The following is a 57,551-nucleotide window of genomic DNA, read 5'->3' on the forward strand; positions in this document are numbered from 1 at the left end:
AAATATATGCGCGCCGAAACGCGGCGTGTCCTCGATCTCCTGGGATCGCATGTCGACGTGAACGCCCTGATCGGCACGCTTTCCATCGCCGACAAGCAGATGGTGGAGATCGCCAAGGCGATCAGCCGGGACGCCAGGATCGTCTTCATGGACGAGCCAACCGCCGTTCTGTCGCGGGAGGAAACCAACTTCCTGTTCAAACAGGTGCGCAAGCTGCGCGACCAGGGAACAAGCTTCGTGTTCGTGTCCCACAAGCTCGACGAGGTCATGGAGCTGACGGACCGGGTCACGGTGCTGCGCGACGGTCAATGGGTGAAGACATCGCAAACCTCGCTGCTCGACGGCGAATCGATTGCCCAGTTGATGGTTGGGCGGGAGCTCTCCAGCCTCTATCCCGCCAAGAACGAGCCCGATGTCGACGAAAAGGTCGTGCTCAGCGTCAGTTCTCTTTCGACGGGCTATGTCCGTGATGCGAGCTTCGAGCTGCGCAAGGGCGAAATATTGGGCTTTTCCGGCATGATCGGATCGGGCCGCACCGAACTGATGGAGGCGATCGTCGGCCTGCGCTCGCGTGCTGGCGGTGAGGTCGTCGCCAACGGCCACTCCGTGCCGCCGCATGATGTGCATGCCGCCATCGATGCCGGCCTTGCCTATATGACCAAGGACCGCAAGTCCAAGGGGCTGCTTCTGAGTTCGGGCATGGCTGTCAACCTGACCCTCCAGTCCCTGGATCGGCACGGCAAGTTCGGCTATCTCAGCGCCTCGAGCGAAGCKAGCGCATTGGCGCGGGCACGCCGCCGTTTCGACATCCGCGTTCGTGACGGCAATATCATCGCTGGCCGCATGTCCGGCGGCAATCAGCAGAAATTGCTTCTCGCGAAGGTCATGGAGACCGAACCGCAAATMATCATCATCGACGAGCCGACCCGCGGCATCGATGTCGGCACGAAACAGCAGATCTACCATTTCATTTCGGCGCTGGCCCGAGACGGCCATTCGATCATCGTGGTCTCGTCGGAGATGCCCGAGGTCATCGGACTGTGCACGCGGATCGCCGTGATGCGCGAAGGCCGGATCGTCGGCGTGCTTGAAGGGGATGAGATCTCCGAGCAGGAAATCATGCGTTATGCGGCGGGCCTGAAGAAAAAGACGGCGGCCTGAACCCGGCTGCAAGAGAGCAAGGCGAATTCCCAGCCATGATGGGAACGGGAGGTTGGTTTTGGATATGAGCGTGGGCGAAGACAGCAGCGGGAAGACAGGCCGGCGAGGCCGGTCCTGGCGGGATGTCGATCTCAGGGCCGTTGCGCCGTTTGCGGCCTTGGTTCTGCTTCTCATCGTGGGCGCATTGGTCAACCCCAACTTCATCGGCATGACCAATCTCACCAATGTCGCGACGAGATGCGCCTATATTGCGATCATCGCGGTTGGAGCCACCTTCGTTATCTCGGCGGGCGATCTCGATTTGTCGGTTGGCGCCATGGTCGCCTTCGTCGCAAGCCTGATGATCCTCCTGCTGAATTCAGGCGTCATAGCCGATCCGGCCCTGATGCTGGCTGCAGCCGTGTTGTTCTMGATCGTCGCCGGTCTCCTCTGCGGCCTCGCCAATGGCCTGATCACGACCATGGGCAAGATCGAGCCGTTCATCGCCACTTTGGGCACGATGGGCGTCTATCGCGGCTTGACGACCTGGCTATCGCAGGGCGGCGCGATCACCTTGCGCCCGGCGGATCTGCAGGCGCTTTACAAGCCTGCCTATTATGGCTCCGTGCTCGGCGTGCCGGTGCCGATCGCGGTCATCCTCGTGGTCACTGCAGTTGCGGCCTTCATCCTTTATCGCACCCGCTATGGCCGGCATGTCATCGCCGTCGGCTCCAATCGCGACGTTGCGCGTTATTCCGGCGTTGCGGTCAATCGCGTGCGTACCATCGCCTTCGTCATCCAGGGCCTGTGTGTGTCGATCGCCGTGCTTCTCTACGTGCCGCGGCTTGGTTCGACATCGGCAACGACGGGTAGCTTGTGGGAGTTGCAGGCGATCACGGCCGTCGTCGTTGGCGGTACGGCGCTGAAGGGCGGAGCGGGCAGGGTATGGGGGACCATTTGCGGCGCCTTCATCCTCGAGCTGGTCGGCAACATCATGCTGCTTTCCAATTTCATCAGCGAATATCTGCTCAGTGCCATCCAGGGCGCGATCATCATCGTCGCCATGCTGGTTCAGCGCTCGCTTGCTCGCAAATAGCGAATAACCGGGTCTAAGGGGCGCCCGGTCTTTATGACAATGCCCTGTTTCTATCTGGGAGGATGAAATATGCGTAAAAGACTCATTGGTCTGGCTGTCGTGCTGGCGGCTCTGGCCGGCACGGTCCATGCGGAGGACAAGAAGGTCACCATCGGTGTTTCCATTCCGGCGGCGGACCATGGCTGGACCTCCGGCGTCGTCTTCCACGCCGAACGCGTCGCCAAACTCTTGATGGCGGAACATCCCGGGCTGAATGTCATCGTCAAGACCTCGCCCGATGCCGCAAGTCAGGCAAATGCGGTGCAGGACCTTGAGACCCAGGGCATCGACGCTCTCGTGATCCTGCCGTCGGATCCTGATCCGCTGGTCAATGCGATCAAGGAAGTCAAGGACAAGGGCAAGTTCGTCGCTCTCGTCGACCGCGCGCCGAGCAACAACGACAATTCCGTCCGCGACCTCTATGTTGCCGGCAACAATCCTGCTCTCGGCCAGACGGCAGGCGAATATATCAAGGCTCATACCCCGAATGCTCAGGTCGTCGTTATCCGCGGTCTGCCGATCCCGATCGACCAGCAGCGTCAGGATGGTTTCGACAAGGGTATCGCCGGCTCCAACGTCAAGGTTCTCGACCGGCAATACGGCAACTGGAACCGCGACGATGCTTTCAAGGTCATGCAAGACTATCTGACGAAGTTCCCGAAGATCGACGTCGTATGGTGCCAGGATGACGATATGGCCGTTGGCGTGCTGCAGGCGATTGACCAGGCCAAGCGCACCGACATCCAATATGTCATCGCCGGCGCGGGCTCGAAGGACATGGTCAAAAAGGTCATGGACGGCGATAAGCTGATCCCGGTCGATGTGCTCTATCCGCCGGCGATGGTCGGCACGGCCATGGAGCTGACGGCTGCCAACTTCTACGACCAGGTTCCGGTTCGCGGCAATTATATCCTGGATGCGACCTTGGTCACCAAGGACAATGCCAAGGACTTCTACTTCGCCGATTCTCCGTTCTGATCTGTTGATCCAGACGGATGCGCCCGCCGGTTCCGGCGGGCGTTTTTCATGCGGCTGACGTTTCGTTTCGCGCTCCCGGGCAATTTTTGCGGCACGTACCTCTTGCCGTCGGCGGCGGGCCGTGATTAGGTCATGAGGCATTCGACTTTCAGCCCGACGACCCTATAATTTTTTGAGGTTACGGCATCCCGGCCGCCTTAGATATGGGTTGGAAGGGCATCGGAAACGTTTACAGAACGCGATTAGGGAGGAATTACTGATGAAGACGATCAAGGGTCCAGGCCTGTTTCTTGGCCAGTTCGCCGGTGACGCGGCACCATTCAACTCGTGGGATTCGATCACGAAATGGGCTGCCGATGCCGGCTATGTCGGTGTGCAGGTTCCGACCTGGGCAAGCCAGCTCATCGACCTGAAGAAGGCTGCCTCCTCCAAGGATTATTGCGACGAATTCGCCGGGGTTGCCCGTGCCAACGGCGTCGAAGTCACGGAGCTTTCCACCCACCTTCAGGGGCAGCTCGTCGCCGTGCATCCTGCCTATGACGAAGCCTTTGACGGCTTTGCGGCGCCGGAAGTGCGCGGCAATCCGAAGGCGCGTCAGGAATGGGCCGTCGAGCAGGTGAAGATGGCCCTGACAGCTTCGAAGCATCTGGGCATCAAGGCGCATGCGACTTTCTCGGGCGCGCTTGCCTGGCCCTTCATCTATCCCTGGCCGCAGCGCCCGGCCGGTCTCGTCGAAACCGCCTTCGAGGAACTGGCTCGCCGCTGGACGCCGATCCTCAATCATGCCGACGAAAACGGCGTCGACGTCTGCTACGAAATCCATCCGGGCGAAGACCTGCATGACGGCATCACCTTCGAGATGTTCCTGGAGCGCGTGAAGAACCATCCGCGCGCCAACATGCTCTACGATCCCTCGCACTATGTCCTGCAGTGCCTCGACTATCTCGAGAACATCGACATCTACAAGGACCGCATCAAGATGTTCCACGTCAAGGATGCGGAGTTCAATCCGACCGGGCGTCAGGGCGTCTATGGCGGCTATCAGGGCTGGGTCGAACGCGCCGGCCGCTTCCGCTCGCTCGGCGATGGCCAGGTCGATTTCGGTGCCGTCTTCTCGAAGATGACCGCCAATAATTTCGACGGCTGGGCCGTGGTCGAATGGGAGTGCGCGCTGAAGCATCCCGAAGACGGTGCGCGCGAAGGCTCTGAATTCGTCAAGGCGCACATCATCCGCGTGACGGAAAAGGCCTTCGACGACTTCGCCGGCAGCGGCACGGACCAGGCGGCCAACCGGCGCATGCTKGGGCTTTGATCAAGCCCCTTCGCCCGGCAAGTGCGGGGAGAAGGTGGGCTGGAGCGATTGAGCGTAGCGAAATTGCGACAGGTCGGATGAGGGGCCTTCTCGATATTTTCCGCTAATTCAGAACTTGCTGAGGGTTCGGCCCCTCACCCTAGCCCTCTCCCCGCAAGCGGGGAGAGGGAACGATMGCGCCAAGCGGTCGCATCCACACAATTCAATTTTCAGGAGGACCATATGGCAATCGAAGGATCATCGGAACAGACGCGGGAGCCGCGCATTCGGCTTGGCATGGTGGGCGGCGGCGCTGGCGCCTTTATCGGTGCGGTGCACCGTATCGCCGCGCGTATTGACGACCAGTTCGATCTCGTCGCCGGCGCGCTGTCGGCCTCGCCGGACAAGGCGATGGCTTCGGGGCGCGATCTTGGCCTCGATCCCTCGCGCACCTACTCCAGCTATCGCGACATGGCGATCCGGGAAGCCAAGCTGAAAAACGGCATCGAAGCCGTCGCGATCGTGACGCCGAACCATGTTCACTATGATGCCGCCAAGGAATTCCTGAAGCGCGGCATCCACGTCATCTGCGACAAGCCGCTGACCTCCAATCTTGCCGACGCCAAGAAGCTGAAGAAGGTGGCTGACGAAAGCGGCGCGCTGTTTATCCTGACGCACAACTATACCGGCTATCCGATGGTCCGCCAGGCGCGCGAGATGATCGCCAACGGCGAGCTCGGCGATATCCGCATCGTGCAGGCGGAATATCCGCAGGATTGGCTGACGGAAAATATCGAGCAGTCGGGTCAGAAGCAGGCCGCATGGCGCACCGATCCGTCGCAGTCCGGCGCCGGTGGTTCCACCGGCGATATCGGCACTCATGCCTATAACCTCGCCTCCTTCGTCTCTGGCCTGGAACTCGACAGCCTTGCCGCCGATCTCGACAGCTTCGTTGAAGGCCGCCGTCTTGACGACAATGGTCATCTGCTGCTGCGCTTCAAGGCAAAGGGCAAGGAAAAGCCGGCTAAGGGCATGCTGTGGTGCAGCCAGGTGGCGCCGGGTCATGAGAACGGTCTCAAGGTCCGCGTCTACGGCACCAAGGGCGGCATCGAGTGGACGCAGGCCGATCCGAACTATCTCTGGTACACGCCGTTCGGCGAACCGAAGCGCCTGCTCACTCGCAACGGTGCAGGCACTGGTGCTGCTGCCGCCCGCGTCTCGCGCATCCCGTCGGGTCATCCGGAAGGCTATCTTGAAGCCTTCGCCACGATCTACACCGAGGCTGCGCGGGCCATCAATGCCCGCAAGAAGGGCGTGGCAGTCGATCCGGCCGTGGTCTATCCGACCGTCGATGACGGCGTGAAGGGTGTTGCTTTCGTCGAGGCCTGCGTTGCCTCCTCGAAGCGCAATGGTGCCTGGATCAAGCTTTGATTTCTGCGCATGGGGCGGCGGGTTGTCTGTCGCTCCATGCTTTTCGACTTCTGACTGCAACGTTGCAGTTTTGTCATTTCAGGGCTGTACAAGGACGTTTTCGCTGGTTTAAACCGCGCGCGGGCCCAATATCGTGAGCGCGGTCGATCGCATCTTGCCGTCCCGCCGTTTGAAAGAAACGAGATTAGTCATGATTGATCCAAAGAAGTTCGCCGCCCGTTTCCCGGGCGATTTCACGTTTGGCGTCGCCACTGCCGCTTTTCAGATCGAAGGCGCCACCAAGGCGGATGGCCGCAAGCCGTCGATCTGGGATGCCTTCGCCAACATGCCGGGCCGCGTTTATCAACGCCACAACGGCGATGTCGCCTGCGATCACTATAACCGGCTGGAGCAGGATCTCGATCTGATCAAGGAGATGGGCGTTGAGGCCTATCGCTTCTCGATCGCCTGGCCGCGCATCATTCCCGATGGCACCGGTCCAGTGAACGAGGCCGGCCTCGATTTCTACGATCGTCTGGTCGATGGCTGCAAGGCGCGCGGCATCAAGACCTTCGCAACGCTCTATCACTGGGATCTGCCGCTGACGCTTGCGGGCGACGGCGGCTGGACGGCGCGTTCGACGGCCTATGCCTATCAGCGTTATGCGAAGACGGTGATGGCGCGCCTCGGCGATCGGCTGGATTCGGTCGCAACCTTCAACGAGCCCTGGTGCATTGTCTGGCTTAGCCACCTCTATGGCGTCCATGCGCCCGGCGAACGCAACATGCAGGCCGCGCTTTATGCCATGCACACCATGAATCTCGCGCATGGCCTCGGCGTCGAGGCAATACGGTCGGTGGCGCCGAAGGTGCCGGTGGGTATCGTGCTCAACGCTGCATCGATCCTTCCCGGTTCCGATAGCGCCGAAGATCAGGCCGCTGTCGAGCGCGCGCATCAGTTCCACAACGGCGCCTTCTTCGATCCGATCTTCAAGGGTGAGTACCCGAAGGAATTTGTCGACGCGCTCGGCGACCGCATGCCTGTTGTCGAGGATGGCGATCAAAAGATCATCAATCAGAAGCTCGACTGGTGGGGGCTGAACTACTATATGCCGATGCGCGTCTTCGACGATGCGTCCAAGAGTGGCGATTTCCCCTGGACGAAGGAAGCGCCTCCGGTCAGCACCGCCAAGACCGATATCGGCTGGGAAATCTATGCGCCGGGCCTGAAGCACGTCGTGCAAGACCTCTACAAGCGCTACGAACTGCCGGAATGCTACATCACCGAAAACGGCGCCTGCTACAACATGGGTGTCGTCAAGGGTGAAGTCGACGACCAGCCGCGCCTCGATTACTACATCGATCATCTCGGCGTCGTCGCCGACCTGATCAAGGACGGCTATCCGATGCGCGGCTATTTCGCCTGGAGCCTGATGGACAATTTCGAATGGGCGGAAGGCTACCGCATGCGCTTCGGGCTCGTGCATGTCGATTACGAGACGCAGGTGCGCACGGTGAAGAAGAGCGGCAAATGGTACCGCGAACTCGCCGGGCAGTTCCCGAAGGGGAATCACAAGACGGCTTGATTTGTGCCGTCTTTCCGATCTTTCCAAAAGGAGAGGGTGAAGGTCGCTCGAATCGGCGGCACCTGATAAGTCTTGCGCATGACCCAGCGCCCGCTCTCCCTCTACGCGCTCTGCGGCAGCCAAAGGCAGGCTTCGACCAGTCTTCGGCTGCTGGAAGCCCTGCGGCTGGTATCGCCCGAGGGAATCTCCATCGAAATCTGCGATTTGATCGGCAATCTGCCGATCTTCAATCCGGATCATGAAGGTGACAGGACGCCGCCTACCGTCAAAACCTTGGCGGCGAAGATCCGCGATGCGGACGGACTGATCGTCTCCTGCCCGGAATATGCCCACGGCATTCCCGGCGGGTTCAAGAACGCATTGGATTGGCTGGTGTCGCGCGACGAAGTGCCGTTCAAGCCGCTGATGTTTGCGCATGCCTCCCATCGCGGCGATCTTGTTCTGGAACAACTGACCGAAGTATTGAGGACAATGTCACTCCGCATCGTGCCGGAAGCTTTTCTGCGCGTGCCGCTTGCCGGCAAGAGCGATGAAGCGCAGGCAATGGTCCTGGCGGAAGCGCAACGGACCGGCGCGTTGCAAGCCGGCCTCGATCGTTTTGTGCAGGCGATCCGCGCATCCGTATGAATGCTTGCCGCCTCCACAAATATACAACCCTCTACTGCAATAATCATAGGTTCGCTTTAACCGTTTTTTGAAGACCTGACGGCAGACTTCCCAAGCCAAGGAGAAGCGCGTTGGGAGCAGTTTTCGGGTCATTCCGGCGGAATACGCAATTCGGTCGTCATTCTATCGTGACGGCCGTTTTGTTTTCGTTCGCTTTGGTGGTCACCGTGGTTACCCTGATGGTGCTGACGGCGATTGGTCGGGTCGCAGACTATTCCAACAAATTGGACGACGAGCGCTCCTGGGAAACTACTGCCGGTGCGCTGAAGACCTTCGAAGGCCTGCTCGATGCCACGCTGCATGACTATGCCGCGCGCAATACCGCCGTCAAAAATGTCTATGATGAAAACGACCAGGACTGGATCGCCGGCAACTACGGCGAGATGTCCTCCGATGGCGCCCTGTTCGACATGGCGCTGGTGGTCGACGATGACAACAAGCCGATCATTGCCTATCAGGACGGCAAACCGATGGCCGATAGGATCGAGGATGTTTTCGGTCCCTCGCTCTGGGCCTTGGTGGATCAGGTGCGCAAGACGCGCGTGACCAGCGTGCCGGAGGCGAGCGGCTATGTGATGACCAATAAGGGCATCGCCGCTGTCGGCGTGGGGACAATCCGCGAAAAATCCGGCCGTATCCCGGTGCCGGAAGGCAAGCGCCGCTATCTGATCTTCGTTCGGCATCTCGATGCGGCCAAGATCAAGATGCTTTCCAATACCTACGTCATCAGCGGCCTCAGGCTGGTGCCGCCAGACACGGTCGCGCGCTATGCCGTTTCGATCGTCGATCCGCTCGGCAAGCCGCTCGGGCGGCTGGTCTGGACGTCGCGCGGTCCTGGTGACGTCAGCTATCAGCAGGCCCGTCCGCTGGTGGTCGGCGCTCTCGGCCTAGTCGGCATGTTCTTTCTGGTGCTGCTGATGCTGGGGTCGCTGGCAGGACGGCGGCTCAGGGCGGAAGAGGTGCTGGCGCGGCAGGGCTCGCTCAGGGACCGGCTCAGCGGCCTTCTCAATCGCGAGGGCCTTCGTCTCGATGTAGACCGGCTGGTCGAGAGCGCCCGCGCCGATGGCAGCAATGTCCTCTTGCTCTATCTCGATCTCGACGGCTTCAAGGAAATCAATGATTCCTATGGCCACGGCACCGGCGACCAGTTGATCCGCGCCGTCGCAGCCGGGCTGAATGTGCTTATTCCGCCGAAGGCAATCCTTGCGCGGCTGGGCGGCGATGAATTCGCTGTCGCCTTTCCGACCAAGGAACTGAACGATGCACCGGCGCTCAGACTTGCCGAACAGGTGCTGGATTTCTTTACCGAGCCGCTGGAGATCGGTCGCCGCGTGGTGGTCGTCGGTGCCAGTATCGGCATTGCTAGCTCGCCGGAGGGCCGCATCGGTCGCGAAGAGTTGGTGCGCCGCGCCGATCTCGCCATGTATAAGGCCAAGGAAGCCGGGCGCGCTCGTATGGCCTGCTACGAGACGGCGATGGATGCCGATCGCGAGGAGCGCAACGCTCTGGAACTTGATCTGCGCAATGCCATCGAAAAGGAAGAGCTGACACTCGCCTATCAGCCGCTGGTCGATGCCAGGAGCCATGAGATCACCGGCGTCGAGGCGTTGGTGCGCTGGAACAGGCCCGGTCACGGGCCGATTTCGCCTGAAGCCTTCATTCCCGTTGCCGAAACCAGTGGTTTGATCGAGGCGCTCGGTCTGTTCGTCTTGCGCAAGGCCTGCGAGACGGCGCGGCAATGGCCGGACCTGCGGATTGCCGTCAACGTCTCGCCGGGGCAATTCCGCAACCCCGCCTTTGCCGACTATGTCCGGCATGTCCTGAAACATACCGAGATCGAAGCCGAACGCGTCACGCTGGAAATCACCGAAGGCTACATTATCCAGAATCCCGAGCGCACCCGCCAGTCGATCGAGCGGCTGAAACAACTCGGCGTCAAGGTGGCGCTGGACGACTTCGGCTCGGGCTTCTCCTCGATCGGCTATCTCCGCCAATTCGGCTTCGATCGCATCAAGATCGACCGGTCGCTGACCATGGATGTTCTGGAGGATAGCCGCGCCCGCGAGATGCTGCAGGCGACGGTGGCTTTGGCGCGTTCACTCGACATTCCGGTGACGGCGGAAGGCATCGAGACGGAAGAGCAGGGCAACGCCCTGGAGCGCTTCGGTTGCGACGTGCTGCAGGGCTATTTCTTCGGTAAACCGCTGCCGGAGGCCGAGATCAGCAAACGGCTAAAGGCGCAGATGGCCCGCGTACTCGACGTTGAGCGGGAAGCTGCCGCCTAAATTCAGCCGCCAATATGCTCCTGGCCACGCTTGCGGGCGAGCATCACCTGGCGCTGGCGCTCGCGGAAGCGCTTGCGGTCTTCTTCAGTGCGGTCGTGATAGCAATGGCTACAGGAGACGCCGGCTTCATAGAAGGGCGAGGTGACCTCTTCCGCGGTGATCGGGTTGCGGCATGCATGGCAGAGCTTGTGATTGCCTTCCTTCAGGCCATGCTCGACGGAGACGCGTTCGTCGAAGACGAAGCAGGCGCCTTCCCACAGGCTTTCCTCGGCGGGCACTTCCTCAAGATATTTCAGGATGCCGCCCTTGAGGTGGTAAACCTCGTCGAAACCCTGCTCTTTCATGAAGGCGGTCGCCTTCTCGCAGCGGATGCCACCGGTGCAATACATGGCAATCTTCGGCTTGTTGTGCAGGCCCTCGTTCTGGCGCACCCATTCCGGAAATTCACGAAACGTCTTGGTCTTCGGATCGACCGCGCCCTGAAAGATACCGATCGCCGTCTCGTAATCGTTGCGCGTGTCGATGACGATGGTGTCGGGGTCGGAGATCAGCGCATTCCAGTCCTTCGGCGCAACATAGGTGCCGACGATCCTGTTGGGGTCGATATTCTCGACGCCCATGGTGACGATCTCTTTCTTCAGTTTCACCTTCATGCGGACGAAGGGCATTTTCGACGCGCGGCTTTCCTTGTGTTCCAGCCCCGAAAATTCCGGCTGGGCGCGCAGGAAGGAGAGGACCACGCCGATGCCTGCATCCGTGCCGGCGATGGTGCCGTTGATGCCCTCATGGGCGAGGAGCAGCGTGCCCTTGATCCCGTTTGCCTCACAGAGCGCAAGCAGCGGCTCCCGCAGGGCTTCGAAGCGCGGGACTGAAACGAAATGATAGAGGGCGGCAACGAGGAATGCGCCGCCTACCTCATGGCGTGGAGTGGCAAGAATGTCGGTCATGCCGCGGAAATACAATTTTGCGCGCCGGCAAGCAATCGGGATTCGTATTTTGAGGCTGCGCCATCGGGTCACTCCCGCGAGCCGGGAGTTCCCTATTCTGCGCTACCCTATAAGAATACGCGCAAAAGCGATCGGTACGCGGCGATGAGGTTGAGGTGTCTGACAACATGCTGACGGTAAGACCATATCTCCCGGCGGACGCCGATTTGACCATCGACATATTCCTGAGAGCAATCCGGGAGGTGGCGTCGAAGGACTACACTCAAGCTCAAGTCGATGCCTGGGCCAAGGTGGAAGACAGGGAAGCCTGGGCGAAACGACGGTCAAGCAGGCCGGCCTGGATCGCTCAGTATGGGAATGTGTCAATCGGGTTCGCGGATCTCGTGCCCGACGGGCTCCTGGATATGATGTTTGTCCATCCCGATTATCAGGGTATGGGCGCAGCCAGTTTGCTCCTCGCGACGGTCGAGATGGAGGCAAAAAGGCAAGGGCTCGGGCGTATTTTCACAGAGGCAAGCCTTACCGCCAGACCTTTCTTCGAAAGACGAGGCTTTAGCATTTTGAGATCGCAGACGGTGGAAAAGCGCGGGCAGACGCTCGAAAATTTCCGGATGGAGAAATTTCTTCGATAGAGGGGACATCGATATCAATGTCCCCTCTATCCCGCATCGTCTACGGCTGCAGCGCCACCTCCAGCTTTCCGATACTTCCGTTAAAGGGGAACGGCACCTGATAGTCGTTGTCCTCTACGCCTGTCCGCGTATCGACGCCGACATCGAAGGTTTCATCCCACGGCATTAGCGCCGGAATTGTGTGCGGAATTTTCTCGTTGGCGACCTCGTTACCATCCACTTTGAGGATGCCGGTTCCGCCCTTGCCGAAACCGGGGCCATCAGATTTGAAATCGAACACGAGGGTGTGCTTGCCGGCCGGCAAGGCATCGTGACCCTCCCAGCGAAAACGCTCCATATCGACAAAATTGTAGAGAAACACCGGCTTGCCTTTGAGCAGATAGAAACCGTATCCGCCGAAGCGTCCACCTGTGGTGACCAGCATACCCTCGCCGCCATCCTGCGGTATCTCCACCTCCGCGGTGATCGTGTAGGATCTGTTCACGATGTTCGGAGCGTTGCTGGGCGGAATACCGGATATCACACCTGAATAGGTGAAGTCATTTCGCCCTGCCGTGGCACTCGGCCGCGGGGTGAGGAGGCGCTCCAGGATAGAGTTATCAAGCGGAAAGACATTGTATTTCGCCGCTTCCATGAGAAACAATTCCTGCATTTGGTGCAGCTTGTCCGGCATCTTGGCGGCGAGATCGTTATTCTCCGAAAAATCCTCCGTGAGATTGTACAATTCCCATTTATAGCCGTCGATGACGTCGGGCATTTTGGTCGTGCCCATCAGCCAAGGCGCTGCGGGCGGCGTTGTGGCGGCGATCCAGCCATCATTATAGATCGCGCGGTTGCCGAACATTTCGAAATACTGTGTTGTGCGTGCCGACGGAGCTTGGGCATTGTCCCAGCTATAGGCCATGCTGACGCCTTCAATCGGTTTTTGCGCCACGCCGTTGACCATGACAGGAGCGCTAATTCCGGTCGCCTCGAGAATGGTGGGAACGATATCGATCATATGATGGAACTGAGTGCGGATACCGCCGGCGTCCTTGATCCGTGCCGGCCAGGCCATTGCCATGCCCTGCCGCGTGCCGCCGAAATGCGAGGCGACCTGCTTCGTCCATTTGAATGGTGTGTCAAAAGCCCATGACCACGCCACGGACATATGCGGGTATGTTTTGTCGGAGCCCCAGACGTCATAGAACTTCATCTGATCCGCGACCGGGATCTGCATGCCCTCGATGGTGATCAATTCGTTGGGCGTGCCACGAGTGCTGCCTTCGGCACTCGTGCCGTTGTCGCCCTCGATATAAATGACGAGCGTGTTGTCGAGCTTGCCCAGGTCGTCGACTGCCTGGATCACTCTTCCGATCTCGTGATCGGTATAGGCGACATAGGCGGCGAACACCTCTGCCTGGCGCGCGAACAGCTTCTTGCTGTCGGCATCCAAGCTATCCCACGTCGGCAGGTCATCCGGCCAGGGTGTCAATTGCGTGTTTGCCGGAATGACCCCGATTCGCTTCTGATTGGCGAAAATCTGTTCGCGCAGCTCGTTCCAACCCATGTCGAACTTGCCCTTGAACTTATCGATCCATTCCTGGGTCGGATGGTGAGGAGCGTGGGTCCCGCCCGGCACGTAGTAAACGAAAAACGGCTTTTGCGGTGCTGCCGCATTCAATTGCCTGATGTGGTCGATAGCATTGTCGGCCATATCCGTGGTGAGGTTATAGGCAGGCTTGCCGATCCAGGGGAAAACCTGCGTTGTGTTCTGGAATAGATAAGGAGTCCATTGGTTGGTGTCTCCGCCCATAAAACCGTAGAAATACTCGAAGCCCATTCCGACAGGCCATTGGTCGAACGGCCCGGCGCTGCTGTATTGGAACGCGGGCGTGTTGTGGTCCTTGCCGAACCAAGACGTTGCGAAGCCGTTCTGCTTCAGAATCTCGCCGATCGTGGCATTGTTTACGCCAATGATGGAATCGTAGCCGGGGTAACCGGTTGCCTGTTCGGAAATGACTCCGAAGCCCGACGAATGATGGTTTCGCCCGGTGATCAGTGCCGCCCTCGTCGGAGAACAGAGCGCTGTCGAATGAAACTGCGTGTAGCGCAGGCCGGCTTTCGCAACGCGATCCAGCGCAGGCGTCGGGATGACGCCACCGAATGTGCCGGCAACACCGTAGCCGGCGTCATCTGTCATGATGAGCAGGATATTCGGTGCGCCCTTGGGAGGCACGATCTGCGGTGGCCAATAAGGCTTGGAGCTTTTGGCGTCGAGGCCAATTTGTCCGCGGAATGCTTCGGGCGGATTTGGAAGATATCTTCCGTCGATCGTCGTCGTTGCGCTGGGCGAGCCGGGTTCGCCCGTGATCTGCTGGGCGCCTGCTCGGTCGAAAGAAATGGCGGTTAAACTCAATGTGGCGAGAAATAGTGTTCCAATTCTCAACATCGTCGTGCCCTCCCAACCCGATGAGGTCAAAAGCTTGGCACGATGCTGAAAAGGAACAAGTACGTTACTGTTAACGGGACGTTATCGCTGTTGCGTCGGACGGCTTTCGACTGGGAGCTACCAGCGATAATCGCTATCGAGCGCGAGACATTGCTTGTCTGTTCTTGGCGCACGGGGTTGGTTTCCTCAATCCCCTGCTTCCAGCCAAAGCCGTTTGATCGTGCGGGCTTCCTGCTTCGGCTCGTCCACAAAAACCCAGCGGGCCTTGGTCAGCGCATCCTGGCGGGCCGCCTGTTGGCGAGAGATGATTGCTTCCAGCAGGCGGGCGCGGTCGTCGCTGCCGTTGAAGAGATGCGGCTCGCGATCGGTCACCTCGGATAGCATCGATAGGTCGAGATAGCGGCCGAGTATGTCGACCAGCTCCTTGGCTTCGAGCTGTTTTGCGTGCATGGCGGCCGGCCAGATGTCGCGCAGCAGCGCATGATGCATCCAGCAATCCTGGCTGCGTTTGCGCAGCTCGTGAAAGTGATCGCTATGGCCCTCGGCATGGCATTCGCAGAGTGCCACCGTCGCCTTGCGCCCTGTTTTGCGCCAGCTCTTTTGAAAGATGCGTGCGGTCGCGCGCCGGCCGCTGCCGAAGGAGGTGGCTTTCAGCGCGTCCAGTGCTTCGCGGCAGGTGGCGATTGCCTTTTCCGCCTTCTCTTCGAGATCGGTTTCTTCCGCCGATAGCCGGTCGCGCCGGGTCGTGAGCACGTCGATGACCCGGGCAAGCGCCTGGGCCTCGTCCTCGGATGTCGCCGTTTCGTGCAGATAGCGGGCGGCCTCGACTAGGGCGGTGGCGTCGCGAACGCCGGAGAGGGTTTGCGCCATCTCCCGCAGCCTGTCGTTTTGCTGTTGCTGGAATTCCGGCGCCCGCCGGGCGATCAGCCGATAAAGTGCGCGTATGCGCTTGATATGCTTGCGTGCCGTATGCACTGCCTCGTGCAATCCCTCCGGCCGATCGGTCAGTGCCGCAACCACTTTGCCGAGCTGTTGTGCGGCGGCGGCCTGCACCTCGTCATCAAAGGCCCTGTCAGGCCGAATGCGATAACTCATCGTATTCCTGTTCGAATTGCGTCGCGAGCGCCTGGTTGGAGTAGCGGTATTCGCCAGTCACCTCGCGGCCGACCCAGTCCGGCAATTCCGGATCGTCGCTTTCGTCCTCCATCTCGACCTCGGCGATCACCAGGCCGCGATGCGCGCCGCGAAAAACGTCGACTTCCCAGACGAAGCCCTTGAACGGGACCTTGTAGCGAATCTTTTCTATAACCAGGCCGATGGCGTTGCCGAGCAACTCTTCGGCATCTGCGACGGGGATTTCATATTCGAATTCATCCCGCGTCATCGCCCTGCCGATCTTCATCGTCAGGGTCGCGACCGTGTCGTTCGTCAAGCGAACGCGAACGGAACGATCGTCCATGGAGGCGACATAGGCCTGCCGTAAGGTGAGTTTCTCGGAAACGAGGTCGCGCCAATGATCCCCCCGGACCAGAAACTTGCGCTCGATCTCTTTTGCCATATGCTCGACATGCTCCGCCAGCATCATATGTAGATAGACTAACGGAAGTTTTTTGCATTTCCTACCCGTCATGTTCAAACTCAGCTTTTGTCTCGACAACGGCTCTCGGGAAGGCTATTCGGAAACCGGATTTCAATCGTTTTAAGGGAGCACGCCGACCATGGGCGAGAAAACCGAAAAGCTTCTTTCCATCCTGAAATTGCAACCCGTCGTCCCCGTCCTCATCGTCGAAGACGCGAAGTCGGCCGTGCCGCTCGCCCGTGCGCTTGTCGCCGGTGGCTTGAAGGCCATCGAGATCACGCTGCGGACCGCCGGCGCGCTCGATGCGGTCCGGGCTGTGGCCGAGGAAGTCGAAGGCGCTGAAGTCGGCGCCGGCACGATCCTGAATGTTGCGCAATGGGAAGCGGCCGTCGAAGCCGGCTCCAAGTTCATCGTCAGCCCTGGCACGACGCAGGAGCTGCTGGATGTCGCCCGCACCTCCGACGTGCCGCTGCTGCCAGGTGCGGCTACGGCGAGCGAAGTCATGGCGCTGCGCGAGGAAGGCTACAAGGTGCTGAAGTTCTTCCCGGCCGAACAGGCTGGCGGCGCTGCCTATCTGAAGGCACTGTCCTCGCCGCTGGCAGGCACGCTGTTCTGCCCGACCGGCGGCATTTCGCTGAAGAATGCCCATGATTACCTGTCGCTGCCGAACGTCATCTGCGTCGGCGGCTCCTGGGTTGCACCGAAGGAACTGGTCGCGGCTGGCGATTGGGCTGGCATCACCAAGCTTGCCGCCGAAGCCGCCGCGCTGAAGGGCTGAGCCTTCCGAAAACTCGATCAAAGGGCGCGCATGGCCTCATGCGCGCCCTTTTGCGTTTCAGCGGATTTGTATTTGCGGTCCCACCTTCCTATCTCCCTCTCGCATTTTGTTTGCGCATGAGTTCGTCCAAAAACCGCTGCGTAGTTTTTGGGATCATGCTTTCACCAAGGAGGGAGGACCATCCACATGATCGACGCCCGCAAGCTTCTGGACCAATTCCTCGGATCGCAAGTTCCGGGAATGCAGGGAAGCGTGAGAGACAAGGCGAGCGAGGCCATCAATCTCGCCAGGGACAATCCGTTGGCGACCAGCGCCATTGCCGGCGTTCTGCTGGGCACGAAGACAGGCCGCGAGATTACCGGCAATGTCCTGACGCTCGGTGGTCTCGCCGCCATCGCCGGGCTCGGCTATCAGGCCTACAAGAACTATCAGGCTGGCAATGCACCGCAGCCGGCGCAGCAACCCGCTCAGCAGGCGGAGCCGCAATTTCTGCCGCCGCCTTCCAATTCCGGCTTCAGCACGGCACCGGCGATTACCAGCAATGATTTTGCACTTTCGCTCGTGCGCGCCATGATCGCCGCGGCCCGCGCCGATGGGCATATCGATGATGCGGAGCGGCAGCATATTCTCGGCAAGGTGCAGGAAGCGGGTGTCGGCGCGGAAGCGGAAAGCTTTTTCGAGCGCGAGCTTGCCAATCCCGTCGATCTCGACGCCATCGTCGCATCGGCGAAAACGGAAGAACAACGCGTGCAGGTCTACACCGCCTCGCGCCTGGCGATCGAACCGGACTCACGCGCAGAACGCGGCTATCTCGATCTTCTTGCCGGCCGGCTCGGTCTCGCCGATGCGCTGGTCGACCACATCGAGGCAACGGTCGCGAGCGCCAAGGTCTGATCATCGTCGAGGAAAGGGCCGGTTGCCTTTCGCGGGCGGCTGGCCTAAGCCTTCGCCGGACAAAGAGTAGCGGTGCGCGAAGGATTGGCAATTTTGACGGATAAAAACAGCGAAACCCGCTCCTCGGCGATCGCCGCCGCCATCATCCTGCTGGCCGCCATGGTGCTATTGTACTTGATGCCTGATGTGATCGTCCGGCTCGGCGATGTTTCGCCGTGGCTCGGCACCGGCTTCGGCGTGCTCGTGATCCTGGCCTTTTTCCTGGTCTTCTGGCTGAGAGCCCGCTACCAGAGGCGCAAGAGCCGATAATCCACCGGTCAGGTCTGCAGCGACGCGCCGAGCAGCACGATGCCAGTGCAGATGACCAACAGCGCGCCCAGAATTTCTATGCCATTGCCGACCCACATCGAGAGCCGCGATCCGCGGCCGGTGAAATGCACGGCGGTGCCCTTGGCGAAAACGGCGATGATGGCGAGCAGCGACACGGTCAGCGCCGTCCCGACCGACATGGCGATGACGGACAATAAGCCGCCGAGATAGAGCCCGTTCAGCATCGAGAACGTCATGACCAGCAGTGCGCCGGAGCAGGGGCGCAGGCCGACGGTAATGATCGCCGACCAGGCTTCGCGGACGCTGAACTTCTCGTTCGACAGCATTTTGGGGTCGGGCAGGTGGGAATGGCCGCAGGTCTCGCAGACCATGCCATTGGCCGCATCATGGGTCGGATCGTCGCAATTATATCGGTTGCCCGCCTGCGGCGTGGCGCGAAAGTGCGAGAGTCTTTGTGCGGGAGCCGTGCCGTTCGAGGCGTCTTCGAGCAGCGACATGCTGATCGGACCGGCCGATGTCGCGAGCTGCACTTCCTGGCGTTGTGGCCGGCTCTGGATCATCGAGCGCAATTTTCGAAACAGTAGCCAGCTTCCGAAGATGATCACCATGACGAAGCTGGTGATCTCCATCGCGTTGGTGGCCATCGTCATGGTGATGCCCGAGCCGCGCAGGACGAAATAAGCGGCACCGACGACGAGGACGGCAACGAGGCCCTGGATGAAGGCCGAGATGAACGAAATCACAATGCCGCGCTTCAGCTCAATCTCGTTGGCCACCATGTAGGACGAGATGACGGCCTTGCCGTGGCCCGGGCCGGCGGCATGGAAGATGCCGTAAGCGAAGGAGAGGCCGATCAGCGTCCAGAGCTGCCAGGGGTCCTGGCGCATGGCCTCGATCGATTTGGTAAGCGCCCGATAGAAGGCCTGCTGTTCGTAATTCACATAGAGGAAGATCGGCGCCAGAGGCCCGCCCGTGGGCTGGAAGCTCGGTTCCGCAGTGCCGATGCCGAGGGGCGATCCGGTGGCGTGTGCAAGGCTTGCCACTGCCAGAAAGGCGAGAGCCACTGTTGGAAGCAGCTGCGCTATCCGGCGCGTCAGCATTGGACGTCCATCCGCGTTGCGAAGAGCTTCGACATCGTCGTTCCCGTTAGATCGTTGAAGAAGGCATCCGTCAATGTTGACTTGTTTTCGGCGATGACCTCGTCAGGATTGGGGCGCACGACCTTCTGCGTGCAGCTTTTGAAGGCATCGCCTTCCGTCACCAGCTCATTGTCGCTGGGGAAATCGATCGAGGTGTAAAGTGTTGGATCGTAGATGCCGAAGCTGAGCTTGTTGCCCTTCAGCGGCATCGGCTCGGACGGCTTGACGGCGAAGAACATCAGGAGCTGGCCGTCCTTGTAGTCGACATTGATGACGTCGGGCTTGTTCACCTTGATGGCTTTGCCGTTGAACGTCAGATTTGTGTAGTAGTCGTAGTCGGCCAGCGAATCGCGCACTGTTTTGCCGACTTCCTTGAGCTCGTCCGGATCGAGCTTCAGATTGGTGTTCTTGTCGAAATCCATCAGCACCGAGGAAGAGAAGACCTCGTCGAAGCGCCAGACATTGCGCAGCTCCTGCACGGCCCCATCGGAGCCGGCAAGCACCTCCAGGCGTGCTTCGACGAAGATGTGCGGATGCGCCGATGCTGCGACCGGCAAAAGCAGCAGGCCGCCGGTCAGGGCAAGAGCATAGGCGGTCGTGGATTTTCTCATGCGTCCGATATGTTTCGTGAGCACTGATTCACTTCGTTTACTGGTCAGGAAATGAGACGGAATTGGGACCGGTCGGCCAGGCTGAGGCGCTTCAGCCGTGCTTGCGGAACCAGTTATGCAGATAGTCGACAAAGATGCGCACCTTGGCCGGCAGGTAGCGGCGGTGCGGATAGACAGCGTAGATGCCGCGGTCGGTCGGAAGATAATCGTTGAACAGCGTCAGCAGTTGCCCGCTTTCGATCGCCTTGCGGCCGATGAAATCCGGAACGACGGCGATGCCGAGGCCGGCAAGCGCTGCTCGCAGCGTCGCATGCGGGCTATTAACTTCGAGCGTGCCGTTGATGGCGACGTTGAAGGCGGTGCTGTCGGCATCGACGAAACGAATATTGCCTTGCGAGCGAGTATTGGTGTCGATGATGAAAGGCACGCGGCTGAGATCGGCTGGACGTTCMAAGGCGGGGTGGCGGTCGAGGAAATCCTGCGTTGCGCAAAGATGGACGCGGAAGTCCGAGATCTTGCGGGCGATCATGCCGGAATCTTCGAGCTTGGTGATGCGCACGGCAACGTCAAAGCCTTCCTCGATCAGGTCGACGAAACGATCGTCGGCGGCGATTTCCAGCGCGAGCTCGKGGTTTTCCTTGGCGAAGTCGATTAGCGATTGTCCGACATCTGCATCGACGAAGGTGCGCGGCACGGAGACTCGCAGGCGGCCTTTGAGCTGCTGATTGCTCTCCCGCACGAGATCGGCGAGATTGTCAATCTCCTTAAGGATGTCGGAAGCGGTGCGATAATAGGTATGGCCGGCTTCCGTCATGGAGAATTGGCGCGTCGTGCGATTAAGCAGGAGAGCGCCAAGCTCGTCCTCGAGCTCTCGGACATATTTGGAAAGCAGTGCCTTGGAGCGTCCGGTTTTCCTGGCGGCCGCGGAAAAACCTTCGGCTTCGACCACGTCGATGAAGGCGCGAATCCGGGTCAAAGTGTCCATGGCGAAGCCCTCGTTAACTGTCGCAAGTTATTGAACAAAATGCGCCGATTTGTTCAATTATTTTTTTCGGGCATAGGCGAAAAAAATTCTTGATTATGTCGGCGAATATTCCTATTTCGGTTTCAGCCCAAAGTCGCACGTGCCCGTGGGTGTCCGCCGATCCTCGATGTGGTGAGAAAATCGGTAAGGTACCTGGAATTAACCCCTCCAGTCGCTATTCCGGCCAACCGGAAAATGCGAGGACATCTGAAGCAACGACGGTGCGGGCCTTTTTGTTCTCTCCCGGCTTTCCATCAGCCGGGGTTACTGAAGAGGCACACCTTCATTGCCGGAAGTGCGGTTGGGATTATCCCTCCAATCCATGGCAGACAAAGCGAATTAGCGCCGCTTGCGGCACTGGTTCATTATCCGCGCTTCGCGCATTTGCATGGTTCCGGGGTCTCCACCGGCTGGTACCTGAGCGAATGAGCGTCGCCCTTTGTCCTCTGGGTCTTTCTCCCGGAGCTTTTGGAATTGAAAGGGATTTGACATGACCACGCAACGTATTCGCGACTTTCTCGCTACCCGACGTCCGGACGGTCCCTGCCTAATCGTCGATCTCGATGTCGTTCGCGACAATTTTCACGCTTTCCGTCATGCCATGCCCGACAGCGCCATCTACTATGCTGTCAAGGCCAACCCGGCTCCGGAAGTGCTGCGCCTGCTCGCAAGCCTTGGCTCCAACTTCGATTGCGCGTCCGTCGCTGAAATCGAAATGGCGCTCGACGCTGGTGCGACGGCTGCCCGCATCTCCTTCGGCAACACGATCAAGAAGGAGCGCGATATCGCCCGTGCGCATGCACTCGGTATCAACCTCTTCGCCGTCGACAGCCATGAGGAAGTCGAGAAGATTTCCCGTGCCGCTCCCGGCGCCCGTGTGTTCTGCCGCGTCCTGACCGACGGTGAAGGCGCCGAATGGCCGCTTTCCCGCAAGTTCGGCTGCGTCCCGCAGATGGCTGTCGACGTTCTCGTCTACGCCCATCAGCTCGGTCTGCAATCCTACGGCGTGTCGTTCCATGTMGGCTCGCAGATGACCAAGGTCGATGCCTGGGATGCGGCTCTTGCCGATGCCAAGCGCGTCTTCGTCTCGCTCGCCAAGCAGGGTATCCACCTGCAGATGGTCAACATGGGCGGCGGTTTCCCGACCAAGTATCTGCGCGACGTTCCGTCGGCTGAAGCCTATGGCAAGGCGATCTTTGCTTCTCTGCGCGCTCATTTCGGCAACCAGATCCCGCACACGATCATCGAGCCGGGCCGCGGCATGATCGGCAATGCCGGCGTGATCAAGGCTGAAGTCGTCCTGATTTCGAAGAAGTCGGACAACGATGCCGCTCGCTGGGTCTTTCTCGACATCGGCAAGTTCGGCGGCCTCGCCGAAACCATGGACGAGGCGATCCGCTACCCGATCCGCACGGAGCGCGACGCCGACGAAATGGAAGCCTGCGTCATTGCCGGCCCGACCTGTGATTCGGCCGACGTGCTCTATGAAAAGAACCTCTATCCGCTGCCGGTGACGCTCACCATTGGCGACGAGGTCCTGATCGAAGGCACCGGTGCCTACACCACGACCTACTCGGCTGTGGCGTTCAACGGCTTCGATCCGCTGAAGGCCTATATCATCTAAGGCATGCATCCCGAAAAGTGCGAAGCGGTTTTCGGATAAGATCATGCCAAAGAGAAACCTCAGCTTAGCTGAGGTCTGATATCGCCGGCCCCGTAATCAGCCGGGGCGGCAAACTCACAATTCCCTTTAGCACCGCTGATAACGGTATTGGGCACGGGAGGCCGAGATGGCCGCTGTTCTTGATTCTGTACGCGCATTCTTTGCGCCTTCCACTTTCACCCTCGACCTGGAAAACGCAGGCGATGTCGTTGCGCGCGAAAATCTGCTGGATCGCGCCATGGGCGCGGAGCGCCGCAAGAAGTCGTCCGAAAAGTTGCGCCAGGGCCGCGTTCCGGCCGAAGGCCTGGCACTGGTCGCCCGCGATCGCGCCGGTCATGTCGTCGGCACGGTTCGCCTGTGGAACGTCGAGGCCGGTGTCGATCGCGAGACCCGTCCGGTCGATGCGCTGCTGCTCGGGCCGCTAGCGGTCGATCCCGCCTATGAAGGCAAGGGTATGGGTTCGGCGCTGATGCGCGCAGCCATCCTGGAAGCCAAGAAGCGCGGCCATGGTGCGATCCTGCTCGTCGGCGATGCGCCCTACTATGAGCGCTTCGGCTTCTTTGCCGCAAAGACCCGCCATCTTATCATGCCCGGCCCGTTCCAGCGCGAGCGTTTCCTTGCTCTTGAGCTCAAGGAAGGCTGGCTCGACAGCGCTGCCGGCATAATCGTCGCCAGCGGCCGCAAGCTTGCTCAGCCGCCGATCGCCAAGGCTGCGTAAGACAAACAAATAAAGCGGTTTGGCGATCCCGTGAGACGCTGAACTGCTCAAAAATCTCGATTCGCCTTCGCCCATCCTGAGCGGAGGCGTTTTTATTTGGCCGCCTTCACGCCGTCCTTCGCCGGATCGTAGCCGTCCGTCAGCGTTTTCAGAAATGCGACGACATCGGCGATTTCCGTATCGTTCAGAGCCGGGGCATTGCCGAGTTTGCGGTTCATGGGCGCGTCGATGACGTCGATATTGGCCTGATATTGTGCCGGCAGGTCGTTGTATTGCAGGATCTTGCCACTCGCATCCTTTGGATAGATCTCGGCCGGATTGGTATCGCGCTTGACGTAGAAGCGGGTGACATCCTCCAACGAGTGGTAGACGCCATTGTGGAAGAAGACGTGGCGGGCGGCGACATTGCGCAGCGTCGGGGTCTTGAAGAGCCCGCAATTCTGCGGCTGGGCCGAGTAGGTGTCGTTGCGCAGCGGGCCGCAGATGCCGGTATCGTAATAATGCGCGTCGGCATTGGCCGGAATGTCTGGATTGCGCGGTGTGCCAAGCGCCTCGAATTCGAAATCGGTGAAGTTCGGCATCTGGCCGTCGCCCGTCATCTTGTCGAGATGGCAGGAGGCGCAATTGCCCTTCTTGGGATCGTCGAACAGCTTCAGTCCGCGCATTTCAGCGTCCGAGAGCACCGCCTTGCCGCGCAGATAATAGTCGTATTTGCTCGAAAACGGATGGAAGGAGGGCTCTTCGATCTGATAGCGCGCCAGCGCAAAACCGACTTCGGCGATCGTCATATCCTGGTCGTTGAGGATATTGTTGCCGAAGAGGGCGCCAATGTCCTTGCCGTAGCTCTGTTTCAGCTTGGCATAGACGGTGGCAGCATCGGCATTGGCCATCTCGAAGGGCGAGATCATCGGCTGCAGCGCTTGTTCTTGCAGCGAATCGACCCGGCCGTCCCAGAACATGCCGCCCTGCGGCACCATATCCGGCGCATTCGAATCGGCCTTGACGACGGCCTGCGCAGTCAGCGGCCCCGCGACGGTGGCGGGGGTATTGGCGAGCGCCACGCCGGAGGCCTCAGTCATTGGTGCTGCTTCGGCTGCTTCGTCGGCAGCACTTTCCGCGCCGACGGAGAAGGAAGGCGTCAACATTTTGTAGGCGAGGCTCGGTACGGTGCGGATGCCCGGCTGGTCGAGATGCGGGCCGCCGAGCTGCACGGCGTGGTCATTAGCCGGCGCATAGTGGTTGTTGGGATCGTGGCAGGTCGCGCACGACATCTGGCCGCTCCTCGAGAGCGATGGATCGAAGAACAGCTTCTTGCCGAGCTGAGCAACGGCGCTCAGCGAAGCCGGATCGTCATAGGTATTTGCGGCGACGGCATTGGCGGCGGGTTCGCTCGCCAAGCCGATGGTCGCCCCCGCGAGCGAGACGCTCGCGAGTGCGATCAGGGGAAGGAAATGGTGCTTCTTCAAGGACATCGTCCATCCCCTCGTTCTTGGCTTAGGAAGCGCTGTTGCCGGTCTTCGTGTCGAGGATCAACTTCTGCGCATCGCCCTTCGACCAATCGAACATGTTGTTCAGCGAGCCGGAAATCGCATCGAACGAGCCGCCACCGAGGCGTTCGCCGGCCATCCAGTTGTCTTCAATGAAGCGCATGACGGAGGTCTGGTCGGTCAAGGTGTGGTCGACGAAGTTGACCTTGGAGTAGGGCGAGATCACCAGCAGCGGCTGGCGCGTGCCGTAGCCGCAGCGGCCCTGGGCCGGCTGTCCGTTGACGCCCGGCAGCGGCGTACCGGTGGAGCAACCGTCGCCGTTCAGCACGTCATAACCCTTGACGCCAATCTTCGACGGATTGACGACAGCGTGGGCGTGGTCATACCAGCCGTCGGAATCGTCGTAGAGCACGATGATGGCAGTGTCCTTCCAATCCGGCGAATTCTGAACGGTATTGACCACCTGGGTCACGAATTCCTGCTCGTCGAGCGGATCGGAATAGCCGGCATGACCGTCCTGATAGGCAGGTGCCTTCAGGAAGCTGACGGTCGGCATGTTGCCGTTCTTCAGCGCCGCATAGAAGTCCGTCATGTCGTACTGGTGGTTGGCCGCATCAGTGCTGCCGATCGCAGCAACCGAGGACGGACGCGCATGCGTCGGGTTTGCGGTCGAGGCGTAGTACTGGAACGGCTGGTGATGCGGGATATAGTCAACGCTGTTGACCTGGGTGACTGTCGAGGTCGTTGCGCGTTTGCAGCCCGTCGTGCCGTCGGCATTGGTCACCGTCAGATCGAAGCCGCCTTCGAAGAAGCCCCAGGTGATGTTGTGTTCGTTCAGCATGTCGCCGATGTTCTTGCCGTACATCAGCCCCGTCTGGCCGACCGAGCAGACGTCGCCAGTCGGATCGAAGTCGCTGATGACAGTCCAGCCGCCATTGCCGTCAGGCACGATACGGCCCTTGGAATAGGTGCCGTCCTTCTCCAGCGTATAGCCGGGCGGCAGGATGGCGCCGTTGGTCTGGCCGGAGATGAGGTTCAGCGCGCCGGGGGTCGACGGGCCGAAATTGGTGGAGAAGGAATTGTCGTTCAGGGCATAGTGCTGAGCGTAGTTCCAGAGCGCCGTGACGGTGTTGCCGTCATAATAGCCCATGACCTGGCCCTTGGTGCCGAAAGCGCCGGCAGCACCCTTGGTGCCCCTGCCGGTATTGGCCGGGAACAGGTCCATCGCGAAGTTGTTGTAAGCGGCTTGCTCGGCGGTATAGCCGTGGTTCTGCGACTGGGTTGCTGCCTGCGTGCGATCGAGGCGGAAAGGAGCGGCAGCATCGGCGCMGTTCGCCGCATTCGTCTTGTTTGGATTGTTGTCGAGAAGACCGGCATTGGCGAGCGTGTTGATATCGGTCGGCGTGTTATCCGCGGCCTTGAATGCCGGCTCACCATCGACGTTTGCGGCCTTGGGGTAGGTCGCGAAATAATGGTCGAAGGAAACGTTTTCCTGGAAGACGACGACCAGATGCTTGATCGGCATCGCGGTATTGGTTGGCGGGGCCTTATCGGCAGCGCCGGCGGTGGAACAGAGCGAAATCAGGGTAAGCGCGCTGCCGGCGGCAAGGGCGGCGCGACGCGAAAGACGGATCATTGTCATATCCTCTCGAGTGGGGGTCCGTGCCTCGACGCTTAAAATGCGCCGCGCCGAGGCGGAAAGAACCATTTCGAGCTATCAACGGAGCATGACAGTTCCATGAAGGATAGGGCGAGGGGATTCCGCTTTTGTCGAACATGGCGGCGGGCGACAAAAGGCTGATTCTGCAGCGAGGGCCAATGACCAACGGAGAGCGCCCGTCGGGAAACGCGGCGATGCTACCTTATGTCACGGGCTAAAGGTGAGCTCCTTCATCCGCCCTCGTGGTTCGAGACGGCCCTATGGGCCTCCTCACCATGAGGGCTCCTCCTCCCGCTCCGCCGCTCAAGCAGCTCAGTGCTTGAGACAGAGAAAGCCATTTGATTTTCAAATACTGGCGCTCATTCCGTCCTCATGGTGAGGTGCACTGACGCCGGAGCGTAGCGATGGCGGCAGGGCCTCGAACCACGAGGGTCGGCCACGAGGCCGCGGCGCGTTCAACTAGATGTTCTGATCCATCGTCTCGGCCGGAATTTCGTCGGCGCGGTGGATGCGGACGACCGTGGCTGGTACGCCGGCGACGGTGCAATGGGCCGGAACCGGCTTCACCACGACGCTACCAGCCGCAACCTTGCTGAAGGCGCCGACTTCAATGTTGCCGAGGATTTTTGCGCCGGCGCCGATCATGACGCCGTGGCGGATCTTCKGATGCCGGTCGCCGGTTTCCTTGCCGGTGCCTCCGAGCGTGACATTCTGCAGAATGGAGACTTCATCTTCGATGACGGCAGTCTCGCCGATGACGATGCCGGAACCGTGATCGAGCATGATGGACGAGCCGATCCTTGCCGCCGGATGAATATCCGGGCCGAAGACCAGCGAGGCCAGGTTGGAAAGCCAACTGGCGATTTCCGGCCGGCCTTCCGTCCAGAGCGCATGGGCGATGCGATGGGTCTGCAGGGCGTGGAACCCCTTGAGGTTCAACAGCGCATGCAAATAGGTCGTGCAGGCGGGATCGCGGGTACGGACGGCGACGAGGTCGGCCTCCGTTGCCTGCAGGATCGCGATATGCCGCGTCAGCACCTCATGAAACAAGGCGAAGAGATCGTCGGTTTCGATCTTGGCGACGGAAAGCCGGGCGACCAACACATTGGCGAGGCTTTCGGCATCCGACTGCGTTGCGATGATCTGCGCCGCGAGCAGCGGGCGCAGGGTCGGTTCGCGGCCGGCGAGATCGGCGGCCTCGTGGCGGATCACGTCCCATACGCTGCCGGCTAGGGCAGCGCGATGTTCGGCGATTGCCGTTCCTGTCTGGGACATGGCCATGTCTTTCTCGTCAAGCGGAAACGTCAACCACGCCGCAATCGCCGGCCTCGGAGGCAAAGGCGAGCAGCTTGCCGGATTTGCTCCAGCTCATGGAGGTGATCGCACCTTTGCCTGGGCGGCGCAAGAGCGCTTCCTTGGAGTCGCCGATGCGCACCGCAAGGATCATGCCGTCAATGAAGCCGATCGCCAGGATGTCTTCCACCGGATGAAACTTGACCGACGTCGCCATGATGTTGCCACGGGTGCCGAGTTCCAGCGGTGCCTTGCCCATCGGGCCATCTTTGCCCTGAAACGGCCAGACGATTGCCGCCGGTGCGCCGGAGGAGGCGAGCCACTTGCCCTTGTTGGACCAGGAGAGCGATTTCACCTTGGCGGGATAGCCGGTCATGCGCATGTGCCGGGCTTCGGCGCCGGGCTTCGCGTCCATCTTCCAGCCGTGAAGGGCGTTTTCCTGCATGCTGGTGACGACGAATTGACCGTCGGGAGAGAAGGTGACGCCGGTATGGGCGCCCTTCCACTCCAGATTGACCGGCTGCGCGGCCATGCCGACCCAATGCAGCGACACGCCGTTATAGCGCGCGACAGCGATACGCAGGCCCTTCGGCGCGAAGGCGATGCCTTCGACGGTGCGCTCCTCGGTAAATTCCTTGATGGAGCCATCTGCCAGCCGCACGAAGCTGCTTTTCCCGTAGGCGTAGGCAACAGCGCCCTGCGGACCGGCGGCGACCTGGGTGATCCATTTGCGCGGAGCTTCGGCAAGCACGGTAACGCCACCATCCGCGGCAATCCGGAGAACCTTGCCRTCCTCACCGCCGGAAATCAGGCTGTCGCTGTGGGGATCGCGAATGCAGGTGAGCATGCCCTGATGGGCTTCGGTCACCTTCTCGCCGCCTTCCAGGCGATGAATCGCGCCGGCGGCGCTGGCGAAGAAGGGGGTATCACCTAAAAATTCGACGGCCAGAACGTGGCCGTCGATATCAAGCGGAGCAACAGTCGGCATCAGGCGGCCGCCTCGCAGGCCTTGAAGCTGTTTTCCAGCTTTTCCCGGTCGAGTTCGCGGCCGATGAAGACCAGGCGGCTCTCATGCTTTTCGCCATCCTTCCAAGGGCGCTGGTGATCACCTTCGATGATCATGTGCACGCCCTGGACAACATAGCGCTCCGCATCTCCCTTGAAGGCGATAATGCCCTTGAGGCGCAGAATGTTCGGGCCGTCCGTTTGCGTGACCTTCTGGATCCAGGGGAAGAAGCGCTCCGGGTTCATCTCACCGCCGCGCAACGAGACCGACTGTACGGTCACGTCGTGTATTGGCGACGGGGCGTGGTGATGGTGGTCGTGATCATGATCATGGTGGTGATGATCGTGATCGTGATCGTGGTCATGATGATGGTGATCATGGTCGTGATGATCGCAATCCGGGCCGCAGACATGATCGTCATGGCCGTGCTCGAGGAAATGTGGATCGTTTTCCAGTGCGCGCTCGAGGTTGAAGGCGCCCTGGTTCAGAACGCGGGCGAGATCGACGCCGGAGCGAGTGGTCTTGTAGACGCGGGCGGCCGGGTTGATGGCGCGGACGATGTCTTCGATCTGAGCCAGCTCTTCCGCAGAGACGAGATCGGACTTGTTGATGACGACCACATCGGCAAAGGCGATCTGGTCTTCCGCCTCGCGGCTGTCCTTCAGGCGCAACGGCAGATGCTTGGCATCGACAAGGGCAACGACGGCATCGAGTTCGGTCTTGGCGCGCACATCGTCATCCATGAAGAAGGTCTGAGCGACGGGAACCGGATCAGCAAGGCCGGTGGTTTCAACGATGATGCCGTCGAAACGGCCGGGACGGCGCATCAAGCCCTCAACGACGCGGATCAGGTCTCCACGCACCGTGCAACAGACGCAGCCATTGTTCATCTCGTAGATTTCTTCGTCGGATTCCACGATCAGATCATTGTCGATGCCGATCTCGCCGAACTCATTGACGATGACGGCATATTTCTTGCCGTGGTTTTCGGAGAGGATACGGTTCAGCAGCGTCGTCTTGCCGGCGCCGAGATAGCCGGTCAGGACGGTGACAGGAATGGGCTTCTGCGTGGCTGTTTCGGTCATGGGAGCCTCGAAATACGGGAATTTGCCCCGGAGAGCGGAAAGTGATCGGGTTCCATATAAGGAGTTGGCGGCGCCAGTTCAAAGGCTTTTGTATGTTATAAGATCACATTAGGTTTGGGGCGGCTGGTTCGATGTCGGTCTGAGAGAAATCATTTCCGACGAAGAGAAGAGGGCAGTCATATTCCTTGGCGGTGGCGTAGGCGAAGCAATCGCCGTAGTTAAGGCCAGCGGGATGGATGCCTTTGCCCCAACGTGAATATGCATCTGCGGCCCGCTCCGCACGTTCCGACGTAACCTCGATGATCTCTAAGGCGGGAGATGTCAAAAGCTCCCGCATTTGCTTCTCGAAGCCGCGCCGCGTCGCTACAATGAGCGCTTCGAGCATTGTTCCAGCGGAGATGAGAATACGATTCTCATTTTGAAATACCACCTCGCAAGCGGCGGCATGCAATTCATTTGCAAGCATTGCGACAAGGGCTGACGTGTCAACAACGATCACTTGGGCAAGCCGTATTCATCGTAGAGGAAATCTTGGCTTCTGGCGGCATCGGGGCCTGGAGGGAGGTCTTTTTTCCTGACTTCCTCTTGTAATCTCTTGATAAGATTTTCTTTTTCTTCAGAAGTCATGGGCTTTTTCATCGGCTGTATGCGCGCAGCCGGCAGGCCGTCCTGCGTCAGCACGATTTCTTCGCCTTGCTTGGCAAGGCGGACCAATTCTTTGAGTTGGCCCTCAGCATCATCGAGGGAAATACGCATGTCCGCCTCCCGGTGGAGAAAGGGAATTCATCAATAAGATGATGGATTGTACCACTTGATACAAGTGATCGGCTATCTCCACGGCTCCACATCGAACCGATCGACATCCCTCAACAACTCCACTAGGCCCTTCACGGCATGGGCGATCAGCCGTTCGCCTTTCTCGGCCGTCGCAACACTCGCATTGCCGGCCACGCCTTGCACATTCAGATCCGACATCCTCCAGCCGAAGGCATGGGGGCCATAGGCGCGCAGATGTTTGAAGCGCTTGATGAAATCGGATTGCCGGGAAGGAAAATCCGCAGCTTTGGTCACGTCGACTTTCTCCGGGTGGAGCGCGAGCATGACCGAGGTCTCGATATCGCCGCCGTGGATATCGATGGCCTTGTCCTCTGGCGCAATCAACCCTTCCGGCACGCCGAAGCGCGTCCAACTGGTCGCGACGGCCAGCATTCCGAAGCGCAGGCGCGCTTCCGTCGCCACGATGGTCATCAGGGGTGAGTTGCCGCCATGGGCGTTCAACATGACGAATTTGCGGATGCCGAGGTGGTGCATGTTTTCGGCAATACCAAGCCATCGGTTGACAGCTTCGTCGAAGGCGAGTGTCTTGGTGCCGGTAATATCCATGTGCTCGATGGAGTAACCGATTGGCTCCACGGGCAAAAAAGTGACGGGCAAATCGGCTGGCAGCGCCGTCTTCAGGCGGGCGACGATGCCTGCCGCAATCAAGGTGTCGGTCTCGAAAGGCAGGTGGGGGCCGTGTTGTTCATGGGCGCCAAGCGGCAGGACGGCGATCCAGTTTGCCCGGTCCACTGGCGTCAGCGTCCTATCATTGTCATCGAAACGCGCCATAGGCTGTGCCATCTGCAGATGTGCCTCTTGTTTATGTCAATAAGCTGCGCAATGTCATATCGTGATGCTGCAGCGGCGGAAAGATCAACGGAATCACGATGGGTAAGAAGAACAAAGACGGGAAAAAAAGTAAGTCGGGTAAGAAGAAGGACCACGGCGACTACACGCTTGCCGATTTGTCGCCCGCGTTGACGCAGGCGGCACGGTCCATGCGCACGGTTCTGACGCGCAACCTGACGGCAAGCGGCCTTTACGCGGGCCAGGATGGCGTCATCCTCGCGCTGGCGGAGAGCGATGGCCTGCCGGCAGGGACGCTCGCGCAGAAGCTCGGCGTCAAGGCGCCGACCATGACCCGCACGATCGGGCGCATGGAAGCGCAGGGCTTCGTCGAGCGGCGGCCCGATGCCGCGGACGCCCGGTTGACAAAGGTCTATCTCACAGAGGCCGGGCGCAACAGCGTGACAGAGATCACCAGTTCGGCGGCGGTTTGCGATGAACTCGCCACACGCGGTTTTTCGGAGAAGGATGTCCGTTCGCTCGTGCGCCTGTTGAAGGCGATCGATGGCAATCTTCAGGCCGGCGACCATGAGGAAGATGATGGGGAATTCTAAGAATCCTAAAGGATTCGAGTTGCGCGGCGCGATTTAAGCTTTTAATTAAAGTTTTTAAATTCCGGAATCGTGAGACGCCGGGATCATATATTTGGCTGCGTTTCACGGGGAGGGGAGCGCATGGCGCAAAAGATAAAGCTTTCGACCATTGCAGAAACGCTGGGTATTTCAACGGCGACGGTATCTCTTGCCTTACGCGACAGCCCGCTGGTGGCGGTGAATACGCGTGAGAAGATCAAGGATCAGGCGCGCACGCTCGGCTATATCTATAACCGCCGCGCGGCGAGCCTCAGGACATCGCGATCCGGGATCATCGGCGTCGTCGTCCACGACATCATGAACCCGTTCTACGGGGAGATTCTGAAGGCGATCGAGAGCGAACTCGACCGCAGCCGCCATACGTTCATTCTCTCCAATCACTATGATTCGGTCGAGAAGCAGCGGACCTTCGTCGAAACCCTGCTGCAGCTCGGAGGCGATGGCATCATCATGTCGCCGGCAATCGGCACGCCGCCGGAAGATTTCGATCTGGCGGAGGAAAACGGCATGCCGGCCATCCTTGTCGCCCGTTCGATGGAGGGGCTGGATCTGCCGACCTTTCGCGGGGACGACAGCTACGGCATTTCGCTCGCAACGAATCACCTGATCAGCCTCGGTCACCGCACCATCGCGATGATCGGCGGCACGGACCAGACCTCCACCGGCCGTGATCGCTATCAGGGCTATGTGAACGCTCTGCGCAAGGCAGGCATCGAGGTCGATCCCAATCTGCGTATTCCCGGCGCTCGCTCCAAGCAGGGCGGTTTCGAGGCGGCGGTCCATCTCCTGTCATTGCCGCAGAAGCCGACGGCAGCCGTCTGCTGGAACGATCTCGTGGCCATTGGTTTGATGAACGGCATCTCCCGCGCTGGCCTCGTGCCGGGCAAGGATATTTCGGTTACCGGCTATGACGATCTGGAAGAGGCGGCGATCGCGACGCCGGCGCTGACGACGGTGTGGAACGGCCAGGCGGAGGTCGGAAGGCTTGCGGCGCGCGCGCTTTTGGATAGGTTGGCGGGCAGCCATGAGCCGGATGGTATTCATCTCATMAAGCCCGAAATGCGCATCCGTCAATCGACATCTCCMTACCAGGCGCGCCAATAGCGCCGAACCGCATCTTCAAGAGGAAAGATCATGTCCGATAATCGCGTCGCCGTCCTCGTTCCGGGGAAGATACACCCGCGTGTTCTCGAAACGCTCAACGGCCGCTTCGATATCGTCGCGCTCGATCGCAGCGAGAGCCCGAGGGTCGATGCGGAAACGGCGGCGCGTGTGCGTGGCGTAGCGGTGTCGGGTGGCTTCGATGCCGTCTGGATGGATGCCTTCCCCAATATCGAAGTCATCGCCAATTTCGGCGTCGGCTATGACGGCATCGATGTCCGCCATGCGGCTTCGAAGGGCATCGTGGTTACCAACACGCCCGATGTGCTCAACGATGAGGTGGCCGATACGGCGATTGCCTTGCTGCTGAACACGCTGCGGCAGTTTCCGCAAGCGGAAACCTGGCTGCGTGAGGGTCGCTGGGTGAAGGAAGGGCCTTTTCCGCTCTCGCCTTTCTCCCTGAAGGGGCGTCGCGTCGGCATCTACGGTCTCGGCCGGATCGGCCTGGAGATCGCCAGACGGCTGGAGCCGTTCAAGGTGAAGATCGGCTATCACACGCGCTCGCCGCGCGACTCCTTGCCTTACGACTACTATCCGACCCTGAAGGAGATGGCACAATCGGTGGATACGCTGATCTCCATCGTGCCGAAGACGCCGGAAACGCACAAGGTCATCAATGCCGAGATCCTGTCGGCGCTCGGACCGCAGGGCGTGTTCATCAATGTCGGGCGCGGCTGGTCGGTGGATGACGATGCGCTGATCGCAGCCCTGCGGAACGGCACGCTTGGCGCTGCCGGCCTTGATGTTTTCTACGATGAGCCATACGTCCCTGCTGCCTATCTCTCGCTGCCGAATATCTCGCTGCTACCGCATGTGGCATCCGCCTCGGTGCCGACGCGCAACGCGATGGCAGATCTCGTGGCGGACAATATCATCGCATGGTTCGGCAAGGGCGCCGCGCTGACCCCGGTACCGGAGACCCCGGTGAAATCGAAGGCTTGATCAAATCGCTTGCTGGTGGCGAGGGGCGGCCAAAGGCTGCTCCTTGCTCGCCGCATAATCGCGCACGGCATCGCCGAAGGCGACAAACAGCTTGCGTGAAGGCGAATCGGTTTCCGCCCAATATTCCGGATGCCACTGCACGCCGACGGCGAAGGCCTTGGCGTCGATGACCGAGACGGCTTCGATCGTGCCGTCTTCGGCGACGGCTTCCACCTGCAGCCGCGGCGCCGTTTCGGCGATCGCCTGACGGTGCAGCGAGTTTACGCGCACTTCGCCGGGGCCGACGACGCGGGCGATGCAGGAACCTTCCTTGACGAACACGCTTTGGCGGATCGAATACATCGTGTCGCGATCGACATTCGGCGGTTTGCGGTGATCCCAGATGCCCGGCTGCTCCTGGATTTCGCTGGCGAGCGTGCCGCCCAGCGCGACGTTCAGCTCCTGGATGCCGCGGCAGATGGCGAGCATCGGGATGGCACGATCGATGGCACGGCGAATGAGTGGCAGCGACGTGGCGTCGCGGGCCGGATCAAAAGGACCGTCGCTCTCGCGCGCTTCCATGCTGTAGAGCGAGGGGTGCACGTTGCTGGCGKAGCCGGAGACGAGCAGGCCGTCGACTCGGTCGAGAATGGCGTMGATATCGTTGCCGTCTTCCATCGCCGGGACGATCAGTGCCATCAGGCCCGCAGCTTTGACGGCTGCCCGGATGTATTGCTGCTGCACCGCATGCCAAGTCACGCCATCGAATTCGCGGATATCGGCAGGAATGGCGACGATCGGTCTGGGCATGCAAGGCTCCGGAGAAGTGCAAAACTATCGGGGTTAGTTGAGACCCCGGCATGAATATGGTGTCAATGCCGGGGCGGGTCAAATCTAAGCGAAGAGCGACGCTTCAGCAACGCGGACTGGTTGCGAAGAGGCTTTGTTTCCGTTCGTCATGACGATGTACAGGAATCGCCATAATGCAGTGCAAAAGCAACCTTGAAAGACAAACCACGGCGTGATTAGCTCCATCACTTGCGCCATATCGGGAGAGCATGTTTCCCGCAATGCCATCTGTACGGGAGGTTTCGATGGATCGCCGTTCGTTCATCAGGCGGGCCGGAGCGGTTGGCGCGGGCGCGGCCGCCTCGGCGCTCGCCAGTCCCGCTGTGGCTCAGGAATATCCGAAGATCACCTGGAAGATGACCTCTTCCTTTCCGAAGAGCCTGGATACGATCTATGGCGGCGCGGAGGACATCGCCACGCATGTTTCGGAAGCGACGGGCGGCAATTTCGTCATCCAGACCTATGAAGCGGGCGAGATCGTGCCCGGCGCGCAGGCGGCCGACGCGGTGAGCGCCGGGACGGTCGATGCCGCCCACACCTGTTCCTATTATTTCTGGACCAAGGACCCGACCTATGCCATCGGCACGGCTCTGCCGTTCGGCCTTAATGCCCGGCTCTCCAATGCTTGGTTCTACCAGGGCAACGGCAACAAGCTGATGAACGAGTTTTACGCCACGCAGGGCATTTTCGGCCTGCCGGCCGGCAATACCGGCGTGCAGATGGGCGGTTGGTTCCGCAAGGAAATCAATACGCTGGACGATCTCAAGGGCCAGAAGATGCGCATTGCTGGCCTGGCCGGAAAGGTCATCGAAAAGATCGGCGTCGTGCCGCAACAGGATATCCCGATCAATGACGTATTTGCCGCGCTCGACAAAGGTACGATCGATGCGGTGGAGTGGGTCGGCCCTTATGACGATCTGAAACTCGGTTTCCAGAAGATCGCCAAATATTATTACTATCCCGGATGGTGGGAAGGGGGTGCCGTCGTGCACGCCTTCTTCAATCTGGAAAAATGGAACGCGCTGCCGAAGAATTATCAGGCGATCCTCGCGGATGCTTGCTCCTTTGCCAACACCAACATGCTGGCGAAATACGATGTGAAAAATCCGCAGGCGTTGAAGGAGATCGTCAAGCAGGGCGTGACGTTGCGCCCGTTCAGCCAGGAAATTCTCGAGGCGTGTTTCCAGGCGGCTATGGGAATCTATGCTGATCTCTCGAAATCGAACAATTATTTCAAGCGGATCTATGATGATCAGGTTGCTTACAAGAAGGATGCCTATCTCTGGATGCAACTTTCCGAATACACTTTCGATACCTTCATGATGATCCAGCAGAGGGCGGGCAAACTTTGACCGGTCGCGCCCCTATTTTCAGTGATTTGTGTTTTAGCAATTGATGATTGAAGAAATATAGTCTGAGTAGAATCAGTTTTAACCGATTGCACGAATACGATGCAAAATATCACTCAAAATTAGTGTAAGTAACCGAGATGATTAGAAAATCCGTCCAGATACCCACTATTTGGGCAATCAAATTTTAAAAAGTTTCAACTAGAGTGCCTGCCGCATCAGGGGAACTCTGAATGAAGCCTCAAAGCCCGGACACGGTACCGACAGATGTTTATCTGTCGTTCGTAAGTTCGCTTTTCGGAAACCGTAAAACGTTGTTTACGGGTGTGTTCGTTCACGTCCTCACGTATGTCATCGTGTTCTTGAGCACGGATGCGAGCATCTATCTCGGTCTCTGTCTCGCCTTTATCGCCGTTTTCGCTTTCCGCATGTATTCCTTCTGGCAGTTTGACGCCGCCAATAAGCATGCCTTTTCGCGCGCCGATATCGCGCGTTGGGAAACGCGCTATGTGCTCGGCGCCGCAGGGACGGCAGGTATTCTCGGCATCGGTAGCGGCTACGCGATCCTGATCGTCCAGGATCCGTTGGCGGAGTTCATCTGTATCGCTGTGACCATGGCATCGATGGTGTCGATCGTCGGCCGCAATTATGGTTCGCAGAAGGCGATCGACCTGCAGACCATGGCCTGCTGCCTGCCGATCATCATCGCTTGCCTGATGTCGGAGCAGCTTTACAAGTCCATCGTCTCCATCATGCTCGTGCCCTTCGGGTTGACGACGCGTTCGATGGCCAATGGCGTGCGCGAATTTCTCTATAAGAATGTCATCGCTTCGCGTGAGATATCGTTGATTGCCGACCGGTTCGACACGGCGCTCAACAATATGACGCACGGCTTGTTCATGCTGGATGCCGACAATCGCATCCTGGTGGTGAACCGCAAAGCCTGCGAGCTTTTGAATCTGGCGCATCAGGAGCAGCTCCGGGACTGCGAATTCGACGTCGTGCTGCGCTATGGCGCCCGCCATGCCTTCATCGACGGCTCGCTGCCCGGCCTGATCCAGCGGCAGATGGCGCAGCTCGTCAGCGGCTCGATATCGCGCACCCTCATTCAGTTCAATGAGGATCTGTTTCTGGAGTTTTCGGCAAGCCGCCGCGCCGACGGCATTGTCATTCTGATTTTCGAGGACGTGACGCCGCGCATTCGCGCCGAGCGCAAGATCCTGCATATGGTGCGCTTCGACCCACTGACCGGCCTGCCGAACCGCGAATATTTCGTTGACCTCGTAAAGGAAAAGCTGGCCGCTCGCACCCGCGAGAGCCAGATTGGTCTTCTGGTTCTCGATGTGGACGACTTTAAGCACGTCAATGATACCAAGGGGCATTTTATCGGTGATCGGCTGCTGGTCGCCATAGCCGCGCGGCTGAAGGAAAGGGCGGGAGATATGGCGCTTTCCGCTCGCCTCGTCGGGGATCAATTTGTCTTGTTTTTCCCGAATGAGGATGGCGAGCCGGATCTGGATAGCCGCATTCGTGCGCTGCACGCCGCCATGGCCGGTCTCTACGATGTCGACCGCAATAGTTTCCGCGTTTCCTTCAGCGGTGGCTATGTGACCATGTCGAGCCGCGATTTCCGTCCGGAGGAGTGGCGGATCAAGGCCGATCTGGCGCTGTTCGAAACCAAGTCGCGAATGAAGGGTGGATGCTCTGCCTTCGAGGAGGAAATGGATGCGCGCTACGTTGAGCGGCAGAAGCTGAAAGAGGATCTGCGCGAGGCCATCGAGGGCGGCAAGCTGCATGCCGTCTATCAGCCGATGTTCGCGCCGGATGGCAGCCGCATCGATTGCTGCGAAGCTCTGTCGCGGTGGGTACATCCGGAAAAAGGCTCGATTCCACCGAACGTCTTCGTGCAGATCGCCGAGGAAATGGGCATCGTGACTGGCATCACCCGCTTCATGCTCAATCAGGCCTGCCGAGACTGCGCCACCTGGCCGGAGTCGATCTCGGTCTCGGTCAATCTCTCGGCACAGGACCTACGCAGCAACGACATCGTCACCATGGTCATGGAAGCGCTCGATGCATCGGGGCTGGACCCGTCGCGGCTGCATCTGGAAGTCACCGAAAGCTGCTTGATGGATGAAATTGCGATCGTGCGGTCCATTCTCGTCGACCTGCGTACCAGGGGCATCACCATCGCCATCGATGATTTCGGCACCGGCTTCTCCAGTCTCAGCTATCTCGATACGTTGCCGGTGGATATCGTCAAGATCGACCGCTCTTTCGTCCGCGACATCACCACGGACAGCCGCCGTTTCAAGCTCCTGTGCGGCATCGCCGATCTTTCACGGGCTCTCAGCCTGGAAATCGTTATCGAGGGCGTGGAGACGCCGGAGCAGCTATCGCTCATTGAACAGTATGATCTGGCCGACATCGTCCAGGGCTACGTGTTTTCAGTTCCTGTGCCGCGGGATAGCATCGTCGAAATGGTGGACAATATCGGCCGCCACCAGCCGGCCATCCGGCAGGATAATGTGGCTTAGGCCTCGCCAAGCCGGCCAATCGCGAACGTTCTTCGTATTTGCCGCGGCCGTCGCGCCGAACTCATTCTTTCCAGCATAACCCCACCCGCCTCAGTGGTACGCAGGCATTTCCGCGACCGATACTTCCTTGCCTACCGTAACGATAGGCTCTTCCCAGCAAAATGGGAGGAGTGGCCAGCGAATCTACAATAATTAATAAATAAGAATTTGTGAATATTCGAATCTATACCGGTATCTGTAGTCAAAAAATTAACCTTAACGAACAAATAATTAATAAAAATTGAATCTAATATTGATCAATTTTTTGATTAATACCAATAATGGTCCGTTAAAATTACGGATAGCGAACATGTCTTATATGAGTACTTTGCAAAATAGCTTCGCCGGCAAGCTAATGGAGGTGCTTGATCACGTTGAATACCGCCGGATAGAGAGCAGCGAGGACATGGAGGATGTCGCCCGCCTGCGTTACAAGGCCTACAAAGCGCGTGAGGTTTTGCCGGTTGCGGCCAAGACCATGATCGACGAGATCGATTTCGACGAGCAGGCCTACGTTTTCGGCGTTTACTACTACGAAGAGCTGGTGAGCACGGTGCGAATACACCATGTCACGCCGGATCATCGCGTTTGCCAGTCGACCGGCATTTTTCCCGATGAAATTCATGCCTTTCTCGATGCCGGCATGACGCTGATCGATCCGGCGCGTTTCGCCATCGATCCCGAGTTCGAGCTTGAAATGCCGGCTCTGCCTTATCTGACGCTCAGACCGGCAATCGTCGGCGCCATCTATTTTGACACCGACCGCGTCATGCAGCATATCCGCCCAGCGCATGCCGCCTTCTACAAACGTGTCTTCTATGCCGATACTATCGTGCCGCCACGCATGACGGAGACCTATGGTTTCGAACTGACGCTGCTTGCTTCGCGGTCGAAGGAGATTCGCGGCAAGTTGATGGAACGATACCCATTCTTCGATTCGGAACCTTATGAGCGGCGGATGATGTTCTCCCGCGATGCTGAAGGTGGCACGCATCCCCTCACTGTTCTGCCGACGGCGCGAATGGCTGCAGGCGGCCGTGCCGCCGCTCGGCAGCAATTCGGCTAAGCCTTCTTGAGCCTCTGCGGCGTTCTCGTGCATTGCATTTTTCGCCGCTTTGTGTAACGCCTCGATTGAGGAAATTTGGCTGCGGTGTTTCGTAGAGATTCACCGCAGCTTTCGAGGCTGAACTCCAGTCGACCGGCGATTGCAAAAGCAGGTCGGGGGAGCGGATTGAGGGGAGATTTTTGAATGGCCGAACATCATACCGGACCGGTCGAGACGGGTGCTCCGATGGATTACAGGGAGCACGACAAGACCTACCATGGGTTTCTTTTCGTCGCCAGGGTCGGATCGGCGATCATCGCCGCGCTTTTGATAGCGATGGCGGCCGGTTTCTTCGGTCATGCCGGCTTCCTCGGCGGTCTGCTTATTTTCGGCGTTCTATCATTCATTGGCTCCATACTCGTGCGCTGATATTCCAGCGCGCTGATCGATGCAGGGCCGTCCGGCCCGCGCCTTCCCCGGAATGCTAGCCTGGTTCTGCAGGCTATTGCGCTGCTGTATTCAGCGGCGCTGTCGTTTGACGCGAGGTGGTATCGTTGGGCAATCTGGTTTTTGTCGCCAAAGAGACCGTGGCGGATGAGACGCGTGTTGCCGCGTCCATCGAAACGGTGAAGAAAATGAGAGGCCTTGGCTTTGACATTGTGGTCGAAGCGGGTGCCGGCGCTTTGTCGCGCATTCCGGACGGTGAATACGAAGCCATCGGCGCGCGGATCGGCTCCGTTCACGATGCAGCCCAGGCTGATGTCATTCTCAAGGTGCGCCGGCCGACCGGCGGGGAGATTGCCGGTTACAAGAGCGGCGCGATCGTTATCGCCATCATGGATCCCTATGGCAACGAAGCGGCGCTCGCCGACATGGCGCGAGCCGGGCTGACGAGCTTCGCCATGGAGTTGATGCCGCGCATCACCCGTGCGCAGTCGATGGACGTGCTGTCATCGCAGGCCAATCTTGCCGGTTATCAGGCCGTGATCGAGGCCGCCGCGGTTTATGATCGGGCTTTGCCGATGATGATGACGGCGGCCGGAACAGTGCCGGCGGCGAAGGTCTTCGTCATGGGTGCGGGCGTCGCCGGCCTGCAGGCGATCGCCACCGCGAGGCGATTGGGTGCACAGGTATCGGCCACCGACGTCCGTCCTGCGGCCAAGGAGCAGGTCGCCTCGCTCGGCGCGAAATTCGTTGCCGTCGAGGATGAAGAGTTCAAGGCGGCGGAAACGGCCGGCGGCTATGCCAAGGAGATGTCGAAAGACTATCAGGCCAAGCAGGCGGCCCTCGTTGCCGAACATATCTCCAAGCAGGATATCGTCATCACTACGGCCTTGATTCCCGGCCGCCCGGCGCCACGGCTCGTCAGCCGCGAGATGCTGAAGGCGATGCGCCCCGGCGCAGTCGCCGTCGATCTCGCCGTCGAACGTGGCGGCAATATCGAGGGTGTCGGATTCGGAACCGTGTCCGATGTCGAGGGCGTCAAGGTGATCGGATATCCCAATCTGGCGGGCCGCATTCCGGCGAGCGCGTCTGCACTCTATGCCAAGAACCTCGTCACCTTCCTGGAAACGATGGTCGACAAGAATAGCAAGAGCCTCGGGCTTAACCGGGCCGACGAGCTGATCAAGGCGACGATGCTGACGGATGCGGGCGAAGTTGTGCATCCGAACTTCGTCGACCCGGATCAGCCGACGGTCAACAAGGGAGATCTCTAGATGGCCAGCCAAGCAATGGATCAGGCGCTCCAGCAATTGAATGACGCCATCAGCGCCGTGAGGACCGCGGCTGCGCAGGCGCCGGAATCCGTCAGCGCCATCTCCGGCGGCGCGATCGATCCCTTCGTATTCGAATTGGCGATCTTCGCATTGGCGATCTTCGTCGGCTATTACGTGGTGTGGTCGGTCACTCCCGCCCTGCATACGCCGCTGATGGCTGTGACGAATGCCATTTCTTCGGTCATCGTCGTCGGTGCGCTTCTGGCGGTCGGCATTTCCGCCAGTGGGCTTGCCACCGGTTTCGGCTTCGTGGCGCTGGTGCTCGTCTCGGTCAATATTGTCGGCGGCTTCCTTGTTACCCAGCGCATGCTGGCGATGTACAAGAAGAAAGACAAGTGAGGACGGCATGCTGAGCAATATCGCTGCCTTCCTCTATCTCGTTTCCGGCGTGCTCTTCATCCTGGCGCTGCGCGGCCTGTCGCATCCGGCCACAAGCCGCCGCGGCAATCTCTACGGCATGGCCGGCATGGGTATCGCCATTGCCACGACGCTGGTTCTCGCCACACCCTCCTTCGGCGGCTTCGTGCTCATCATCCTCGGCCTCGCCATTGGTGGTGGGGCAGGGGCCTATATCGCCCGCGTCATTCCGATGACTTCGATGCCGCAGCTCGTCGCCGGTTTCCATTCGCTGGTCGGTCTGGCCGCCGTTCTGGTCGCCGCTGCGGCACTCTATACGCCGTCATCCTTCGGCATAGGCGCGATCGGCTCGATCCATCACGAGGCTCGCGTCGAAATGGCGATTGGCGTCGCGATCGGCGCGCTAACCTTCACCGGCTCTATCATCGCCTTCCTGAAGCTCGACGGCCGCATGTCCGGCAAGCCGATCCTGTTGCCCAACCGGCATATCATCAACGCCGTGTTGCTGGCGCTAATTGTGTTCTTCATCGTCGGCCTTGGTGTCAGCGAAAGCCACTTCGATTTCTGGGCGATCGTCGCCCTGGCTCTCGCGCTCGGCGTATTGCTGATCGTGCCGATCGGCGGCGCCGATATGCCCGTCGTCGTATCGATGCTGAATTCCTATTCCGGCTGGGCGGCGGCCGGGATCGGCTTCACACTCGGCAATCTGGCACTGATCATCACCGGTGCTTTGGTTGGCTCGTCGGGCGCGATCCTCAGCTATATCATGTGCAAGGGCATGAACCGCTCCTTCGTCTCCGTCATTCTCGGCGGCTTTGGCGGGGAGACGGCTTCCAGTGGCGCCGATAACAGCGACAAGACGGTGAAGCTCGGCTCGGCTGAGGACGCTGCTTACTTGATGGCCAATGCATCGAAAGTCATCATCGTGCCAGGGTATGGCATGGCGGTGGCGCAGGCCCAACATGCGCTGCGCGAAATGGCCGACAAGCTGAAGGCGAACGGCGTCGACGTGAAATACGCCATTCATCCCGTCGCCGGCCGTATGCCGGGCCATATGAATGTGCTGCTGGCCGAGGCCAATGTTCCTTATGACGAAGTCTTCGAGCTGGAAGATATCAATTCGGAATTTGCCCAGGCCGATGTCGCCTATGTCATCGGTGCCAACGACGTCACCAATCCGGCCGCACGCGACGACAAGACGTCACCGATCTACGGCATGCCGATCCTTGATGTCGACAAAGCCAAGACCTGCCTCTTCGTCAAACGTTCTCTCGGCTCCGGTTATGCCGGCATCGACAACACGCTGTTCTATAAGGACGGCACGATGATGCTGCTCGGTGACGCCAAAAAGGTCACCGAGGAGATCGTCAAGGCGATGAATGGGTGACTCCCGTCTCCCTAACAAGGGAGATGCAGGGCACGGGAGGCTACGAAGGCGCTGCATGTGGGCGATCTGCAAGAATCGCCCTTACTTTACCTTCTCAAATCGACGCAGGTGCCAGGGTCATCTTCTCAACGCCAACGGCGACGTTGACGCCTTCCTGGGCCTGGACGTTGAGGGGCTGCAGCATGAAGGCTCTGTTGGTGCCGCCGGCGATAACCTTGGCGCCGCCACCGGCGGCAAAGCTGGCATCGGCGCCAACGCCGTAATATTCGCCGGCCAGCGCGATATCGGTGAATGGTGTGCCGGTCTTGGCGAGCACAGCCCATATCATGACGCTGCGGCCGGTAACGCCGAGATCGACACCGTATTTCTGGATCATGCCGGCATAACGCGCATTCGGTCCGCCGCCGCTCGGTTCAAACGTACACATCAGGTTTTTCTGGGACATGATGATCATGCCCGTCGATCCCTTCGACGTGCAGGTGAGCGTGCCGAGAGTGGAATAGTCTGCGGAGGCCGCAGGCGCAGCCCATACGGCAGCGGACAGCGCTGCGGACGCTAGAATAATGTGTTTCAGCATGGTCGTTCTCCTTTGGATTGACCAATGATGAAACTGGAACGGCTCCTGTGGTTGAAATGTTCCGGAAGGGGCTGTGGGCTATGCCCGCTCTCGTTCGCGCTCCATGGTGCTGCGCAGTGCGTTCAGCACCCAGATGAGGCCTGTCGAACGGAAGTCGATCTCGACGCTGCCGCTGAAGGCAGCGGCCGCATGCGCCTTGGTGACGGTCGTGCCGAAGCCCGTAATTGACGGCGTCTTGACGATCGGGCCGCCGCTTTCCGTCCAGGTGAGCCGGATCATTTGTCCGATCTCGCCGTCTGCGGTCGTCCATTCGATGGTGATTTTTCCTTCGGGAGCGGAGAGCGCGCCGTATTTCACCGAATTCGTCGCCAGCTCGTGCAGGATCAGGCCGAGATTCTGCACGGCTTCCGGCTTGAGCAGGAAATCCCTGCCCTTGATATCGAGTTGTTGCGGCCCCTGGAGGAAGGTGGCCAGATGAATGTCGATCACCCGCCGTAGCGACACGCCGGACCATTGTTCGCTGGTCAGGACTTCGATCGAGCGCGCCAGCCCTTCCAGCCGGTCGGCGACCGCGCGTTGAAAGGTGTCGACGCTGTCGGTTTGCCGGGCGAGCTGACGGGTCATCGCCTGGGCGAGTGCCAGCAGGTTCTTGGTGCGATGAACAAGTTCATGCATGACGAAATGCAGCCGGTCCTCGGTTTCGCTGCGATCGAAGGATGCGTTGGAAAGCGCGATGGCCATCTGATTGGCCTCGATGACACTGGTTTCGATCGGCGAAACGATCTCGCCCCGGCCCATGCGGTCTGCCATATCGGCGATATCCTGGATGGTGGTGCGCACTTGACGGGCCAGTGCATAGACCGCAATCAGCGCGATCAACAGAAGCGTGACGCCACCATAGATCAGGAAGCGCCAGGTGCTCATCAGCGAAGCCTGCGCCGGGGCAATCGGCCCCCAGACAACGGCCTTCCACGACCAGCCGGGAATTTGTGCATAGCCGAGCAGCGAGTGCGGCAGGACTTTCTCATCCTGATAGACGCCGCTTGAGGCAATTAGTTTCGCCAGGATATCCTTGTTGAATGGATCGCCAGGGGAATGATTGGCGGGGCCGCTGGCGGCAACGATATGGCCGGAACTGTCGATGACCGCAGCCGACCAGCCCGGCGCGAGGGCATCGGTCGTCACGAGTTTGGCGAGTTCATCGGCATCCTGTGTCATGGCCAGGGCCGCACCGGCCGGAGAATGATAGAGCGGCAGGGTGACGTTGTAGACCCAGCGATGGATGACCGATCCGATAAAGACGTCCGAAGCCTCGATGCGGCCTGAATCGAGGGCCGATTGCAAGGCGGCCATATTGCCAGTCTTGCCGAGCGGCTTGCTGAGCGGCCAGCGCGTGTTCAGCCGCATCTGACCGTCCTTGTCCAGAAGCAGGACGAAAAGCGAATCGGTGCGCAGCACCGTCTCTGTCCGGTCGAAGAAGGTGGCGATATCGTTGCGTTCCAGCTCCGGCGAGGAGGAGAGCAGTCGCAGGGTCGTCGCCATGTCCTGCAATTGCCGGTCGATGGTACGCGCCAGTGCCTGGGCGTCCTGAACCGTATCGCGCTTCAGCACATCGCGCTCGTTGCTTTCGAGCTGGACCAGCAGCAATGCCACGAAAGCCAGAATCGGCAAAGCAATCGCCAGTGCTATGGCGATCAGGTAAGCCCCAATCGAAGCCTTCGGGAAACGCGGCTTATTCATAGTGCGATCAACCGATCGGATCACCATAGGAATAAAAAGCGTCCACCCACGCGGGAATATTGGTCTTGATCACCATGTCGAGCGCCCCCATGCTTTTACCCGAGCAGCATGCTCTCGAAAGGGCCATGTTAGGGCTCGGTAAATTGCGTTGCAACATATGAAAAGTCACCGTCGTTAAATCGTAAATGATACCAGACACTTTGGAGGTGAGCGGCATCGGTTTGAGGTTAGGATGTACGAGTCATTAGCCTGTCGCCGCAAATCGGGACAGGCGGAATGGCGCAAGCTCAGGGTTGAGATTCCCGTCGACAATCTCCGCCGCCGCAAGCGAGCCGACAAGCGGCGCCAGCGTCACGCCGGAATGCAGGACGGCGAGATAAAGGCCCGGCGCGGCATCGACCCCGCMGATGATCGGGAAACCGTCTTTCGGGGTCGGCCGATAGCCGACCGTATAAAAATCGAGTTCGAGCTTGTCGCCGCCGCGCAGCATGGCTTTGACCTTGGCAAAAAGTTCGTCGGCGGCCTTTTGCGGTTCGTCGCCTGGATCGGTACCGCCGAAATCGCTGCCGGCAATGATCCGGCCTTCCATCGTCTGGCGCATATGCAACTCTGACGCTAGGACGAGGCCATTCAGCAATCGCGGAACGGGACGGGAATGAACGATCAGGCCCGGCGGCGTTTCGACTGGCACATCGATGCCGACGGATGCAGCGAGTGCTGCCGTGCCGCCGCCGGCAGCAAGAACGACATGATCGGCAAGCAGCGCTCCATTGGCCGTTTCAACGCCGATGATCCTGCCGTTCTCCCGTAAGAGCCGCCTAACCTCTGCGCCATAGGACAGCGTCGCACCGTGGCGGGCGGCATCCTCCAACAGCAAATTGGCGGCGGCAACCGGCTCGACGGCGCCTTCTTCGGCGACATGCAGCGCAAACGCAGGCGGATTGGCGAGATTGGGTTCGAGAGCGGCGCTTGTTTCGCGATCGACTCGCCGCAGACCATAGCCCCAACCGCCCTGCCGCGTGGCATAGGCCTCCAATTCGGCTTCCGGCAGATCCCAGCAGAGCCCGCCGCACCAGGAAAGCGGCAGGCCGGGAACGTCAGCCGCCAGCCGCGACCATTCCGCCATCGAGCGGCGACGGAAATGGAAATAGAATTCGGGATTGCCCCAACTGGCATTGATCCAGGCGAAAGAACGCGGCGTCGCCTCGCCGCCGGCATTTGCCGCGATCACCGTGACGGATGCGCCCTTGCGCGCCAAATGCCAGGCGATGGAAGCGCCGATGATGCCGGCGCCGACGACGATGATTTTCTGAGGAGGAGGCATGCGCGTCTCTCGTCCGATAAGGTCGGAGGGAGACTATGCGTTCAACAGCGCAAAGAAAAGCCGCCGGACGGATGATCGCGCGGCGGCCCACTGTTGTTCTCTGGCAGTTGTGGCAGAAAAAGCGCCATGCGCTTTTCCTGCAACTATTTTAGGCGCCCGCCCCGACGCGCGCCAGACCATCTTTGGCCGGCTGGTAGCTCGGATCGAGGTTGACGGCATGCTGATAGGAACGGCGGGCCTTGGCCTTGTCGCCACGACGCTCATAAACGAAGGCCTGGTTGGCCCAGGATTCGGCGACCTTGTTGTTGAGGTCGATCGCGTGGTTGAAATCGGCGAAGGCGTTGTCGTCGTCGTTCTGCGCGAGATAGGAGATACCGCGGCTGTTATAGGGCTCGGGCGAATTCGGCGAGAGCGAGATTGCCTTGGAGAAGTCGTCGATCGCCTTATCCTGCTGATTACGCTTCTGATAGATCACGCCGCGGCCGTTATAGGCGCGGCCATCCGTCGTGCCGAGGCTGATCGCCTTGGAGTAATCGTTGAACGCGTCGTTGTCGCGGCCGGACTGACGATAGAGATTGCCGCGGCCGATATAGGCGACGTCATAATTGGAATTGATCTGCAGCGCGGCATTATAATCAGCGACTGCTTCCGGTAGCTTGCCCATGTTGCGATAGATGAGCGCGCGGTTGGCATAGGCCTGATAGAACTTCGGATTGATCTGGATAGCCTGGTTGAAGTCTGCCAGGGCTCGACTGAATTCGCCGCCGCGGCCATAGGCCGTGCCGCGGACGTTATAGCCTTCCGGATCCTGCGGATTGGCATTGATGACCGAGGTCAGCGACGCAATGTTTTCCGAAGAGCCCTGCGCCTTGTCGATGCGGATCACCGTATCGGTGGAGGCGGTCTGGCAGCCGGAAAGGCCGATTGCAGCGAGAAGAGCCAAAGCGGGCACAGCAGCGGCGCGCTTCGAAACAAAAAAAGACAGTTTCGAAGAGCGGAACTGTTTGGACGTCGTGATTGCCATTATCGGGTTCGCTTTCCCCATGCGTTATATCAGGCTGTTTTGATTAATTCCGTTTGCCCGGACAATAAATCAAAAAGGCGGCGGCGAAACGACTCGCCCCCGCCAGACATGCATCTGAAAACGTCGAAAAAACGACGATTAGCGTGCGACCAGACCTTCGCGCTGTGCACGCTTGCGCGCCAGCTTGCGAACACGGCGAACAGCTTCTGCCTTCTCGCGAGCACGCTTCTGCGACGGCTTTTCGTAATAGTCGCGCATCTTCATTTCGCGGAAAATACCTTCGCGCTGCATCTTCTTCTTGAGAGCGCGGAGAGCCTGATCGACATTGTTATCGCGGACAAGTACCTGCACGAGAATCACGTTCCTTTGGTTTGGTTGATGCCAGCGGCAACTGCAGCGCCAAGAGGCAAAACAATAACGTTCGCGCGGCCGCAGCCTTGCGATTGGTAAGGCGAGATAGCAGATCGGTTTGTCAAAGTCTAGCCGGATCGTGAGTTTACGGAGGAAAAAGCCGTTGTCGAGCGTGAATTGAGCCGGCGGCGGCGTCTCCGACATGCTTATGTCCGGATCATAGTGGTTTGTTCCCTGGCACCACAAGCGGGCTGAGCGCCAACCCAAGAATCAAATGGAATGCGGCGACCTGTTTCACTATTCTTTTTAACCGTGTCGAAAGGCGGTCCTGATTGCGTCGCAAAAGAGCCGTTGCGTCGGTTTTTGATTTGCGATTTGTATGTCCCATTAAAAGGGCTTGATCCCTGAAGGAGTTGAGGGCGAATGCGTAAATACTCGGTCTTTGCCGTGGCACGGGAAGCAATGCGGGCTCACAAGGGGTGGGAGGCCCAGTGGAGTTCGCCGGAGCCGCGCAAGGAGTATGACGTCATCATCATCGGCGCCGGCGGTCATGGCCTGGGCGCGGCCTATTACCTTGCCAAGGAACATGGCATCACCAATATTGCAGTTCTTGAAAAGGGTTGGCTTGGCGGTGGCAACACCGGTCGTAACACGACCATCATCCGCTCGAACTATCTCTACGAAGAGAGCATGCACATTTACGAGCATTCGATGAAGCTCTGGGAGGGGCTTTCTCAGGATCTCAATTACAATGTCATGTATTCGCCGCGCGGCGTGATGATGCTGTCGCACAATATCCACGACCAGCAGTCCTTCAAGCGGCATATCAATGCCAACCGGCTCTATGGCATCGACAATGAATGGCTGACGCCGGAGCAGGCCAAGGCTTACTGTCCGCCGCTCGATATTTCGAAGACGGCGCGCTACCCGATCAATGGTGCTGCGCTGCAGCGCCGCGGCGGTACGGCCCGTCACGATGCGGTTGCCTGGGGATTTGCCCGCGCGGCCTCGGATCGCGGCGTGCACATCATCCAGAATTGCGAAGTGACTGGTATCCAGCGCGGGCCAGATGGCCGGGTGACCGGCGTCGACACGACGCGCGGCTTCATCGGCGCCAAGAAGATCGGCGTTTCGGCGGCTGGCCACACCACGGTTGTCATGCAGATGGCCGGTGTACGCGTGCCGCTGCAGTCGAGCCCGCTGCAGGCGCTCGTCTCCGAACCGCTGAAACCGATTTTCCCCTGCGTCGTCATGTCGAACACGGTGCATGCCTATATTTCGCAGTCCGACAAGGGCGAACTCGTCATCGGCGCGGGCACGGACCAGTACAATTCCTATAGCCAGACCGGCGGCCTGCAGATCATCACCCACACGCTGGATGCGATCTGCGAGCTGTTCCCGATGTTCCGCCGCGTCAAGATGATGCGCTCCTGGGGCGGCATCGTCGACAACACGCCGGACCGTTCGGCGATCCAATCGAAGACGCCGGTGCCGGGGCTCTATGTCAATTGCGGCTGGGGTACGGGTGGCTTCAAGGCGACGCCGGGCTCTGCCAATCTCTTCGCCCACCTGATTGCCCGCGATGAGCCGCACAAGTTCAATGCTGGGCTGAATCTGGAACGCTTCCGCACCGGTCGTTTGATCGACGAGGCGGCAGCCGCCGCCGTGGCGCACTGATGCCGACGGCGGTCGGGATTTTTCTTGCGGCAGGGCTTTCACTGCCGGCAGGAACGATTGTGACCGCAGTCAACGATCTCGTTCCAGGGGCCAAGGATTTTCGTATGCAGGTGATCCACAAGGCGAAGGATGAGGCCGATTGGCCCTTCATGGCTGAAAGTGGCGTGCTTGCCTGTGCCAAGGTGCTGAACAAGCCGGCCGTTTATTTCGTGCCGGAGCAGAAACCGGAGGCAACGCGGGCTTTCGCGCTTGATACGGATCTGCTGGGCATGAGCCTGGTCAATCTGGGAATGACCAACGTGCTGAAACCCTACGGATCGCTGGACGCGCTGCTGAAGCGCATAACACCTTTCGTCACCATGGGACGGCAGCTCTGCGCACAGCCTCCCGGCACAAGCCTTTCGGGCTCCGAGCTTTAACACAGGTAGAAAACGATGTTGCTGATTTACTGCCCCTATTGCGAGGAAGAGCGTTCGGAACTCGAATTCCGCAACGCCGGCGATGCGCATATTGTGCGGCCGGCCAATATTGCCGGGATCTCGGATGAGGAGTTCGAGGAATATTTCTTCCTGCGCGACAATCCGAAGGGTCTGATCTTCGAGCGCTGGCGGCATATCCATGGCTGCGGCCGCTTCTTCAACGCTGCGCGCGACACGGTGAGCGACCGCTTTTACCGGAGTTACAAGGCGGGCGAGCCGAAGCCCGATATTTCGACGCTGCTGCCCGCAGCCCCTGAGCCGGTGGCGCAAGACCAAAATGTACAAGAACAAACACCACAAGAAGAGGGATTCGCGAAATGAGCGGCGCCAACCGTATTGCGGGCAAGGGCCGTCTGACGCCGGCCAGAACCGCTCGCTTCACCTTTGACGGCAAAAGCTACACGGCGCTCGAGGGCGATACCGTCGCCTCGGCGCTGCTTGCCAACGGCATTCATCTCGTTGGCCGCTCGTTCAAGTATCACCGTCCGCGCGGCATCCTGTCGGCCGGCGCGGAAGAGCCCAACGCGTTGCTCGACATCTCCCGCGATTCGGCCCGCCGCCAGCCCAACGTGCGCGCCAGCGTCCAGGAAGTCTTCGACGGCATGAAGGTGCAGTCGCAGAATCGTTGGCCGTCTCTCGCCTTCGATATCGGCGGCGTCAACAATCTCATGTCGCCCTTCTTCGCCGCGGGCTTCTACTACAAGACCTTCATGTGGCCGAAGGCGGCCTGGAAGCATATTTACGAGCCCTTCATTCGCCGCGCGGCCGGTCTCGGCGTGGCGCCGACGGAGGAAGATCCGGATCATTATGCCAGCCGCTATGCCCATTGCGACGTGCTGGTGGTCGGCGCCGGCATTGCCGGTCTTTCGGCAGCACTTGCGGCAGCAGAGACAGGCGCCAAGGTCATCCTCTGCGACGAACAGGCGGAAGCGGGCGGCTCGCTGCGCTTTGACGCCAGCGTCAAGATCGATGGTGTCGAGGGCTATGTCTGGGCCCAGGATGTCGTCGCCAAGCTCCAGTCGATGGACAATGTGGAAGTGCTGACCCGCACGACGGCTTTCGGCTATTACAACCACAATTTCATCGGTCTTGCCGAGCGTGTCACCGATCATCTCGCAAAGCCTGGCCGCAAGTTGCCGCGCGAGCGTCTGTGGCAGGTCCGCGCCAAGCGCGTCATCATGGCGACGGGTGCGATCGAGCGACATATGGTGTTCCCGAACAATGACCGTCCGGGCATCATGCTGGCATCGGCGGCGCGCACCTATCTCAATCATTACGGTGTTACCGTCGGCGCCAAGATCGGCGTCTACACGGCGCATGACTCGGCCTACGAGGCTGCCTTCGACCTGAAGCGCGCCGGCGTCTCCGTCGCTGCGATCGTCGACAGCCGTGCGCGTCCGGGCGAGGCCGTGCTTGCGGAAGCAAAGCAGCTCGGCATCGAGGTGCTGACCGACTATGCCGTTATCGACACCTCCGGCAAGCTCCGCGTCGCTTCGATGACGGTGGCGCGCAGTGGCAGCAGGGGTTCGCGCAAGATCGCGATCGACGCGCTGCTCGTTTCTGCCGGTTGGACGCCCTCCGTGCATCTGTTCTCGCAGTCGCGCGGCAAGCTGAAATTCGATGCCGAGAAGCAGCGTTTCCTGCCCGGCACCTATGTTCAGGATTGTCTTTCCGTCGGTGCTTGCAATGGCACGGACGGACTGCAGGCGGCGATCGAGGAATCGCTTGCTGCCGGCGAATTGATGGCGCGGGCTGCGGGCGCGGGTGGCGAGGGGAACAAGATCCTGCTGCACGCCGAACAGGCTTTCGAATGGACCGGCGGCATGATCGGCGCGGCAGAAGGTGCCGGGCCTGACACCAATGCCAAGGCTTTCGTCGATTTCCAGCACGATGTCTGTGCAAAGGACATCCGCCTCGCCGTGCGCGAGGGCATGCACTCGATCGAGCACATCAAGCGCTTCACCACCAATGGCATGGCGTCCGATCAGGGCAAGCTCTCCAACATGCATGGCCTGGCGATTGCCGCGGAAATGCTCGGCAAGGATATCCCGCAGGTCGGTCTCACCACCTTCCGCGCGCCCTATACGCCGGTGACCTACGGCACGTTGATCAGCCATTCGCGCGGATCGCTGTTCGACCCCGCGCGCAAGACGCCGATGCATGCCTGGGAAGAGGCACATGGCGCCATTTTCGAGGATGTCGGCAACTGGAAGCGCGCCTGGTTCTACCCGCGCGCCGGTGAAACGATGCACCAGGCCGTCGATCGCGAATGCAAAACGGCGCGTGAAGTGGCCGGCGTGTTCGACGCCTCGACGCTCGGCAAGATCGAAGTGGTCGGGCCGGATGCGGCTCAGTTCCTGAACCTGCTCTACACCAATGCCTGGGACACGCTGAAGCCCGGTCGCTGCCGCTACGGCATCATGACCCGCGAGGACGGTTTTGTTTATGACGACGGCGTCGTCGGGCGTTTGGCGGAGGACCGGTTCCATGTGACCACCACGACCGGCGGTGCGCCGCGTGTGCTGCAACACATGGAAGACTATCTGCAGACGGAATTCCCGCATCTGAAGGTATGGCTGACGTCCACGACAGAGCAATGGGCCGTTATTGCCATACAGGGGCCGAAGGCGCGTGAAATCGTCGAGCCGCTGGTCGAAGGTCAGGATCTTTCCAACGAAGCCTTCCCGCATATGAGCGTGGCCGAGTGCAAGGTCTGCGGCGTGCCGGCACGGCTGTTCCGCGTCTCCTTCACCGGTGAAGTCGGCTACGAAATCAACGTGCCAGCGGATTACGGACAGTCGGTTCTGGAAGCCATCTGGGCGCGGGCAGAGCCGTTGGGCGCATGCGCTTACGGCACTGAGACCATGCACGTACTGCGCGCCGAAAAGGGCTACATCATCGTCGGCCAGGATACGGACGGCACGGTGACGCCCGATGACGCCGGCCTTTCCTGGGCCGTCTCGAAGAAGAAGGCGGACTTTGTCGGCATTCGCGGCCTGAAGCGGATCGACCTCATGAAGGAAGGCCGCAAACAGCTCGTCGGTCTCGTCACTCGTGATCCGAAGGTGGTGCTGGAGGAGGGTGCTCAGATCGTCGCCGATCCGAATGAGCCGAAGCCGATGACTATGTTCGGTCATGTCACTTCGGCCTATTGGTCGGAAAATCTTGGCCGCTCGATCGCCTTCGCATTGGTTGCCGGTGGTCGCGAGCGCATGGGCAAGACGCTTTACGTGCCGATGCCCGATAAGACGATTGCCGTCGAAGTGACGGATCTGGTGTTCTTTGACAAGGAAGGAGGCCGGATCAATGGCTGATATCGCAACCCGTAAACTGCCGCTCGCCGGCCGTCATGGCGGCTCCGCCACAGTTCGGTTGACGCCTGCTGCGCCCGCAAGCCGTATTTCGCTGCGTGCACCGGCAGAATCGCTCGATGGTCTGTCTTCAGCGCTCGGCCTCAGCCTGCCGCGCCGGCCGAAGACGTCGGCCCGCTCCGATGGTCGCTATGCTTTGTGGCTGGGACCGGACGAATGGCTGGTCATCGACGAGAGCGGCACCGAGCTTGTCGGCGTTGCCGCTTCCGCCGGTGTTCTGCATTCGGCGGCAGATGTCTCCCATCGCAATACGGCGGTCATCGTTTCCGGCCCCGGCGCCGAAGCAACACTTGCCGGTGGGTGCCCGCAGGATTTGTCGCTGCAGGCTTTCCCAGTCGGAGCCTGCTCGCGCACGCTGTTCGGCAAGGCGGAAGTCGTGCTGCTGCGCCTCGATGACGAGACGTTCCGCGTCGAAGTTTGGCGCTCCTTCTCCGACTACGCCTTCGGTCTGTTGGCCGAGGCGGCTGAGGATGCAGCCCTTTAGGTTTGACAGGACTTCGCGCGCGAAGCTGACATAAGATAGGCTCGGTGCGTGACGCCGATAGTTGGTGGCAATCGATCTTGTTTGCCATCAATCTTTGTCGCATACTGGTTGTATTGGCTGGTTCGCAACACTCGCCTTCAATCAGCATATCGCGCTGCGCGATAAAAGGTCATGTTCATGGGCTCTGACAAGGAAAGCCTTGAAGTCGATTCCAAGTCGTGGACCGGAATAGGGGCGCAGCCGGAAGGCTCACAACCTCAGATGCAAAGTGAGTACATCGGCATAGACAATATGTGTCGTCTCGGTTTGTGGTTTAGTTTGGGGCAGATAGTTTTTCGTATAATACAACAAATTATATCTGAGGAATTTTCTCTAAGCTTTCTGTATATAAATCCGGATTTAGGTTTCTACATATTTTATATTTCATGCGCGGTGGTCGCGTTTGTCATTCTGTTCTTCAGAAAAATGTCTCGCGATTCAAAAAATCCCTAAGCCTCTTCCGGCCGATCCTTCGGATCGAACTGCGAAATGGTCGTCCATGTCGCTGTGAGCGCTGGCTTGCGCTCATTTTCAGTTTCCACGGTCACGTCATAGGTCAGCATCAGCATGCTCGCACCACGCAGCCGCGTTTCGGCGAGCTTGAAGCGGCCGCGCACCCGTGCGCCGCATTTGACCGGCGACATGAAGCGGATCTGCTCGAAGCCGTAATTGATGCCCATGGTCTGCTCGCGGATCTTAGGCAAGCCGCTGTAGTTCATTGCTGAAAGCAGTGAGAGCGTCAGGAAACCGTGGGCGATGGTGCCGCCATAGGGCGTTTCGGCCTTGGCGCGCTCGGGATCGACATGGATGAACTGATGATCGAGCGTTGCGTCGGCAAAAGTGTCGATCATCGTCTGGTCGACCGTGAGCCAGTCGGAAACGCCGATCTCGGTTCCGACCAGCTTCATGATCTCAACAAGCGAAATATCGCCGGCCATTCCATCCTCGTCGGGCTTTGCTGCTTCTTGCGATCTTTCTGGCGAATAAAACCGGAAAGTCAACGGGCTCAGTTTTCGATGAGGAAGCAGACCGAACGCGCCGGCACGGTGATCTCGTCTTGGATCGTCACCGTTTCCTTCGGGTTCAGCAGCGACCAGCCAGCTTTGCCTGAGGCTGGCAGCTTGACGTGTTGTTCTTCGTTCGCGCGGTTCAGCAGCACGGCGAGACGGGTCTTCTTGCCGCTATCGCGATCTTGCGTCCCGATTGCCATTCCGAGCAGGCGGGCATCCGGCGTCTCCCAATCGGGCACCGTCATTGCCGTGCCTCCCGCGGAAAACCAGAGGACATCACCTTTGCCGTTGAAAAACTCCATCTCGCTGAAGGCGGTAAAGCGGCGGCGGAGGCTCGCAAGCCAGGCGGTATGGCCAATCAGCTCTTCGTCCAGTGTCGCCCAGTCCATCCAGGTAATGTCGTTGTCCTGGCAATAGGCATTGTTGTTGCCGCGCTGGGTGCGCCCGCCCTCGTCGCCAGCAGTCAGCATGACCGTGCCGCGTGTGGCAAACAGCGTCGACAGCAGCGCTTCGATGTCGGTGCGGCGTTTGCCGAGGATGGTGGGATCGTCCGTCTTGCCCTCGACGCCATTGTTCCAGGAGAAGTTTTCGTTGTGGCCGTCGCGATTGTTTTCGCCGTTCGCCTCATTGTGCTTGTGTCCGTAGGAGACGATATCCATCAGCGTAAAGCCGTCATGGGCGGCGAGGAAGTTGACGCTGCGGGTCTGGGTGCGGCCGTTGCGGCCGAAAAGGGAGGACGAGCCGGCGAGGATGGTGGCGATATCGCCGATCTTGTTGTGATCGCCGCGCCAGAAGCAGCGCAGATCGTCACGGGCGCGATCGTTCCATTCGAGAAAGGGAGCTGGAAAATTGCCGAGCTGATAGCCGCCGGGGCCGATATCCCAGGGTTCGGCAATCATGACGCGATCCTGAAGGACGTCATCGGCGAAGAGGGACCGCAGCGTCAGGCTTTCGGGATCGAAACCCTTGGCGGTGCGGCCGAGGACGGTGGCAAGGTCGAAACGGAAGCCGTCGATGCCGGCGTGGAGCACGAAATGACGCAGGCTGTCGATGATGAGCTGGCGTACCGCGGGCTGATCGCAAGCCACCGTATTGCCCGTGCCGGTGTCGTTGATCAGCACACCGGGCTGGTTCGGGTCATGGCGGAGATAGATCGGATTATCGAGGCCGCGCAATGACAGCGTCGAGCCTTGGCGGTCGCTTTCGCCGGTGTGGTTGAAGACGAGATCGAGGATGACGGCGATGCCCTCGGCGTGCAGCGCTGCCACCGTCTCGCGCAATTCTCTGACACCGCCGGGCGCCAAACGAGGGTCGAGCGCCATGAAAGCGACGGGATTGTAGCCCCAGCCATTGGTGAGGCCGAGCGGCGGCAGGTGCCGTTCGTCGATCCATGCGGTGATCGGCATCAGCTCGACGGCGTCGACATGCAGTCGCTTGAGATGGGCGATGACGGCAGGATGGGCGAGGGCGGCCAGTGTGCCGCGCTGTTCTGCCGGCACGTCCGGATGCAGCATGGTGAAAGGCTTGACGGCGATCTCGTAGATCAGGCCGCCCGGCTTGAACAATGGCTTGGCGGGCTTCACCGCTATATCGCGCGAGACGATCGCCTTCGGCATCAGATCCTGCGTGTCTTCGCCGAACGCGCCCAGGCGTGGATCGTAATGAAAGGGCCGGTCGATTTCCTTGGCATAGGGATCGACAAGCAGCTTCGATGGATCGAACCACAGGCCCTGATCCGGATCGTATGAACCGTGGGCGCGAAAGCCGTAGCGTGTGCCCTCTTTGGCGTCCTTCACAAATAGACGATGCGTATCGCCGTCGCGGGAGAGCGGCAGACGTGCGATTTCCTTTTGGCCCTCGCCGTCGAACAGGCAGAGTTCTATGCGCTCGGCATGTTTGGACGCGACAATAAATTCGACGCCCCAGTCGGTGAGAGTTGCACCAAGGCGGCGGGTTGTCGGCTCGGACATGTCTCGCGGGCTTTCTGGACAGCTAGAGCAATTCCAGGAAAAGTGCGCAGCGGTTTT

52 protein-coding genes (1 of these 52 cut by a window edge) are annotated in these 57,551 nt (G+C 59.8%); 29 read left to right on the forward strand and 23 right to left on the reverse strand.

What is annotated here, in order from left to right:
• The 8 genes from QD357_RS12035 to QD357_RS12070 all read left to right on the forward strand — a co-directional run.
• A protein-coding gene (locus tag QD357_RS12035) for a sugar ABC transporter ATP-binding protein (protein WP_107109266.1) crosses the window boundary here: on the forward strand, positions 1-1,161 show its 3' portion. Its footprint begins 363 nt before the window's first position; the window shows 1,161 of its 1,524 coding nt (coding positions 364-1,524); its start codon lies beyond the left edge, outside the window; it ends in the stop codon at positions 1,159-1,161.
• 64 nt (positions 1,162-1,225) lie between these two features.
• Positions 1,226-2,236: an ABC transporter permease gene (locus QD357_RS12040; RefSeq protein ID WP_414124406.1), complete on the forward strand. Its 1,011-nt coding sequence runs from the start codon at positions 1,226-1,228 to the stop codon at positions 2,234-2,236.
• A gap of 69 nt (positions 2,237-2,305) precedes the next feature.
• The gene (locus QD357_RS12045) at positions 2,306-3,253 is read left to right on the forward strand and encodes a substrate-binding domain-containing protein (RefSeq protein ID WP_107109264.1); all 948 of its coding nucleotides are present in this window, start codon (positions 2,306-2,308) and stop codon (positions 3,251-3,253) included.
• A 259-nt stretch (positions 3,254-3,512) separates the two neighbouring features.
• A complete protein-coding gene (locus QD357_RS12050; RefSeq protein ID WP_047628952.1) occupies positions 3,513-4,565 on the forward strand; it encodes a sugar phosphate isomerase/epimerase family protein in 1,053 nt (350 codons plus the stop codon).
• 222 nt (positions 4,566-4,787) lie between these two features.
• A complete protein-coding gene (locus QD357_RS12055) occupies positions 4,788-5,975 on the forward strand; it encodes a Gfo/Idh/MocA family protein (RefSeq protein WP_107109263.1) in 1,188 nt (395 codons plus the stop codon).
• 190 nt (positions 5,976-6,165) lie between these two features.
• Positions 6,166-7,539, forward strand: coding sequence for a GH1 family beta-glucosidase (locus QD357_RS12060; protein WP_107109262.1), 1,374 nt, complete (start codon positions 6,166-6,168; stop codon positions 7,537-7,539).
• Between the two features lie 78 nt (positions 7,540-7,617).
• Positions 7,618-8,166, forward strand: a complete 549-nt coding sequence (locus QD357_RS12065) for an NADPH-dependent FMN reductase (RefSeq protein WP_107109261.1) — start codon at positions 7,618-7,620, stop codon at positions 8,164-8,166.
• Between the two features lie 110 nt (positions 8,167-8,276).
• The gene (locus QD357_RS12070) at positions 8,277-10,490 is read left to right on the forward strand and encodes a bifunctional diguanylate cyclase/phosphodiesterase (protein ID WP_107109260.1); all 2,214 of its coding nucleotides are present in this window, start codon (positions 8,277-8,279) and stop codon (positions 10,488-10,490) included.
• Between the two features lie 2 nt (positions 10,491-10,492).
• Here the strand turns inward: QD357_RS12070 and QD357_RS12075 are convergent, their stop codons facing one another.
• A complete protein-coding gene (locus QD357_RS12075) occupies positions 10,493-11,437 on the reverse strand; it encodes a rhodanese-related sulfurtransferase (protein WP_107109476.1) in 945 nt (314 codons plus the stop codon).
• A 167-nt stretch (positions 11,438-11,604) separates the two neighbouring features.
• On the opposite strand from QD357_RS12075, the gene QD357_RS12080 reads away from it, so the two are divergent.
• A complete protein-coding gene (locus QD357_RS12080) occupies positions 11,605-12,069 on the forward strand; it encodes a GNAT family N-acetyltransferase (protein WP_107109259.1) in 465 nt (154 codons plus the stop codon).
• Positions 12,070-12,109: 40 nt separating this feature from the next.
• On the opposite strand, the gene QD357_RS12085 is transcribed toward QD357_RS12080, so the two are convergent.
• From QD357_RS12085 to QD357_RS12095, 3 genes are all read right to left on the reverse strand, one after another.
• The gene (locus QD357_RS12085) at positions 12,110-14,500 is read right to left on the reverse strand and encodes an arylsulfatase (RefSeq protein WP_107109258.1); all 2,391 of its coding nucleotides are present in this window, start codon (positions 14,498-14,500) and stop codon (positions 12,110-12,112) included.
• A gap of 186 nt (positions 14,501-14,686) precedes the next feature.
• Positions 14,687-15,595: a CHAD domain-containing protein gene (locus QD357_RS12090; RefSeq protein ID WP_107109257.1), complete on the reverse strand. Its 909-nt coding sequence runs from the start codon at positions 15,593-15,595 to the stop codon at positions 14,687-14,689.
• On the reverse strand, positions 15,573-16,058 hold the full coding sequence (locus tag QD357_RS12095; RefSeq protein ID WP_107109475.1) for a CYTH domain-containing protein: 486 nt from the start codon (positions 16,056-16,058) through the stop codon (positions 15,573-15,575). The genes QD357_RS12090 and QD357_RS12095 overlap by 23 nt, the downstream gene beginning before the upstream one ends.
• 160 nt (positions 16,059-16,218) lie before the next feature.
• Between QD357_RS12095 and QD357_RS12100 the strand changes: the two genes are divergently transcribed.
• From QD357_RS12100 to QD357_RS12110, 3 genes are all read left to right on the forward strand, one after another.
• The gene (locus QD357_RS12100; RefSeq protein WP_107109256.1) at positions 16,219-16,857 is read left to right on the forward strand and encodes a 2-dehydro-3-deoxy-phosphogluconate aldolase; all 639 of its coding nucleotides are present in this window, start codon (positions 16,219-16,221) and stop codon (positions 16,855-16,857) included.
• Between the two features lie 186 nt (positions 16,858-17,043).
• The gene (locus QD357_RS12105; RefSeq protein WP_107109255.1) at positions 17,044-17,751 is read left to right on the forward strand and encodes a tellurite resistance TerB family protein; all 708 of its coding nucleotides are present in this window, start codon (positions 17,044-17,046) and stop codon (positions 17,749-17,751) included.
• A 93-nt stretch (positions 17,752-17,844) separates the two neighbouring features.
• Positions 17,845-18,060 (forward strand): hypothetical protein, encoded by a 216-nt coding sequence (locus tag QD357_RS12110; RefSeq protein ID WP_181316095.1) that lies wholly within the window; start codon positions 17,845-17,847, stop codon positions 18,058-18,060.
• 8 nt (positions 18,061-18,068) lie between these two features.
• Here QD357_RS12110 and QD357_RS12115 read toward each other — a convergent pair whose 3' ends face one another.
• The 3 genes from QD357_RS12115 to QD357_RS12125 all read right to left on the reverse strand — a co-directional run bounded on the left by QD357_RS12115 (position 18,069) and on the right by QD357_RS12125 (position 20,816).
• Entirely contained in the window at positions 18,069-19,181 is a 1,113-nt protein-coding gene (locus QD357_RS12115) for a nickel/cobalt transporter (RefSeq protein ID WP_107109253.1), read from the reverse strand.
• Positions 19,175-19,831: a DUF1007 family protein gene (locus QD357_RS12120; protein WP_181316094.1), complete on the reverse strand. Its 657-nt coding sequence runs from the start codon at positions 19,829-19,831 to the stop codon at positions 19,175-19,177. Before QD357_RS12120 ends, QD357_RS12115 begins: the two co-directional genes overlap by 7 nt.
• A 91-nt stretch (positions 19,832-19,922) precedes the next feature.
• Positions 19,923-20,816 carry a LysR family transcriptional regulator gene (locus QD357_RS12125; RefSeq protein ID WP_414124379.1) on the reverse strand — a complete coding sequence of 298 codons (894 nt, stop codon included), beginning with the start codon at positions 20,814-20,816 and terminating at the stop codon, positions 19,923-19,925.
• Between the two features lie 529 nt (positions 20,817-21,345).
• Here QD357_RS12125 and odc2 point away from each other — a divergent pair.
• Positions 21,346-22,479: an ornithine/lysine decarboxylase gene (odc2, locus tag QD357_RS12130; protein ID WP_107109250.1), complete on the forward strand. Its 1,134-nt coding sequence runs from the start codon at positions 21,346-21,348 to the stop codon at positions 22,477-22,479.
• 166 nt (positions 22,480-22,645) lie between these two features.
• A complete protein-coding gene (locus QD357_RS12135) occupies positions 22,646-23,236 on the forward strand; it encodes a GNAT family N-acetyltransferase (RefSeq protein ID WP_107109249.1) in 591 nt (196 codons plus the stop codon).
• A gap of 92 nt (positions 23,237-23,328) precedes the next feature.
• Here QD357_RS12135 and QD357_RS12140 read toward each other — a convergent pair whose 3' ends face one another.
• The 8 genes from QD357_RS12140 to QD357_RS12175 form a co-directional block, all read right to left on the reverse strand.
• Positions 23,329-24,708 (reverse strand): cytochrome-c peroxidase, encoded by a 1,380-nt coding sequence (locus QD357_RS12140; RefSeq protein WP_107109248.1) that lies wholly within the window; start codon positions 24,706-24,708, stop codon positions 23,329-23,331.
• A 22-nt stretch (positions 24,709-24,730) separates the two neighbouring features.
• A complete protein-coding gene (locus tag QD357_RS12145) occupies positions 24,731-26,359 on the reverse strand; it encodes a phospholipase C (protein ID WP_414124380.1) in 1,629 nt (542 codons plus the stop codon).
• Positions 26,360-26,842: 483 nt separating this feature from the next.
• The gene (gene cysE / locus QD357_RS12150; RefSeq protein ID WP_414124407.1) at positions 26,843-27,658 is read right to left on the reverse strand and encodes a serine O-acetyltransferase; all 816 of its coding nucleotides are present in this window, start codon (positions 27,656-27,658) and stop codon (positions 26,843-26,845) included.
• A gap of 16 nt (positions 27,659-27,674) precedes the next feature.
• Entirely contained in the window at positions 27,675-28,664 is a 990-nt protein-coding gene (locus QD357_RS12155) for a WD40 repeat domain-containing protein (RefSeq protein ID WP_107109246.1), read from the reverse strand.
• Positions 28,664-29,767, reverse strand: a complete 1,104-nt coding sequence (locus QD357_RS12160; protein WP_107109245.1) for a CobW family GTP-binding protein — start codon at positions 29,765-29,767, stop codon at positions 28,664-28,666. The genes QD357_RS12155 and QD357_RS12160 overlap by 1 nt, the downstream gene beginning before the upstream one ends.
• A gap of 103 nt (positions 29,768-29,870) precedes the next feature.
• Complete coding sequence (locus QD357_RS12165) at positions 29,871-30,266, reverse strand: type II toxin-antitoxin system VapC family toxin (RefSeq protein ID WP_107109244.1); 396 nt, start codon at positions 30,264-30,266, stop codon at positions 29,871-29,873.
• Entirely contained in the window at positions 30,263-30,523 is a 261-nt protein-coding gene (locus QD357_RS12170; RefSeq protein WP_107109243.1) for a type II toxin-antitoxin system Phd/YefM family antitoxin, read from the reverse strand. Before QD357_RS12170 ends, QD357_RS12165 begins: the two co-directional genes overlap by 4 nt.
• A gap of 72 nt (positions 30,524-30,595) precedes the next feature.
• Positions 30,596-31,387, reverse strand: coding sequence for a creatininase family protein (locus tag QD357_RS12175; RefSeq protein WP_107109242.1), 792 nt, complete (start codon positions 31,385-31,387; stop codon positions 30,596-30,598).
• Between the two features lie 86 nt (positions 31,388-31,473).
• Here QD357_RS12175 and QD357_RS12180 point away from each other — a divergent pair, with 86 nt between their 5' ends.
• The 3 genes from QD357_RS12180 (at position 31,474) to QD357_RS12190 (ending at position 34,128) form a co-directional block, all read left to right on the forward strand.
• The gene (locus QD357_RS12180) at positions 31,474-31,986 is read left to right on the forward strand and encodes a MarR family winged helix-turn-helix transcriptional regulator (RefSeq protein ID WP_107109241.1); all 513 of its coding nucleotides are present in this window, start codon (positions 31,474-31,476) and stop codon (positions 31,984-31,986) included.
• 120 nt (positions 31,987-32,106) lie between these two features.
• Complete coding sequence (locus QD357_RS12185) at positions 32,107-33,129, forward strand: LacI family DNA-binding transcriptional regulator (RefSeq protein ID WP_107109240.1); 1,023 nt, start codon at positions 32,107-32,109, stop codon at positions 33,127-33,129.
• A 30-nt stretch (positions 33,130-33,159) separates the two neighbouring features.
• Positions 33,160-34,128, forward strand: a complete 969-nt coding sequence (locus QD357_RS12190; protein WP_107109239.1) for a 2-hydroxyacid dehydrogenase — start codon at positions 33,160-33,162, stop codon at positions 34,126-34,128.
• Here the strand turns inward: QD357_RS12190 and QD357_RS12195 are convergent, their stop codons facing one another.
• Positions 34,129-34,917, reverse strand: coding sequence for a gamma-glutamyl-gamma-aminobutyrate hydrolase family protein (locus QD357_RS12195; protein WP_414124381.1), 789 nt, complete (start codon positions 34,915-34,917; stop codon positions 34,129-34,131).
• A 284-nt stretch (positions 34,918-35,201) separates the two neighbouring features.
• Here QD357_RS12195 and QD357_RS12200 point away from each other — a divergent pair, with 284 nt between their 5' ends.
• The 7 genes from QD357_RS12200 to QD357_RS12230 all read left to right on the forward strand — a co-directional run bounded on the left by QD357_RS12200 (position 35,202) and on the right by QD357_RS12230 (position 43,448).
• Positions 35,202-36,308 (forward strand): TRAP transporter substrate-binding protein, encoded by a 1,107-nt coding sequence (locus QD357_RS12200; protein WP_107109237.1) that lies wholly within the window; start codon positions 35,202-35,204, stop codon positions 36,306-36,308.
• Between the two features lie 230 nt (positions 36,309-36,538).
• A complete protein-coding gene (locus QD357_RS12205) occupies positions 36,539-38,842 on the forward strand; it encodes a putative bifunctional diguanylate cyclase/phosphodiesterase (protein ID WP_107109236.1) in 2,304 nt (767 codons plus the stop codon).
• Positions 38,843-39,191: 349 nt separating this feature from the next.
• The gene (locus QD357_RS12210) at positions 39,192-39,947 is read left to right on the forward strand and encodes an N-acyl amino acid synthase FeeM domain-containing protein (protein ID WP_107109235.1); all 756 of its coding nucleotides are present in this window, start codon (positions 39,192-39,194) and stop codon (positions 39,945-39,947) included.
• 183 nt (positions 39,948-40,130) lie between these two features.
• Complete coding sequence (locus tag QD357_RS12215) at positions 40,131-40,355, forward strand: aa3-type cytochrome c oxidase subunit IV (RefSeq protein WP_107109234.1); 225 nt, start codon at positions 40,131-40,133, stop codon at positions 40,353-40,355.
• Positions 40,356-40,480: 125 nt separating this feature from the next.
• Positions 40,481-41,644, forward strand: a complete 1,164-nt coding sequence (locus QD357_RS12220) for a Re/Si-specific NAD(P)(+) transhydrogenase subunit alpha (RefSeq protein WP_107109233.1) — start codon at positions 40,481-40,483, stop codon at positions 41,642-41,644.
• Complete coding sequence (locus QD357_RS12225; RefSeq protein WP_107109232.1) at positions 41,645-42,043, forward strand: NAD(P) transhydrogenase subunit alpha; 399 nt, start codon at positions 41,645-41,647, stop codon at positions 42,041-42,043.
• Between the two features lie 10 nt (positions 42,044-42,053).
• On the forward strand, positions 42,054-43,448 hold the full coding sequence (locus tag QD357_RS12230) for an NAD(P)(+) transhydrogenase (Re/Si-specific) subunit beta (RefSeq protein WP_107109473.1): 1,395 nt from the start codon (positions 42,054-42,056) through the stop codon (positions 43,446-43,448).
• A 94-nt stretch (positions 43,449-43,542) separates the two neighbouring features.
• Here the strand turns inward: QD357_RS12230 and QD357_RS12235 are convergent, their stop codons facing one another.
• The 5 genes from QD357_RS12235 to rpsU all read right to left on the reverse strand — a co-directional run bounded on the left by QD357_RS12235 (position 43,543) and on the right by rpsU (position 48,464).
• The gene (locus QD357_RS12235) at positions 43,543-44,025 is read right to left on the reverse strand and encodes a DUF992 domain-containing protein (protein ID WP_107109231.1); all 483 of its coding nucleotides are present in this window, start codon (positions 44,023-44,025) and stop codon (positions 43,543-43,545) included.
• 78 nt (positions 44,026-44,103) lie between these two features.
• Positions 44,104-45,765 carry a sensor histidine kinase gene (locus QD357_RS12240; protein ID WP_107109230.1) on the reverse strand — a complete coding sequence of 554 codons (1,662 nt, stop codon included), beginning with the start codon at positions 45,763-45,765 and terminating at the stop codon, positions 44,104-44,106.
• 244 nt (positions 45,766-46,009) lie between these two features.
• On the reverse strand, positions 46,010-47,089 hold the full coding sequence (locus QD357_RS12245) for an NAD(P)/FAD-dependent oxidoreductase (protein ID WP_414124382.1): 1,080 nt from the start codon (positions 47,087-47,089) through the stop codon (positions 46,010-46,012).
• A gap of 148 nt (positions 47,090-47,237) precedes the next feature.
• A complete protein-coding gene (locus QD357_RS12250) occupies positions 47,238-48,113 on the reverse strand; it encodes a tetratricopeptide repeat protein (RefSeq protein ID WP_107109228.1) in 876 nt (291 codons plus the stop codon).
• A gap of 138 nt (positions 48,114-48,251) precedes the next feature.
• Complete coding sequence (rpsU, locus tag QD357_RS12255) at positions 48,252-48,464, reverse strand: 30S ribosomal protein S21 (protein ID WP_003585885.1); 213 nt, start codon at positions 48,462-48,464, stop codon at positions 48,252-48,254.
• A 423-nt stretch (positions 48,465-48,887) separates the two neighbouring features.
• Between rpsU and QD357_RS12260 the strand changes: the two genes are divergently transcribed.
• The 5 genes from QD357_RS12260 to QD357_RS12280 are packed head-to-tail and all read left to right on the forward strand — an operon-like array spanning position 48,888 to position 54,475.
• A complete protein-coding gene (locus tag QD357_RS12260) occupies positions 48,888-50,141 on the forward strand; it encodes a sarcosine oxidase subunit beta family protein (protein ID WP_107109227.1) in 1,254 nt (417 codons plus the stop codon).
• Positions 50,141-50,560, forward strand: a complete 420-nt coding sequence (locus QD357_RS12265; RefSeq protein WP_107109226.1) for a hypothetical protein — start codon at positions 50,141-50,143, stop codon at positions 50,558-50,560. Before QD357_RS12260 ends, QD357_RS12265 begins: the two co-directional genes overlap by 1 nt.
• Before the next feature lie 15 nt (positions 50,561-50,575).
• Complete coding sequence (locus QD357_RS12270) at positions 50,576-50,941, forward strand: sarcosine oxidase subunit delta (RefSeq protein WP_107109225.1); 366 nt, start codon at positions 50,576-50,578, stop codon at positions 50,939-50,941.
• A complete protein-coding gene (locus QD357_RS12275; RefSeq protein ID WP_107109224.1) occupies positions 50,938-53,934 on the forward strand; it encodes a sarcosine oxidase subunit alpha in 2,997 nt (998 codons plus the stop codon). The genes QD357_RS12270 and QD357_RS12275 overlap by 4 nt, the downstream gene beginning before the upstream one ends.
• Positions 53,927-54,475 carry a sarcosine oxidase subunit gamma gene (locus QD357_RS12280; RefSeq protein WP_107109223.1) on the forward strand — a complete coding sequence of 183 codons (549 nt, stop codon included), beginning with the start codon at positions 53,927-53,929 and terminating at the stop codon, positions 54,473-54,475. The genes QD357_RS12275 and QD357_RS12280 overlap by 8 nt, the downstream gene beginning before the upstream one ends.
• A 488-nt stretch (positions 54,476-54,963) precedes the next feature.
• On the opposite strand, the gene QD357_RS12285 is transcribed toward QD357_RS12280, so the two are convergent.
• Together QD357_RS12285 and glgX are read right to left on the reverse strand one after the other, a co-directional pair.
• Entirely contained in the window at positions 54,964-55,452 is a 489-nt protein-coding gene (locus QD357_RS12285; RefSeq protein WP_107109221.1) for a MaoC family dehydratase, read from the reverse strand.
• Positions 55,453-55,520: 68 nt separating this feature from the next.
• Positions 55,521-57,494: a glycogen debranching protein GlgX gene (gene glgX / locus QD357_RS12290; RefSeq protein ID WP_107109220.1), complete on the reverse strand. Its 1,974-nt coding sequence runs from the start codon at positions 57,492-57,494 to the stop codon at positions 55,521-55,523.
• Between the last annotated feature and the right edge of the window lie 57 nt (positions 57,495-57,551).

The sequence above is a fragment of the Rhizobium sp. BR 317 genome (genome assembly GCF_047445835.1).
In the GTDB taxonomy this organism is placed as follows: domain Bacteria; phylum Pseudomonadota; class Alphaproteobacteria; order Rhizobiales; family Rhizobiaceae; genus Rhizobium; species Rhizobium paranaense.

What these genes read in the sequence shown, in the direction of transcription:
- QD357_RS12045 (WP_107109264.1), top strand. Translation starts at nt 2,306, where the DNA reads ATGCGTAAAAGACTCATTGGTCTGGCTGTCGTGCTGGCGGCTCTGGCC.
- QD357_RS12055 (WP_107109263.1), top strand. Translation starts at nt 4,788, where the DNA reads ATGGCAATCGAAGGATCATCGGAACAGACGCGGGAGCCGCGCATTCGG.
- QD357_RS12060 (WP_107109262.1), top strand. Translation starts at nt 6,166, where the DNA reads ATGATTGATCCAAAGAAGTTCGCCGCCCGTTTCCCGGGCGATTTCACG.
- QD357_RS12065 (WP_107109261.1), top strand. Translation starts at nt 7,618, where the DNA reads ATGACCCAGCGCCCGCTCTCCCTCTACGCGCTCTGCGGCAGCCAAAGG.
- QD357_RS12075 (WP_107109476.1), bottom strand. Translation starts at nt 11,437, where the DNA reads ATGACCGACATTCTTGCCACTCCACGCCATGAGGTAGGCGGCGCATTC.
- QD357_RS12080 (WP_107109259.1), top strand. Translation starts at nt 11,605, where the DNA reads ATGCTGACGGTAAGACCATATCTCCCGGCGGACGCCGATTTGACCATC.
- QD357_RS12085 (WP_107109258.1), bottom strand. Translation starts at nt 14,500, where the DNA reads ATGTTGAGAATTGGAACACTATTTCTCGCCACATTGAGTTTAACCGCC.
- QD357_RS12090 (WP_107109257.1), bottom strand. Translation starts at nt 15,595, where the DNA reads ATGAGTTATCGCATTCGGCCTGACAGGGCCTTTGATGACGAGGTGCAG.
- QD357_RS12095 (WP_107109475.1), bottom strand. Translation starts at nt 16,058, where the DNA reads ATGGCAAAAGAGATCGAGCGCAAGTTTCTGGTCCGGGGGGATCATTGG.
- QD357_RS12100 (WP_107109256.1), top strand. Translation starts at nt 16,219, where the DNA reads ATGGGCGAGAAAACCGAAAAGCTTCTTTCCATCCTGAAATTGCAACCC.
- QD357_RS12105 (WP_107109255.1), top strand. Translation starts at nt 17,044, where the DNA reads ATGATCGACGCCCGCAAGCTTCTGGACCAATTCCTCGGATCGCAAGTT.
- QD357_RS12115 (WP_107109253.1), bottom strand. Translation starts at nt 19,181, where the DNA reads ATGCTGACGCGCCGGATAGCGCAGCTGCTTCCAACAGTGGCTCTCGCC.
- QD357_RS12120 (WP_181316094.1), bottom strand. Translation starts at nt 19,831, where the DNA reads ATGAGAAAATCCACGACCGCCTATGCTCTTGCCCTGACCGGCGGCCTG.
- QD357_RS12135 (WP_107109249.1), top strand. Translation starts at nt 22,646, where the DNA reads ATGGCCGCTGTTCTTGATTCTGTACGCGCATTCTTTGCGCCTTCCACT.
- QD357_RS12140 (WP_107109248.1), bottom strand. Translation starts at nt 24,708, where the DNA reads ATGTCCTTGAAGAAGCACCATTTCCTTCCCCTGATCGCACTCGCGAGC.
- QD357_RS12160 (WP_107109245.1), bottom strand. Translation starts at nt 29,767, where the DNA reads ATGACCGAAACAGCCACGCAGAAGCCCATTCCTGTCACCGTCCTGACC.
- QD357_RS12170 (WP_107109243.1), bottom strand. Translation starts at nt 30,523, where the DNA reads ATGCGTATTTCCCTCGATGATGCTGAGGGCCAACTCAAAGAATTGGTC.
- QD357_RS12175 (WP_107109242.1), bottom strand. Translation starts at nt 31,387, where the DNA reads ATGGCACAGCCTATGGCGCGTTTCGATGACAATGATAGGACGCTGACG.
- QD357_RS12180 (WP_107109241.1), top strand. Translation starts at nt 31,474, where the DNA reads ATGGGTAAGAAGAACAAAGACGGGAAAAAAAGTAAGTCGGGTAAGAAG.
- QD357_RS12190 (WP_107109239.1), top strand. Translation starts at nt 33,160, where the DNA reads ATGTCCGATAATCGCGTCGCCGTCCTCGTTCCGGGGAAGATACACCCG.
- QD357_RS12200 (WP_107109237.1), top strand. Translation starts at nt 35,202, where the DNA reads ATGGATCGCCGTTCGTTCATCAGGCGGGCCGGAGCGGTTGGCGCGGGC.
- QD357_RS12205 (WP_107109236.1), top strand. Translation starts at nt 36,539, where the DNA reads ATGAAGCCTCAAAGCCCGGACACGGTACCGACAGATGTTTATCTGTCG.
- QD357_RS12210 (WP_107109235.1), top strand. Translation starts at nt 39,192, where the DNA reads ATGTCTTATATGAGTACTTTGCAAAATAGCTTCGCCGGCAAGCTAATG.
- QD357_RS12215 (WP_107109234.1), top strand. Translation starts at nt 40,131, where the DNA reads ATGGCCGAACATCATACCGGACCGGTCGAGACGGGTGCTCCGATGGAT.
- QD357_RS12225 (WP_107109232.1), top strand. Translation starts at nt 41,645, where the DNA reads ATGGCCAGCCAAGCAATGGATCAGGCGCTCCAGCAATTGAATGACGCC.
- QD357_RS12235 (WP_107109231.1), bottom strand. Translation starts at nt 44,025, where the DNA reads ATGCTGAAACACATTATTCTAGCGTCCGCAGCGCTGTCCGCTGCCGTA.
- QD357_RS12240 (WP_107109230.1), bottom strand. Translation starts at nt 45,765, where the DNA reads ATGAATAAGCCGCGTTTCCCGAAGGCTTCGATTGGGGCTTACCTGATC.
- QD357_RS12250 (WP_107109228.1), bottom strand. Translation starts at nt 48,113, where the DNA reads ATGGCAATCACGACGTCCAAACAGTTCCGCTCTTCGAAACTGTCTTTT.
- QD357_RS12260 (WP_107109227.1), top strand. Translation starts at nt 48,888, where the DNA reads ATGCGTAAATACTCGGTCTTTGCCGTGGCACGGGAAGCAATGCGGGCT.
- QD357_RS12265 (WP_107109226.1), top strand. Translation starts at nt 50,141, where the DNA reads ATGCCGACGGCGGTCGGGATTTTTCTTGCGGCAGGGCTTTCACTGCCG.
- QD357_RS12270 (WP_107109225.1), top strand. Translation starts at nt 50,576, where the DNA reads ATGTTGCTGATTTACTGCCCCTATTGCGAGGAAGAGCGTTCGGAACTC.
- QD357_RS12275 (WP_107109224.1), top strand. Translation starts at nt 50,938, where the DNA reads ATGAGCGGCGCCAACCGTATTGCGGGCAAGGGCCGTCTGACGCCGGCC.
- QD357_RS12280 (WP_107109223.1), top strand. Translation starts at nt 53,927, where the DNA reads ATGGCTGATATCGCAACCCGTAAACTGCCGCTCGCCGGCCGTCATGGC.
- QD357_RS12285 (WP_107109221.1), bottom strand. Translation starts at nt 55,452, where the DNA reads ATGGCCGGCGATATTTCGCTTGTTGAGATCATGAAGCTGGTCGGAACC.
- glgX (WP_107109220.1), bottom strand. Translation starts at nt 57,494, where the DNA reads ATGTCCGAGCCGACAACCCGCCGCCTTGGTGCAACTCTCACCGACTGG.